The 42,403-nt window shown below is 52.3% G+C and carries 36 protein-coding genes and 1 tRNA gene; 28 read left to right on the top strand and 9 right to left on the bottom strand.

From position 1 onward, the window contains the following. From QZ554_RS01705 to metK, 6 genes are all read left to right on the top strand, one after another. A partial coding sequence (locus QZ554_RS01705) for a DUF5683 domain-containing protein (protein ID WP_297193815.1) occupies positions 1-382 on the top strand: 382 nt, incomplete at its 5' end. A 12-nt stretch (positions 383-394) separates the two neighbouring features. After that, positions 395-1,780, top strand: coding sequence for a lytic transglycosylase domain-containing protein (locus QZ554_RS01700; RefSeq protein WP_297193814.1), 1,386 nt, complete (start codon positions 395-397; stop codon positions 1,778-1,780). Positions 1,781-1,824: 44 nt separating this feature from the next. Then, positions 1,825-2,733 carry a sugar phosphate nucleotidyltransferase gene (locus QZ554_RS01695; protein ID WP_297193812.1) on the top strand — a complete coding sequence of 303 codons (909 nt, stop codon included), beginning with the start codon at positions 1,825-1,827 and terminating at the stop codon, positions 2,731-2,733. 103 nt (positions 2,734-2,836) lie between these two features. Then, the gene (locus tag QZ554_RS01690; RefSeq protein ID WP_297175826.1) at positions 2,837-3,370 is read left to right on the top strand and encodes a gamma carbonic anhydrase family protein; all 534 of its coding nucleotides are present in this window, start codon (positions 2,837-2,839) and stop codon (positions 3,368-3,370) included. 29 nt (positions 3,371-3,399) lie between these two features. After that, positions 3,400-4,812: a C1 family peptidase gene (locus QZ554_RS01685; RefSeq protein WP_297193810.1), complete on the top strand. Its 1,413-nt coding sequence runs from the start codon at positions 3,400-3,402 to the stop codon at positions 4,810-4,812. An 852-nt stretch (positions 4,813-5,664) separates the two neighbouring features. After that, entirely contained in the window at positions 5,665-6,957 is a 1,293-nt protein-coding gene (gene metK, locus QZ554_RS01680; RefSeq protein WP_297193808.1) for a methionine adenosyltransferase, read from the top strand. Positions 6,958-7,137: 180 nt separating this feature from the next. Here the strand turns inward: metK and dprA are convergent, their stop codons facing one another. Beyond that, a complete protein-coding gene (gene dprA, locus QZ554_RS01675) occupies positions 7,138-8,241 on the bottom strand; it encodes a DNA-processing protein DprA (RefSeq protein WP_297193806.1) in 1,104 nt (367 codons plus the stop codon). A 594-nt stretch (positions 8,242-8,835) separates the two neighbouring features. Here dprA and pyrB point away from each other — a divergent pair. From pyrB to kbl, 16 genes are all read left to right on the top strand, one after another. Further along, positions 8,836-9,747, top strand: coding sequence for an aspartate carbamoyltransferase (gene pyrB / locus QZ554_RS01670; protein ID WP_297193803.1), 912 nt, complete (start codon positions 8,836-8,838; stop codon positions 9,745-9,747). A 23-nt stretch (positions 9,748-9,770) separates the two neighbouring features. Beyond that, entirely contained in the window at positions 9,771-10,232 is a 462-nt protein-coding gene (locus QZ554_RS01665) for an aspartate carbamoyltransferase regulatory subunit (protein ID WP_297193802.1), read from the top strand. Next, positions 10,229-10,810, top strand: coding sequence for a flavin reductase family protein (locus tag QZ554_RS01660; protein ID WP_297193800.1), 582 nt, complete (start codon positions 10,229-10,231; stop codon positions 10,808-10,810). Before QZ554_RS01665 ends, QZ554_RS01660 begins: the two co-directional genes overlap by 4 nt. A gap of 146 nt (positions 10,811-10,956) precedes the next feature. Next, positions 10,957-13,533 carry a Smr/MutS family protein gene (locus tag QZ554_RS01655; protein WP_297193798.1) on the top strand — a complete coding sequence of 859 codons (2,577 nt, stop codon included), beginning with the start codon at positions 10,957-10,959 and terminating at the stop codon, positions 13,531-13,533. Between the two features lie 199 nt (positions 13,534-13,732). Next, on the top strand, positions 13,733-14,338 hold the full coding sequence (locus tag QZ554_RS01650) for a riboflavin synthase (protein ID WP_297193796.1): 606 nt from the start codon (positions 13,733-13,735) through the stop codon (positions 14,336-14,338). Positions 14,339-14,364: 26 nt separating this feature from the next. Next, on the top strand, positions 14,365-15,591 hold the full coding sequence (locus tag QZ554_RS01645; protein ID WP_297193794.1) for a type IX secretion system plug protein domain-containing protein: 1,227 nt from the start codon (positions 14,365-14,367) through the stop codon (positions 15,589-15,591). Between the two features lie 211 nt (positions 15,592-15,802). Next, positions 15,803-16,906, top strand: a complete 1,104-nt coding sequence (locus QZ554_RS01640) for a hypothetical protein (RefSeq protein WP_297193792.1) — start codon at positions 15,803-15,805, stop codon at positions 16,904-16,906. 164 nt (positions 16,907-17,070) lie between these two features. Beyond that, positions 17,071-18,822: a phospho-sugar mutase gene (locus QZ554_RS01635; RefSeq protein ID WP_297193790.1), complete on the top strand. Its 1,752-nt coding sequence runs from the start codon at positions 17,071-17,073 to the stop codon at positions 18,820-18,822. Positions 18,823-18,913: 91 nt separating this feature from the next. Beyond that, positions 18,914-19,639: a 2-phosphosulfolactate phosphatase gene (locus tag QZ554_RS01630; RefSeq protein WP_297193788.1), complete on the top strand. Its 726-nt coding sequence runs from the start codon at positions 18,914-18,916 to the stop codon at positions 19,637-19,639. Positions 19,640-19,974: 335 nt separating this feature from the next. Next, positions 19,975-22,431, top strand: coding sequence for a TonB-dependent receptor (locus QZ554_RS01625; RefSeq protein ID WP_297193786.1), 2,457 nt, complete (start codon positions 19,975-19,977; stop codon positions 22,429-22,431). Between the two features lie 657 nt (positions 22,432-23,088). After that, positions 23,089-24,141 carry a transcription antitermination factor NusB gene (gene nusB / locus QZ554_RS01620; RefSeq protein WP_297193784.1) on the top strand — a complete coding sequence of 351 codons (1,053 nt, stop codon included), beginning with the start codon at positions 23,089-23,091 and terminating at the stop codon, positions 24,139-24,141. Between the two features lie 50 nt (positions 24,142-24,191). After that, positions 24,192-24,500, top strand: a complete 309-nt coding sequence (gene yajC / locus QZ554_RS01615) for a preprotein translocase subunit YajC (protein WP_297193782.1) — start codon at positions 24,192-24,194, stop codon at positions 24,498-24,500. 125 nt (positions 24,501-24,625) lie between these two features. After that, positions 24,626-25,651: a CdaR family protein gene (locus tag QZ554_RS01610; RefSeq protein WP_297193780.1), complete on the top strand. Its 1,026-nt coding sequence runs from the start codon at positions 24,626-24,628 to the stop codon at positions 25,649-25,651. A 19-nt stretch (positions 25,652-25,670) separates the two neighbouring features. Continuing rightward, positions 25,671-26,276, top strand: coding sequence for a dephospho-CoA kinase (gene coaE / locus QZ554_RS01605; protein ID WP_297193778.1), 606 nt, complete (start codon positions 25,671-25,673; stop codon positions 26,274-26,276). Positions 26,277-26,326: 50 nt separating this feature from the next. Beyond that, positions 26,327-26,737, top strand: coding sequence for a DUF5606 domain-containing protein (locus QZ554_RS01600; RefSeq protein ID WP_297193776.1), 411 nt, complete (start codon positions 26,327-26,329; stop codon positions 26,735-26,737). Positions 26,738-26,817: 80 nt separating this feature from the next. Continuing rightward, positions 26,818-28,008 (top strand): glycine C-acetyltransferase, encoded by a 1,191-nt coding sequence (gene kbl, locus QZ554_RS01595; RefSeq protein ID WP_297193774.1) that lies wholly within the window; start codon positions 26,818-26,820, stop codon positions 28,006-28,008. Positions 28,009-28,983: 975 nt separating this feature from the next. Here the strand turns inward: kbl and QZ554_RS01590 are convergent. Further along, entirely contained in the window at positions 28,984-29,724 is a 741-nt protein-coding gene (locus QZ554_RS01590) for an SIMPL domain-containing protein (RefSeq protein WP_297193773.1), read from the bottom strand. 130 nt (positions 29,725-29,854) lie between these two features. On the opposite strand from QZ554_RS01590, the gene QZ554_RS01585 reads away from it, so the two are divergent. Genes QZ554_RS01585 through tyrS form a run of 6 tightly spaced genes read left to right on the top strand, consistent with a single transcriptional unit; the run spans position 29,855 to position 34,036 of the window. Then, positions 29,855-30,553, top strand: coding sequence for a DUF4271 domain-containing protein (locus tag QZ554_RS01585; protein WP_297193771.1), 699 nt, complete (start codon positions 29,855-29,857; stop codon positions 30,551-30,553). Further along, positions 30,550-31,299 carry a uroporphyrinogen-III synthase gene (locus QZ554_RS01580; protein WP_297193769.1) on the top strand — a complete coding sequence of 250 codons (750 nt, stop codon included), beginning with the start codon at positions 30,550-30,552 and terminating at the stop codon, positions 31,297-31,299. Before QZ554_RS01585 ends, QZ554_RS01580 begins: the two co-directional genes overlap by 4 nt. A gap of 12 nt (positions 31,300-31,311) precedes the next feature. Further along, positions 31,312-31,743 (top strand): ribonuclease P protein component, encoded by a 432-nt coding sequence (rnpA, locus tag QZ554_RS01575; protein WP_297193767.1) that lies wholly within the window; start codon positions 31,312-31,314, stop codon positions 31,741-31,743. 17 nt (positions 31,744-31,760) lie between these two features. Beyond that, positions 31,761-31,982 carry a membrane protein insertion efficiency factor YidD gene (gene yidD, locus QZ554_RS01570; protein WP_297193816.1) on the top strand — a complete coding sequence of 74 codons (222 nt, stop codon included), beginning with the start codon at positions 31,761-31,763 and terminating at the stop codon, positions 31,980-31,982. Positions 31,983-31,996: 14 nt separating this feature from the next. Further along, a complete protein-coding gene (locus QZ554_RS01565) occupies positions 31,997-32,683 on the top strand; it encodes a TatD family hydrolase (RefSeq protein WP_297193765.1) in 687 nt (228 codons plus the stop codon). Positions 32,684-32,740: 57 nt separating this feature from the next. After that, positions 32,741-34,036, top strand: coding sequence for a tyrosine--tRNA ligase (gene tyrS / locus QZ554_RS01560; protein WP_297193763.1), 1,296 nt, complete (start codon positions 32,741-32,743; stop codon positions 34,034-34,036). A gap of 245 nt (positions 34,037-34,281) precedes the next feature. Here tyrS and QZ554_RS01555 read toward each other — a convergent pair whose 3' ends face one another. The 7 genes from QZ554_RS01555 to QZ554_RS01525 all read right to left on the bottom strand — a co-directional run bounded on the left by QZ554_RS01555 (position 34,282) and on the right by QZ554_RS01525 (position 42,217). Next, on the bottom strand, positions 34,282-35,016 hold the full coding sequence (locus tag QZ554_RS01555) for a glycosyltransferase family 2 protein (protein WP_297193761.1): 735 nt from the start codon (positions 35,014-35,016) through the stop codon (positions 34,282-34,284). Positions 35,017-35,023: 7 nt separating this feature from the next. Further along, complete coding sequence (locus QZ554_RS01550) at positions 35,024-36,352, bottom strand: glycosyltransferase (RefSeq protein WP_297193759.1); 1,329 nt, start codon at positions 36,350-36,352, stop codon at positions 35,024-35,026. 26 nt (positions 36,353-36,378) lie between these two features. After that, on the bottom strand, positions 36,379-37,899 hold the full coding sequence (locus QZ554_RS01545) for a polysaccharide biosynthesis C-terminal domain-containing protein (protein WP_297193757.1): 1,521 nt from the start codon (positions 37,897-37,899) through the stop codon (positions 36,379-36,381). Positions 37,900-37,909: 10 nt separating this feature from the next. Continuing rightward, complete coding sequence (aroC, locus tag QZ554_RS01540; protein WP_297193755.1) at positions 37,910-39,028, bottom strand: chorismate synthase; 1,119 nt, start codon at positions 39,026-39,028, stop codon at positions 37,910-37,912. A gap of 75 nt (positions 39,029-39,103) precedes the next feature. Beyond that, positions 39,104-39,682, bottom strand: a complete 579-nt coding sequence (locus QZ554_RS01535) for an FKBP-type peptidyl-prolyl cis-trans isomerase (protein WP_297193753.1) — start codon at positions 39,680-39,682, stop codon at positions 39,104-39,106. A gap of 24 nt (positions 39,683-39,706) precedes the next feature. Then, a tRNA-Arg gene (locus QZ554_RS01530) sits at positions 39,707-39,780 on the bottom strand. A gap of 130 nt (positions 39,781-39,910) precedes the next feature. Further along, the gene (locus QZ554_RS01525; RefSeq protein WP_297193751.1) at positions 39,911-42,217 is read right to left on the bottom strand and encodes a hypothetical protein; all 2,307 of its coding nucleotides are present in this window, start codon (positions 42,215-42,217) and stop codon (positions 39,911-39,913) included. Positions 42,218-42,403 lie beyond the last annotated feature (186 nt).

Raw genomic sequence — 42,403 nt, 5'->3', positions numbered from 1 at the left:
CTACTCCATCACCTGGAATAACCGCCAGTATCAGGAGTACCATGCTGCTTATCGAGACATCATGAGCGAAGACCCATCCAAGAATACCGCTTGGCTAGTCTTCGCCCCCTCTGGAGCCAAGGCAGAGGACTATGCCCAGTACTCCTCCCTCAAGCAGACCCTCAAGCGAGGGAATGACTTCTATCGACGTTATCGAGATCTCAGTGTCGTCGTCAGTGTGCTTGTCTACGGTCTCTCCATCCTAGATGCATACGTAGATGCAGAGCTCTACACCTTCGACATTAGTCCAGATCTATCATTAAGGGTGGTCCCGGAGGTGGGACTACCCAAGCTCGGCCTCCCTGCCTACCAGCTGGGAGTGAATTGTAGCCTCACCTTCTAATATGGATAGCCAATGAAATCCTATCTCAAGGTAATCGCCTCTTCGTTAGTTCTTTTTTCTACGCTCACACTACAGGCTCAGACGGATAGTCTTCGTAGCCGTACGACCTCTAGCCTATCCCTTGCCTCGGCTTTGCTTGATCCGATCACACTCCCCTCTTCCTTAGACAGGGATGTCGAGGCGCTCCTAGAGCAGTGGTATAGAGGATATGGTGTGCACAAGGGCGCTCGTACCAATTCTCGCGTCACCCCATCATCCGTAGCCGTCCCCTACACCCCTGATAGCGTGTATATACGCATGCTGAACAAGATGCCTACGGCGATGCACTTCAGCTACAATCCGCTTATACGTGAATCCATTGAGCTCTACCTCTACAAACGAAGGGGGCTCTTGAGCTCGATGCTCTCCCTAGCTGACCTATACTTCCCTGAGATAGAGGTCACACTAGACAAGAATGGTCTCCCTATGGAGTTGCGTTATCTCGTCATCGTAGAGTCCGCGCTCAACCCCAAGGCCATTTCGCCAGCTGGAGCCGCAGGTCTGTGGCAACTCATGCTCCCCACAGGTAAGATCTATGGTCTCTCGGTCAATAGCCTCGTGGATGAGCGAATGGACCCCATCAAGAGCACAGAGGCCGCTTGCCGCTTCCTAAAGGATCTCTATAACATCTATGGTGACTGGTGGCTTGTCCTAGCAGCCTACAACTGCGGCCCAGGGAATGTCAATCGTGCTCTGAAGCGCTCAGGTGTCTCCAAGGCTAACTTCTGGGACATCTATCGCTATCTCCCCAACGAGACACGTCGCTACATTCCTCTATTCATCGGTGCATACTTCGCAATGCACTATCATCGTGAATACGGGATCTATCCTCGTGAGCTCGGTCGTCCTCTAGCTACCGACTATTATACGGCATCTCATCGGGTGACCTTCGACCGTATTGCTGAGCTTACGGGTGTAGACCAAGAGACGATATCAGCCTTCAACCCCCAGTTCCGCCGAGGGATCATTCCCGGGAACAACACCCCCTATCCTATACGTCTTCCTCTCTCTGCTATCCTAAAGCTGGATAGTATCGGAGAAGGTGTATCTTCACCCGAGCTACGTGTCAATCTCGAAGGGCCCAACAGCGGGACCAAGAAGGGTCGCCAAGACATCCAAGAGGAGGATGAAGAGCTCGAAGTCACCACAAAGAGAGGACGTAAGGGCAAGCAGAGCAAGCGATCAAAGAAGGAAAAGGCGTCTAAGGGACAAGCATCCCAGCATCGAGTACACTCTGGAGAGACTCTCTCCTCGATCGCTCGCAAGTATGGGGTATCTGTCAGCGAACTAAAGCGATCTAATGGACTCTCCTCCGATCGCCTCAGTGTCGGTCAGAAGATCACAGTAAAGAAGAAATAACGCTGTCTATAGCAAGAATCATTATATAATAAGTAAGAAGCACAATGAAACAACCAACACTCGTCGTACTCGCCGCAGGTATGGGCAGTCGCTATGGTGGGCTCAAGCAGCTCGATGGACTAGGCCCCTCTGGGGAGACGATCATGGACTACTCGATCTACGATGCCATACGTGCAGGCTTTGGTAAGGTCGTCTTCGTCATTCGCCATACCTTCGAGAAGGAGTTCCGGGAGAAGATTATCTCTAAGTATGAGCATAAGATCCCTGTAGAGGTTGTATTCCAGGATCTCGACAAGCTCCCTGAGGGCTTCACTGTTCCTGAAGGGCGTGAGAAGCCTTGGGGCACCAACCACGCTGTGATGATGGCAGAGTCTGTCGTGCGTGAGCCTTTCGCTGTGATCAACGCTGATGACTTCTATGGTCGTCACGGCTTCGCCACCCTAGCTGATAAGCTACGTAGCTTCTCCGACACTCGTGACAAGTACTGTATGATCGGCTATCGTGTTGGCAATACACTTAGCGAGAGCGGCTCTGTTGCTCGTGGTGTCTGCCAGGTAGACGAAAAGGGCTTCCTTACCGAGGTCGTCGAGCGTACTGCTATCTCGCGCGATGAAGCAGGACGTATCTGCTTCACCGACGAGAACGGTACGACTCAATACCTCGAGGAGAATACCCCCGTATCTATGAATATGTGGGGCTTCACTCCCGACTACTTCGACTACTCCAATGAGCTCTTCTGCCACTTCCTGAAGGCTCTGGATACGAACCCCAAGTTCGAGTACTACATCCCCCTACCCGTCAATCTACTCGTCGCCGAGCATAAGGTCACGGTCGAGGTACTTGACACTCCAGACCAGTGGTTCGGGGTCACCTACGCTGCTGACCGCCCAGATGTAGTGGCGAAGATACAGGCACTAGTAGATGCTGGCGAGTATCCCACGAAGCTATTCTAGGCACTCCCATAGAGACCCTCCGAAGAGGCTACATCACCCTCCCGTGGTGTAGCCTCTTCTACTAATATATTATCCTACTCACCCAATAATCAACTTCTATCCTATGGCTTTCATACAGTCCGTACGAGGCTTCACACCTCAGATCGGCGAAGATTGCTTCCTCGCAGTCAATGCTACCGTCGTCGGGGATGTCGTCCTCGGTGATGGATGCAGTGTGTGGTTCAATGCCGTCCTTCGGGGCGATGTAAACTCCATCCGTATCGGACGCAATGTCAATATCCAGGATGGCTCTATCCTGCATACCCTCTACCAAAAATCTACGATCGAGATCGGCGACAACGTCTCGATCGGTCACAACGTCACCCTACACGGCTGCCACATCCGGGACTACGCCCTCATCGGTATGGGCTCTGTCGTGATGGATGATGCTATCGTAGGCGAGGGGGCTATCGTAGCAGCTGGCTCTGTCGTCCTAGCTAAGACGATTATCGAGCCCTACAGCCTCTATGCCGGGACACCCGCCAAGTTCATCAAGAAGGTATCCCCCGAGCAGAGCAAGGAACTCAACGAGCGTATCGCCAACAACTATCAGATGTACGCCTCTTGGTTCGACAAGGAAGAGAACCCTCAGCCCTAAGACATACACTTAACTTTATACATCATCCTATGAAATCAGTATTGCTTACTTCTCTAGCGCTCGTGCTAGCCGTTGCCTCCCCAGTGACCACCTCGGCACAGAGCAAGGAGGGGGCGATCACCCCTCACCTCCTCGAGGAGCTGCGTAAGAGCGAGCCCAACACTCCCACAGAGCGTGCCCTGCACAATGCCATCGCCCTGCAGGGTATGAAGGATTTCTTTGTCAATCCCGCCCGCCCACGTACCATCGAAGATTCCTTCTCCATCGAGGTCAAGAGTGCAGGCATCTCGGATCAACAGCAGAGTGGTCGTTGCTGGCTCTTCACGGGGCTCAATGTCCTACGCGCCCAGTTCATGGCACGGGAGAAGTCTGGGACCTTCTTCTTCTCGCAGAACTACTCCTTCTTCTGGGATCAGCTCGAGAAAGCCAACCTCTTCCTCGAGGGAATCATCGAGACCCGTAAGGCAGAGGTTACCGACAAGAAGGTAGAATGGCTCTTCAAGAACCCCATCAGCGATGGCGGGCAGTTCACCGGTATCTCAGATAACCTCATCAAGTATGGCGTAGTGCCCGCAGAGGTCATGCCCGAGACAGCCTCCAGCAATGATACCCGACTCATGGGGAGCATGATCGCACGCACCCTGCGCCAAGCTGGTATCCAGATCCGCAAGGCCTCTGCCTCTGGTGAAAGCCTCGCCCAGCTACGCAAGCGCAAGGACAACTGCCTCAAGCAAGTCTATCGCATCCTGAGCCTCAACCTCGGTGTTCCCCCCACGAGCTTCACCTACACGCTACGTGATGCCAATGGCAAGGCTATCTCCACAGAGACCTACACCCCACAGAGCTTCTATAAGCGGTTCGTAGGCACGGATATGCGCGATCAGTTCGTAATGCTCATGAACGATCCCTCCCGCCCCTACTACAAGGTCTATGAGATCGACTTCGACCGCCATGCCTATGACGGCAAGAACTGGACCTATGTGAACCTCCCCATGGAGGAAATCAAGCAGATGGCGATAGCCTCGCTCCGAGATAATACGATGATGTATTACTCCTGTGACGTCGGTCGTGAGCTTGATCGCTCCAAGGGAATCGCAGCTCTGAATAACTACGACTACACTTCGCTCCTCGGCTATTCCTTTGATATGACCAAGGCGGAGCGTATCCAGAGCTTCGACAGTGGCTCCACCCACGCAATGACGCTGAAGGCTGTAAACCTAGATGCAAATGGCAAGCCCACCAAGTGGAAGGTCGAGAACAGCTGGGGCGAGAAGAGCGGCGTCAAGGGACACATCATCATGACGGATGAGTGGTTCGATGCCTACACCTTCCGTCTCGTGGTAAATAAGAAGTATGTCACGGACAAGGTACTAGAGCTCCTCAAGACCAAGCCCGTACAGCTCCCCGCTTGGGATCCTATGTTTACCCCTGATGCTCCCTAGCCCATCCTCATCCTAATGCGTTAGGAGGAAGATTCCCTAGGGACAATCCCCTAGTATGCTATACAGAGGAGGTAGCCAAAGGTCATTCGGCCTCGGCTACCTCCTCTCCTTATTATACATCCCCTCCACTATGAATGCCTATCCATAATCCCCCCTTACCCCACCATCTCTCATCCAGCCCCTTCCCCATTACCCCAAAGGATCTCTATTCTCTTCGCCCCGAAGCCACAGCATACCTTATCCAAGACCGAAAGCCACAGCCCCATGACATAGCCATAAGAGAATAGAACACATTCCGAGATCCCCTCTACAAGCCACCCAACACACCTCTGATAGGACACGTAATGTTCGTCCTCATCACCTATGTAAGGTGACCACTGCGAGCATTACGTGTCCGCCTCCCCGCTCTCGGTATCTCCTCTCCTCCCCTCTCGGTATGACCGATACGGAGCTAGTTATCGAGGGAGAGGTCTTAATTGTTGTTTCGTGCTCGACACTCACTTAGGATGGGAGATTATGATGAGAAGTAAGAGGCTTAGCAAAGCTCTTCCTTCTGCGGTATAGTCGACCTATACGCAGGCAACTGCTGAATACACAACTTGGTATACCAGCAAACTTTTGTATCTTTGTGTCCGTAAATAATACCTCTACGTGGATAGATTTGAGATGCTTGCAACCACGCGAAAAAATGCTAAACCCGTCACTCCCCTACTGTGACGAGCTCCCCAAGGCTCCTTTACGGAGAAGGGTCGAGCACTACAGCATTAGTCCGCCTCGGTTGCTAACCATAAGCAGTCGAGGCTTTTCATGTTAGGGGAGATCAACTAACCTAGTTATAGTAAGAATAGATATATGAGTTATCTCTTTACCTCTGAGTCCGTCTCAGAGGGACACCCAGACAAGGTAGCCGACCAGATATCGGATACTATCCTTGACCACTTCATGGCACTTGACCCTCAGTCCAAGGTAGCCTGTGAGACCCTAGTCACCACGGGACAAGTCATCCTAGCTGGCGAAGTCAAGAGCGATGCCTACGTAGAGCTACAAGACATCGCACGTGGGGTCATCCGCAAGATAGGCTACAACAAGAGCTCCTACTGCTTCGACGCCGATAGCTGCGGGATACTCTCCGCCATCCATGGACAGAGTGCAGATATCAATCGTGGTGTAGAGCGTACCGCACCCGAGGAACAGGGGGCAGGTGACCAGGGGATCATGTTCGGCTATGCTTGCCGTGAGACCCCATCCCTGATGCCTCTACCTCTAGACCTCTCCCACGCTCTACTCGAGGAGCTTGCTCACATCCGCAAGGAGGAGCTACACCTAATGCCCTACCTGCGCCCTGATGCTAAGAGTCAGGTCACAGTCGAGTACAGCCGCGAAGGTAAGCCCCTACGTGTCACGACGATCGTGATCAGCACGCAGCACGATGAGTTTATCAGCCCAAGTGACACCTCCAACAAGGCTCAGGAGCAGGCAGACCGAGCTATGCAGGAGCGTATCACAGAAGATCTGCGTACGATCCTTCTCCCCCGCGTCTTCGCACGATACCCAGAGGATATGCAGGGACTCTTCAGTGGAGATATTAAGCTCCTAGTCAATCCCACAGGCAAGTTCGTCATCGGTGGTCCGCATGGCGATACCGGGCTCACGGGTCGTAAGATCATCGTAGACACCTATGGGGGGAAGGCTGCTCATGGTGGCGGTGCCTTCTCAGGCAAGGATCCTTCTAAGGTAGACCGATCAGCAGCCTATGCAGCTCGACATATCGCCAAGAACCTAGTAGCAGCAGGTGTAGCTGACGAAGTGCTTGTACAGCTAGCCTACGCCATCGGTGTAGCAGAGCCCATCAGCATCCTCGTAGACACCAAGGGTACGGCACACGTCGCCCTCTCCGATGATGAGATAGCCGAGGTCGTGAGGAAGGTCTTCGACCTACGTCCCTACATGATCGAGCAGCGTCTCAAGCTCCGCGCCCCGATCTATCAGGAGACAGCTAGCTATGGACACTTCGGCCGTACACCACGCATCGTCAAGAAGAGCTTCCCCTTGAGCGGACGTAACACTACCAAGCTGGAGGTCGAGCTCTTCACGTGGGAGAAGCTTGACTACGTCGAGGAGCTTCTTCAAGCCTTTTCTCTATAGAGTATCGCTAGAAATAGTATAACTCAACATAGTAAACTGAGTCCTTCTAAAGCTACCACTGAAGGATACAGAGCTAGAATAGCTATCCTAGAAAAACAAAGCAGACAGAGCTAGATGCCGATGTGCATCTAGCTCTGTCTGCTTTATGAGGGTATAGGGGATTCTTTTCCCCTTTTGCCCCTAGGCGATACGGTATGAGCCTCCTGGTTGGGCTTCGATGAGCCCCTCCAACTCTAGTTCAAAGAGCTGATCACTCATAGCTGCAACTGTCATCGTAAGTGCTCGTGCTAGTTCATCGAGCGTCATCGTCCCCTGCTCATCTAAGAGACGTAGTATGGGATGGCTATAGGAGGGTGCTCCTTGTCTCGTGATGGAGGCTGTCGCCCTTCCATCTACTGGTCTCACCTCTACTCCCCACCCTAGCTCAGAGACAAGCTCATCGATCCCATAGAGCAGATGAGCCCTACTCTCCTCGATAAGCTGATGGCACCCAAGGCTCATGGTATCACCAATACGCCCTGGGACTGCGAACACCTCTCGGTTATACTCTAGGGCAAGACGAGCTGTAGAGAGTGACCCACTCCTACTCCCAGCCTCTATAACGATCGTTGCCTCTGTTAGTCCTGCGATGATCCTATTACGTGCAAGGAAGCTGGAGGGACGAGCCTTCACACCTGGAGCATATTCGCTGACCCACGCTCCTTGCTCCAGCATCTGCTGTGCCTCTCGCCGATGGGCTGCAGGATAAATGGTATCTAGTCCATGGGCAAGCACGGCGATCGTAGGTAGACCACACTCTAGTGCTGAGCGATGAGCTTGGATATCTATGCCATAGGCTAGACCGCTTGTGATGAGGAGGGAGGGGATTCGCTGAGCGAGCTCCGAGATGAGAGAGGTGACTATCCCACGCCCATAGCTAGTGGCATTCCTTGTCCCTACTATACTTAGGCTTCGGAGCTGTTCCCAGCTCTGGAGTGCCCCACGGACATAGAGGATCGTGGGGGCATCAAGACACTGATAGAGAAGATCTGGATAGCCGTCATCGAGGAAGAAATATGGGGTAATCTGCTCTCGCTCACAGACCTCTAGGATCCGATCTGCTTCCATAAGGAGGGCTGAGCTACAGAGCTGCTGGTAGATGTTCTCCGAGAGACGAGGAAGCACTCCACGTAGCTGCTGGGGATGAGTCAAAGTCTCCTCTAGGTCCTCAATATGGTTAATAAAGTATCGTGTCCCCTTAGCCCCCATCCCCTTGATGAGGGAGAGAGCGATCTTGTATCTCATTGGGGTCTCTTCAATAGACGTCATTGAGTATATAGTGTGTGTTAGTTACATGGACAAAGATACAAAACCTCTCTATTTAGCCCTAGAGAAAAGGCCTATATGCCAGAGCCAACACTTGATCACTCTTCGTACTCTCCACTCTTTGACTCTTTTGGGCTGCTATTTCATGCCTAAGGAACTCTTAGCCATATCTCTAATGTGCCTAGGCGTTAGCCCCGAGAATCACACATACTAGAGTGCTACAGAGGACATACTTAGAGCGCAGTTGTGTACACGTGTGTACACAGTAGTATACACGTGGGTATACAGTAGTGTACACACGTGTACACTTTACCCTCCTAGGTAGTAGGTATATGCTTGCTAAATCTACACCCAGAGGATGGGGCTTCTATCTTGAGCGTTGCCTCCTCACCCCCCTTTGCTCTCGACCTCCCATGATCTCATGCCTCAGCTCGGACCTATATGTCCCCTCTTTAGCATACATTAGGATGGGCTCAAACGATATAGACGAGTGGAGCTACTAGGGCTATTCTCACTATCTTTGTATAGGCAAAGCCTATTGTGCCCAGCCTATCAGACCATCATATTAAGGATATGAAGCATTTAGTATCGATCAATCAGCTCTCAGCCGAGGACATCATCCGTCTACTAGATCGGGCAGAGCTATTCGAGCAGAATCCTAACCGTAGACTCCTAGAGGGGCGTGTCATTGCTACCCTCTTCTTCGAGCCCTCGACACGTACTCGTCTCAGCTTCGAGACGGCGGTAAATCGACTCGGAGGGCGTGTCATCGGCTTCTCCGATGCTACGACCTCCAGCTCGTCCAAGGGTGAGTCGCTTAAGGATACCATCTCTATGGTAGCTAACTATGCCGATGCCATCGTCATGCGCCACTACCTAGAGGGAGCAGCACTATATGCATCAGAGCTAGATAGAGCACCTATCGTCAATGCTGGTGATGGTGCTAACCAGCACCCTTCGCAGACCCTACTTGACCTCTACTCGATACGTAAGACACAGGGCACACTAGAGGGTAAAACCATTGCCCTCGTCGGTGACCTGAAGTATGGACGTACGGTGCACTCCCTCATCGTAGGGCTATCACACTTTCATCCAAGCTTCATATTCGTCTCACCACCCGAGCTACGGATGCCAGAGGAGTGCAAGGACTTCTGTCGCCAACATCAGATCCCCTTCGTAGAGACAACAGACTTCTCCAGCGAAGTAATCCAGAGCGTAGATATCCTCTATATGACTCGTGTGCAACGGGAGCGTTTCATTGACCTCGAGGAATATGAGCGAGTAAAGAATGTCTATGTGCTCAATCGAGAGATGCTGACAGGCTGCAGGGAGAACCTACGTGTGCTCCACCCTCTACCCCGTGTCGGGGAGATCGCTCAGGATGTAGATGATACCCCCCAGGCCTACTATGTCCAGCAGGCTCAGAATGGCCTATATGCCCGCCAATCCATCCTCTGCGAGGTACTCGGGATAGAGGTTGATTGACCTAAGACAAGCAATAGAGACTTATGAGAAAAGAGAAAATGCTAGTCGAGGCAATACGTGATGGGAGCGTACTCGACCATATCCCATCAGATCGACTATTTGAGATCGTTAGCCTCCTACGTCTAGAGGAGCTGACGACACCGATCACGATCGGGAACAACCTACAGAGTACACGCCATGAGCGTAAGGGCATCATCAAGGTAGCTGACCACTTCTTCTCTCCAGAGGAGATCGACAAGATAACGCTCTTAGCCCCCGAGGTACATCTCAACATCATCCGAGACTACAAGGTCGTCGAGAAGCGTCAGGTAAGTCTACCCGTGGAGGTGAGAGGCCTCGTGCGCTGTCCCAATCCCAAGTGTATCACCGCTGCAGAACCAATGCAGACCTACTTCCATGTCACGAGAGACACTGAGGGCAGAGGGATCCTAGAGTGCCACTACTGCGGGCGTAAGACCAAGGCAGAGGAGGCTGAGCTACTATGAGAGTAGACTGGAAGCCAGGGACACTGATCTATCCCTTACCTGCAGTCCTGATCAGCTGTGGCTCTATGGAGCGTGGAGAGGCCAATATCCTCACCGCCTCCTGGGTGAGTACAGTCTGTACCAATCCTCCTATGTGTGTCGTGGGCATTCGACCTGAACGTCATTCTCATAGCATCATCAGAGAGCAAGGAGCCTTTGGTATCAACCTCTCTACTGTCTCTATGGCCAAGGAGACAGACTGGTGTGGTGTCGTCTCTGGGAGGAAGGAGGACAAGTTCGCCTCCTGTGGTTTTACGAAAGAGGCTGGGAGCGTACTAGGTGTACCACTCATCGAAGAGTCTCCGATCAGCCTAGAGTGCCAGGTCAGAGAAGTGACGAGCCTCGGAAGCCACGATATGTTCCTAGCGGAGATCGTTGGAATACGTGCTGATGAGGCTTATATTGATCCAGAGACAGGAGCTTTTGACATGAAGCGGGCAGGACTACTCGTCTATGCACACGGGGAATACTTCGGGCTCGGAGACTACATTGGACACTTTGGCTGGTCTGTACGCAAGCGCAAGACGAAGCGTCGCTAATGACTTTCTCCTCTTATCAAGAGTGAAATCGCGCCTATATGGAGCGATGTAGCACTCCACTTCAGATAGGCTAAGCAGAGCCTATGAGGGGGGATTGTGTGCTCCTCTATGGCGCTCACCCTCTATTTAATCATTATATACTAGATATGGGCAAGACTCTTGAGGTCTATCCACATAATTTCGCCGAGAAGATCGGCTATACCGAGGTACAGGCTCTTCTCTCTGAGTATTGTTCCTCCACCCTTGGGCGTGAGCTCGTTCAATCCCTAGAAGCAAGCGCAGACTACGAGCTGATCACCAGGGCTCTAGGAGAGACCTCTGAGATGCTCACCATACTTAGTAGTAGTGTAGCACTACCCTCTCTAGCACTGACTGACTGCCGGGAGGTGCTACAGCGTGTCCGTCCTCAGGGGACATTCGTCGAGGAAGAGGAGCTCTCCGAGCTACTACGCATGTTGGAGACCCTTCATGCCGTACACCGCTTCTTTACCGAAGAGCAGTGTGAGGGATCACGTCTAGACGAAAGCCTCACCTACCACTACCCCCATCTCACCGACCTCGTAGGGAAGAGCTCGACCTATCCCAAGGTAGAGCAACATCTACGTAGCCTACTCACAGACGAGGGGCGACTAAGGGACAATGCCACAAGGGAACTGCTACAGATACGACAATCTATCCGAGAGACAGAGCGTAGCCTATCAGGTATGCTCCAGCGAATACTCCAAGGAGCCCAGCGAGAGGGATGGATCGAGAGCGGTGTACAGCCCGCACTACGAGATGGACGTCTCGTGATCCCCATCGCTCCCATGCACAAGCGTAAGATACGTGGTATCGTGCATGATGAATCTGCCACTGGTAAGACTGTCTATGTAGAGCCCGTAGAGCTCGTCGAGGCCAATAACCGCATACGTGAGCTGGAGGGAGAGGAGCGGCGAGAGATCATCCGTATCCTCACGGAGGTAACCAATCGCCTTCGCCCGAACATCTCTCACCTATTAGTCTCCTATGAGGTCCTTGCCCAGCTAGACTTTATATATGCCAAGGCTCGCTGGGCTCATGAACTGGGGGGAATCTGCCCTCACTTCGCCCAGTATGCAGAGGTAGAGTGGTATGGGGCAAAGCATCCCCTCCTGCTACGTAGCCTAAAGGCTCAGGGACGGAGCATTGTCCCCCTTGACATCCAGCTAAAGACACCAGAGGCTCGCATTCTCTTGATCTCGGGTCCTAATGCGGGGGGGAAGTCCGTCTGCCTCAAGACCGTTGGGCTACTCCAGTATCTAGTACAGAGTGGTATCCCAGTCCCTATGCTGGAGCACTCCCGAATGGGGCTCTTTGACAAGCTCTACATCGACATCGGTGATGAGCAGTCCATAGAGGATGACCTGAGTACCTACAGCTCCCATCTGAGGAATATGAAGCAGTTCGTCCGTGGGTGTGACGAGCAGAGTCTTATACTCATCGATGAGTTTGGAGGGGGGACAGAGCCCACGATAGGTGGAGCCATCGCGCAGGCTCTCCTACATCGCTTCAATGATCAGGGAGCCTTCGGAGTTATCACAACACATTATCAAAATCTCAAGACCTACGCCGAGGAGCATACCGGACTGATCAATGGTGCTATGCTCTATGACCGACATGAGATGCGCCCCCTCTTCCGACTCTCTATCGGTAGACCCGGGAGCTCCTTTGCCATCGAGATCGCCCGCAAGATAGGATTGCCCGAGGAAGTACTGAAGGAGGTTACCGAGGAGGTCGGCTCTGAGTACATCGACATGGACAAGTACCTACAGGACATCATCCGAGACAAGCGCTACTGGGAGGGGAAGCGACAGAGCATACGCAAGGACGAACGTCTCCTGCAGGAGGCTACCGACCGCTATACCGAGGAGACGGATACCCTCAGAGCCCAGCGTAAGAAGATCCTTGATGAGGCTCGTCAGGAGGCCAAACGCCTCATACAAGAGGCCAATGGGAGGATAGAGCGGACTATACGAGAGATCCGAGAGGCTGAGGCAGAGCGAGAGCAGACACGTCTCATCAGGAAGCAGCTATCAGACTTCGCTCAAGAGCTATCAGAGGAGGAGCAGGCCGAGCTATCCGCCTCTACCAAGAAAGCCCAACGAGAGGTAGAGCGTCTACTAGCTCGCCGTAAGCGACAGACAGAGCGTAAGAGCAAGGAGCGAGAGCAGCAGACCAAGCCACAAGACGAGGCTATATCGCCCGATCCCCCCCTGCACCAAGGGACTATCGAGGTGGGCAGCATCGTGCATATTGAGGGGCAAAAGGCGCTGGGCACCATCCTCTCACTGACCCAGCGTGAGGCCATCGTGGGACTTGGTGCTCTGAAGACGACCATACCTCTAAAGCGTCTACACTTAGCCACAGAGGCCGAGGCTCGCCGACACAAGAAGAGCGTAACGCCACAGGAGGCCGTACGCTCGACACAGATCATTGATCAGATCCATCAGAAGCGACTTACCTTCCGACAAGAGATCGATATCCGAGGTGTCCGAGCAAACGAAGCCGTAGATGCAGTCGCTCGCTTTGTAGACGAAGCACTCCAGCTGGGAGTCGGCCAAGTCCGTGTACTGCATGGGACAGGTACAGGTGCACTACGTGAATCAATCCGTAGCTACCTATCTAGCCTCCCTGCGGTACGTACTTTCCACGACGAAGATGTACGCTTCGGGGGGGCTGGGATCACCGTTATTGAGATGGACTAGCGCCATCGCCTCCCACCTTGCCCCAAGTCTATAGGATAGGCATTGAGGCCCAAGTGATGGCACATCCATCCTCACATACACTCGACGAGGGGTGCACAATGAAGCCGAGATATCTTATCTTTGCGCATAGTGTACTTACCCCGTAGTCGGTGTGGAACCTATAAAGATTATCAACACTTAGATATAGAAAGGATCAGATATGTTTTCTGGAATAGTAGAAGCCTGTGGTAAGGTCGTTGCTCTAGAGCAGCACGGAGATAACCTCGACCTCACTCTCTCTTGCCCCTTTGCCCACGAACTCAAGATCGACCAAAGCATCGCTCACAACGGAGTCTGTCTCACTGTGGTCGCCCAGCAAGGGGACACCTATACCGTCACAGCCATCCGTGAGACCCTAGAGAGATCCAATCTAGGTATGCTCCAGATAGGAGATGAGGTCAATCTAGAGCGAAGCATGCTCCTCGGGGGGCGCCTAGATGGGCATATTGTCCAAGGGCATGTAGATATGACGGCCATTTGCACCTCCGTTGAGGAAGCGAATGGGAGCTGGCTCTATCGATTCGAGCATCAGACGGATAAGGCTCTAGCTAAGCAAGGCTATATCACCGTAGAAAAGGGCTCTGTTGCGGTCAATGGAGTGAGCCTCACCGTGTGTGCTTCGCAGAAGACCTCCTTTGGGGTAGCCATCATCCCCTATACACACGAGCATACGAACTTCAAGCACATACGTGTGGGGAGTGTCGTGAACCTCGAGTTTGACATCGTCGGAAAGTATCTCTGCAAGATGCAGGAATACGAGGGATAGAGTCCCGCCTAAGCACCTTGGGTCTTATGAAGCTCCGCTATTTCCTCTGTGTAGTCCTCCTCAGCCTAGTGCCCCTATCCCTCATGGGGCAGATAGGGGCTGTGGAGACTCGGGTCGGAGATGCATCTGCCAAGGTAGCTCCACGTCTCAATATCCTTCAGTTAGGAGGGCAGAATCAGCTACACATATCCTTCGACCTACTCGGGGGAGAGCTACCACTACTCTCCTATCGGGTACGTAGCTATAATGCAGACTGGCAGCCTTCGAAACTACTCCCCATAGAGTATATAGAGGGATTCGACACTTATCACATCGAAGCTCCTAAGCCCAGCAAATCTACCCTCGTCCCCTACGCTCACTACCAGCTGAGCATACCCAATGCGCATACCTCACTCAAGAGATCGGGCAACTACCGACTAGAGGTATTCTCCGAGGATGAGCCAGAGAAGATCCTCTTAGAGATACCCTTTGTCATCGTAGAGTCTCTCTTCTCCATACGAGCACGAGTGACGGATGAAGCATGGCAAGACTACAAGGGGAAGCATCAGCAGGTAGATATACAGGTCTCTGCCCCCAATGCCCTACCCAGACTAGATAGGGAGATAAAGGTCGTCGTCCTACAGAATGCTCGATGGGATAATGCTGTCACTCTCACCAGCCCCTACACTCATATCGGGAGAGAGCTACGCTATGAACAGCAGTATGGAGCTCGATTCGCTGGGGGGAACAGCTACTTCCGTCTCGAGCATCTCTCCGATCGCTCTGTGGGCTTAGGTGTAGAGCAAATCATTCCCCTACAGGGACGCTATCAGCTCCTGCTCCGTGCAGAGACCAATCGTAGCCTGCTAGCCTACCGACAGGAGGAGAGCCATCAGGGGCTACAGATCACACGTATGATGGGGAGTAATGATCCTGAGACAGAGGCTGACTACCATGAGGTACTCTTTCGGTTTGTGAGCCCTCGCTTAAGCGGTGGGGATGTAGTCCTAGAGGGTGAAGCCTTTCGCCACCTACCTATGGAGCAGCGTACTCTACTCTATAACAAGGGGGAGCAGAGATACGAGGGGAAGCTCCTCCTGAAGATGGGCTATCAAGAATATCTCCCTCTCTTCAAGCCTCAGGGAGAAAATAGGCTCCTTAGCCAGCCAACTGTAGGAGATCATCACCAAACAAAGAACCAATACACGATACTGGTCTATCATCACTCTCCATCTGATCAAGCAGACCGCCTCGTAGCCGCCTCCGAGCTATAAGGAAACCAATCCCTACGAACAAGGCTCTGATACATATTCACTATCTTTGCCTTGAGATATTTACAATCATTAGTCATTTAAAAGGAAAAGACAGATGAGAAAAGGACTCATATGGATGGCACTAGCCTCCCTTACATTCGTACTATCAGCGTGTGGTAGCAAGTCAAGAAATGAACCTACTCCCCCTCCATCGAATAATATCGGCAAGATAGTGGATAACGATACCAACGGGAATAAAGCCCTCGCAGCACCCGTTTACTTCCGCATCCCTAAGGGGACAAGCTTTAGACTCCAAGTCAAGGGTACTGGCACTCTAACACTTATCGGAGCAAAGGCCTCTACAGAGAAACTTACTTACGTCGCTGGAGATGCAGGAGTCGTCGGGATTGAGGGTTCTCTCGCTGCTCTAGAGATTATAGCTGATGGCATCTCTGAGTTTAAGGTAGGCAAGGCCTCATCTACCCTCAAGCACTTTACGCTCTTAACCACAGGGCGTGGTGATCAGCAGGTGTCCTCTATCGACCTAACGAATGCACCTGAGCTCACCTACCTCTGGTTAGCTGGCCATGTGCTCGATCATCTTGACCTAACCCATCAGACGAAGCTCAAGGAGCTTGGACTAGGGAGCTACAATACGGGGCTTCCAAACTTTAAGGGCAAGGAACGCTCCAGTAACTACAAGAAGGTAAGCCTACCTATAAACAATATGCTCGAGGTCTTCATCTCTCGCTCTCCCCTCACCAACCAGAGCTTAGATCTAGATAACCTACCCAAGATTAAGCAATTCCGAGCACAGTCTCCCAGCTTCACGGAGGTCTCCTTCGACAAGAGTCGAGATCTAGAAGTCCTTGTCATTGATAGACCTAGTGGAGGCGGAGGATTCAGTCTTGAGCTAGAGAATATGCCTAGACTTAAGGATATAACCCTTCGGGATACACATGTCACAACCGCCAAGCTACATAACTTGCCTTCGCTAGGGAAGGACAGTAACATCACGATTGCAGTTGGCACTAAGGAGCTAGACCTCGCTGGCATTCCTCAGGCTATGCTTCCTGTTCTCCTGGGGATGTTCTCACCTGCAACAGTTGAGAAGCTGGATGTGACAGGCGCAGATGTCACGACACTTGATGTCTCCAAGTTTGTAAAGCTCATCGCTCTTAAGGTCAAGGGCACTGGCCTGAGCGAAGCAGAGCTTGTCAAGACCATCGGTCAGCTCACAGCCCCCAGCGGTCAGCTGGAGATCGAGGCAGCTCGCCTCACTGCAAATGTCCAAAACGCTCTTACCACCAAGGGCTGGACTGCTAAGACCAACTAAGAAGGTGTAGGGAAATCCCCTGCAACATAGACAAGAGACCCCACACATGGAGCTCATGAAGAGCCTTTGTGTGGGGTCTTTATATACATTACCTTGTAAAAACCTTATCTTTGCCTTATATATCCACAGCAAGTAATCAGTGACACAATCATAATCCAAGACTCATGGAGCAAAATGAATTCCTAGCACAAGTACGTGCTAAAGCAAATGGATGGCTCGCCTCAGGCTACGATGCTGAGACTAGAGCAGAAGTCCAAAGACTTCTAGACAATCCCGACACGACAGAGCTCGTTGAGGCCTTCTACAAGGATCTAGAGTTCGGTACGGGTGGCCTACGTGGGATCATGGGCGTAGGCTCCAATCGCATGAACCGCTATACCGTCGGTGCAGCAACACAGGGTCTAGCTAATTACCTCAAGCGAGAGTTCGCCTCTCTCCCTCAGATCTCAGTCGCTATCGGGCATGACTGTCGCAATAATAGCAACGTCTTCGCTCGCATCACGGCTGAGGTATTCTCAGCCAATGGCATCAAGGTCTATCTCTTCGAGAGCCTTCGTCCTACCCCTGAGGTCTCCTTTGCTATCCGTGAGCTAGGATGCCAGGGTGGAGTTATGATCACAGCCTCCCACAATCCCAAGGAGTATAACGGCTACAAGGCCTACTGGAGTGATGGTGCACAGATGATCGCCCCCCACGATCGCAATACGATCATTGAGGTGAACAAGGTCACGAAGGTCGAGGACATCCACTTCGAAGCCCGTCCAGAGCTCATCCAGCTCATCGGCGAAGACTTCGACAAGAAGTTCATTGAGCGCGTCGCTAGCCTATCTGCCCCTCAGCGTGAGGCCATCGCTCGCCATCACGACATGAAGATCATCTATACCCCTATCCACGGCACAGGCGTACGTATCATCCCCGAGGCTCTGCGAGCTATCGGCTTCACCAATATCATCAATGTGCCCGAGCAGGATGTCGTCAGTGGCAACTTCCCCACGGTCTACTCACCCAACCCCGAGGAGCCAGCAGCCCTAGAGCTAGCTATCGCTCGTGCTGAGGCTACGGGTGCCGACCTTGTCCTGGCCTCTGACCCCGATGCCGACCGTATCGGTGTCGCTGTCCGCAATAACGAGGGCAAGATGGTACTGATCAACGGGAATGAGATCTGCACACTCCTCGTCTACTATGCCATCATGAGTCGCAAGGAGTCTGGTCTCTTGAAGAGCGAAGACTATGTCGTCAAGACCATCGTCACGACAGAGCTCATCCGTGAGATCGCACAGCGCAACGAGGTGACGCTCTATGACTGCTACACGGGCTTCAAGTGGATCGCAGACGTCATACGTCAGAACGAAGGCAAGCGCAACTATATCGGCGGTGGCGAGGAGAGCTATGGCTTCCTACGTGAGGACTTCATCCGAGACAAGAGCTCTGTATCTGCCTGCTGTATGTTCGCTGAGCTAGCGGCATGGGCTCGTGATAGAGGCATGTCCATCTACCAGCTCCTGCAGAAGGTCTTCCTCGAGTATGGTCTCTACAAGGAACAGGGAGTAAGTGTCGTACGCAAGGGCAAGACCGGTGCTGAGGAGATCGAAGCAATGATGAAGAACTTCCGTGAGAATCCCCTAAAGAATCTTGCAGGGAGTCCTGTCGTAGAGATCCTCGACTATGCTAAGCTAGAGGGACGCTGGCTCGACAAGGGCGAAGTCTTCACACTCGACATGCCTACCACCAGCAACGTCCTCCAGTACAAGACAGCCGATGGTACGAAGGTATCAATCCGCCCCTCTGGGACAGAGCCTAAGATCAAGTTCTACATCGGTGTCCGTGGTAAGGTTGCATCCGTAGAGGAATTCCCCTCTGCTGAGGCTGCTTGCCTAGACAAGATAGCGACCATTCGCCAGGAGCTCGGGATCTAAGCTCCCACTCTGCATCACTCTAGCCAAGGGGGCTCTACTACGACCTCAGCTGTCGTCAGTAGAGCCTCCTTTGCTCTGTATATACCGTCCTATGAATATCTACCTTTGTCCCTCGCCAGAGCTCTATTCGCTCTATCATCGTCCCGACACGATCGTCATCATCGTAGATATCTTCCGTGCCTCTACGACTATGGTCACAGCCCTAGGGCATGGGGCTCGTAGTATCATCCCAGTATCCACTACTGAGGAGGCAGAGACGCTTGGTCATACACTTAGTTGTCTCATCGCGGCAGAGCGCAACGTCCAGCGTTGCCCCTTCGCCCAGCTAGGGAATGACCCAGCCGAGTACACAGCAGAGCTAGTCTCGGGAAAGGATATCGTCTTCACTACGACCAATGGTACCCGAGCGCTCAACATAGCCAAGGAGCATGGTGTGGAAGAGATCCTCGTCGGAGCATTCATCAACCTCCGCTCTACCCTCCACTATTGCCACCAGCTGGGGAAGGATATCCTCGTCCTAGCAGCAGGCTGGAAAGGGAAGATGGCACTCGAGGACACGCTCTATGCTGGGGCATTGGCTGCTCTAGCTGAGGGGGAGCAGATCGGTAGTGCTGCTGATGATGGGAGTCGTATTCATCGGGATCTATGGCGAGCCTATGCCGAGGAATACACCCAGCGCATCAACTATATCCAGCAGTCCGAGCACTATACACGGCTCGTACGTGCAGGCTTTGAGTCTGCAGTTCCCTACTGCATGAGCCTTGATATAGCTCCTATTGTAGCTCGGCTGGAGGGGGATCGCCTACGTGCCCTTTAGCTTATAGCCCCAAACTTCTCGCTCATCTGTCGCCCCTGTTCCATTGACTATATGGAGCAGGGGCGACACTTCTATCTCTCCCGCCATAGATAGGAGGTAGCTCCTAGAGCCTAGCTAAGAACGCCCTACCCAACACGTGGAAGCCCCCCTAGGCTTATACTTTACTTGTAGGGAGAGCGGAATAAGAACCATATACATTGGTCTCTACACTTGTTCCTGAGTTCAAATGTACACCACAGAGCGTACCACTAGGTACTTGCTCCGCTGTCCCCAAATCTCTAAATTTGTTCCTTGTAAACGTATCTTACAGAAAGAATAACCGAGCAAGTTCAGATATGATGAAACGAACTAACTGCACATGGTGGCTCCTGACGCTACTTGTGGCTTTTGTCACACAGATTCCCTTTGCCCAAAGTCAGAATAGCGGCAAGCCCAAAGAACGATTCCACATAAGCGGTCGGATACAGAGTACCTCAGGAATGGGTATACCCGACTGTAGTGTAGCTCTTTGGAGGAGTCAAGACTCCGTACTCATCTCGGCGAGCATCTCGGGCAGAGGGGGTGACTTTGCATTTGCAGACCTTCCTCCGGATGATTATTATCTCCAGCTGGCACACATGGGCTACGAAAGGCGACGAGTGGACATCTCCCTACATCCTGAAGACCTTAGCCTCCCCCCGATCGTACTGCGAGAGTTGATGAACACCCTCTCCGAGATCATCGTCACAGCCAAGCGGCCTCTGATCAAGATGAAAGGCGGAGGACAAATCCACTATGCAGTATCTGCAGACCCTCTAGCCAAGCACTCTTCTCTCTACCAGATCCTACAGAGAGTGCCACTCGTCTCACTCACCAGTGCAGGCATCGCCATTAAGGGAAGCATACCGCCCACCTACTACATCAATGGTATCCCCGCCCCACAGCTAAACCAAAATCCTCTCGAAGCACTCAAGGCTATGCGAGCAGATCAGGTCCAAGAGATACAGCTGATAACCACCCCTGGGGCTCAGTATGACGGAGACTTTGCAGGTGGAGTCATCAACATCGTGATGAAGCAACACCTTAGCTCATCCCTCACGGCAAGCCTTGGCAGCACGATCAACACACGCAATCAGTATGGCGGTAATGGCTCGCTCTCCCTGCAACTAGGAAAGGTGGTAGCGCAAGCCAGCATCTCCTATTCCAATCAAAGTGGTTATAAGGAACGTTGGGGACTAGACCGCATAGCCTACAACGATACTCAAAGGCATCACTTCCACCAAGAGAAGGAGCGTGAGTACGACAAGAATAGTGCAATGCTATCGTCACTCAACCTCTCGTGGAGTCCTAATGCAAGTAATCTCATCAATGCATACCTCAACTATACCAGGCTTAACACTCGGGGTACGGGTCGGCAGACGCACCGCATGCACAACCAGTCGGGGGCACTGAACTACGGCTTCCTCGTCAATGAGCGAAGTGATACAGAGTATGAGACCCTCAGCTTCTCCTCTAGCTACCAACGTAAATGGGGAAAGGATGCAACACTACTCCTCATGTACCAGCTTACCGATATGCCCAAGGCTCTTGATGACACCTATTTAGTCGAGCAGCGAATGAACTATACGGGGGATAACCAACGTATGAAGCAGAAGACGCACAACAAAGAGCATACCCTCCAGAGTGACTTTAGCTACTCACTATCCCCCGTACATAAGCTGAACGTAGGGGTCAAGCATATCATCCGTACAAACAGCAACGACTCAGAGCTCCATCACCAAGATCTCGGAGGAGCATGGCAGGTAGAGAGCAACCCTGGTGACCACTTTGCACATCAGCAACGAGTCCTAGGCATCTATGGGGAGTACCAAGTAGTCAAGGAGCCTTGGATCCTCCGCTTAGGACTGCGCAAGGAGTGGACACGAGAGAAGGTCTCCTATGTCCTACAGCCGAGGGATGACTTCCGCACGAGCTCTGACGACTGGTTCCTTTCGTTACTAGCATCCTACGAACTATCGGCATCTAGCACCCTCAGCCTAAGCTATCGAAGCAACATTACGAGACCAAGTATCAGACACCTCAGCCCTAGATCTATCCTACAAGATCCGTCCTATGTCTACTATGGGAATCCTAAGCTAAGGAGCGAGAAGCACCACACTTGGGGCTCAGAATGGTCGTACACCAAGGATGAGCTACTCCTAAACCTCAGTGCTTCGTACAGCTACAGCAATAATGCGATCCAGGCTGACCTCGGGGTGCTACCTGAGGGAGGTATGTATCGCACGTTTAGCAATGCAGGTAGGTATCGGGATGCTAGCTTGTCGGGTTATGGATCCTATTCGTTCAGCAAGGTCGTCAGCGCTTCGCTAGAGGCAAGTACCCAATACCGCATACTAGAGGGTGCGCTCGCTGGGAGCTTGACCTCTAGTCGAGGCTGGACTGGGAGTTTATCCTCAACGATCAACCTAAACCTCCCCAAGGACTATTACCTAAGCCTATATGGGGGCTACAACTTCCCTCATATCTCACTAGAGGGTAGAGGCTACAACTTCTACCACTGCGGGGGCTCCTTGGCGAAAAGCTTTCTCAATGACCGCCTCAACCTATCTCTAACTGCGATCGACTTCCTATGGGGAACGAAGGACTACCATCGAGCCTATCAGACCCCAGACTTCTATGGCAAATCCACATATCAGAACTATGGCTTCCTGCTGGAGCTAGAGGTAACCTACCGCTTCAATACTAAGAGGGTCAGTGTCTCCAAGGCTTCCAAGAGAATACAGAACAATGATGTAGCGACCTTCGGGGAATAGGATCTTTATAGGTATGCCCCCATACCTGCATAGAGGTATCGTGCGAGGACATAAGATATAGAGCAATAGTAGGCCTCCACAGGTAGAAAAGCTATGTTGAGGGCAAGCGAGACATCCCATACTTAGCCGGTGTACCTAGTCAGGGCCAACGCATGATTTCGCTCACACACTCCTGCCTTTGGATCTTCGGAGGTATCATTTCATATCCCAGGGAGCCTTAGCCCATCACTCAAGATCCTAGGCATTATCCCCAAGGAATAGACATACAAGCGAGCCCTAGAGAGGAGATACTTAGAGCGCACTTGTGTACACGCGTGTATACAGTTGTGTACACGTGGGTATACAGTTGTGTACACACGTGTATACTCATCCCTCCTAGGTAGGAGGTGTTCGCTTGGCATATCTATGCTGGGACATAGACACTTCTATCTTCTAGCTTCAGCGTATGCTCCTTGACGACCTTGCCCTCGCACTATAGTGATTTTATGCGTCAGCCCTGTTCGGCACTCCCCCCAGTAGGCATTATTTCCTGAATCGTCGTATATTTGTGTGCTCTATAGCTTCTCGGCGATCTTTGGCTAGTGGATAGATACAGTATCTTCGTGTGCTGGCATAGACTTCGTAGAGCCTATCTGGAGCATATGTGACTACTGAATTATGATCAATAGAGTACTTATACGCACCCGTGTCCTACAGACAGCCTATGCTCACCTCCATCGAGGAGAGCTGAAGCTGACCGCTGCAGAGCAAGATCTACAGCTCAGCCTAGAGCGCACATACGACCTCTATCTGTACCTACTCCAGCTCATCCCTTCCCTCACTGACTTCTATCAAGAGGTACTGGACATCCGTCGTAGGAAGCACCTTGCTACCCACGAGGAGCGTACCCCGAACCTCCGTCTGGTAGAGAACCGCTTCGCTCGTCAGCTAGCTTCCTCTGAGAAGCTCCAGTTGTGGTACGAACAGTTCGGTCTACGCTGGGAGGAAGATGAGGCACTACTTCGCCATCTCATTCGCCTCATAGAGGACTCCAGCCTCTATGCAAGCTACCTGAGCAATAAAGAAACTAGCTACGAGGGTGACCAAACCTTCTGGGCAGATGTCTTCCATCAGCTCTTTGCCCAAGATGAGCATCTCAATGAATGGCTGGAGCAGCACTCCCTATACTGGGAGGATGACCTACAGGTATTGGAGAAGATCGAGTGCGAAGAGCGCCCATCAGGGGAAGAAGAACAGATCCAGCAGGTAATATCGGAAGCTAAGGAGCAGGGGACATATCAAGCTTCACGCTTCGAGAACGGCCCCGTAGAGATCGTCAAGGACTTTGTCGAGAAGTCTCTACGTAAGGCTAGCGAGGAGCTCCCGATTGATGATCAGTTCCTACCTATGTTCAGAGACAGCGAGGATGAGACCTTCGCTCGTCACCTGCTACGACAGGTGCTCCTAAAGCAGGAGGAGTATCTACAGCTCATCGAACCCATCCTGACCGAGGGATGGAGCAGCGAACGTCTAGCAGACATTGATGCTCTCCTACTGAGACTGGGGGTGGCAGAGTTCCTACATTTCCCTGGTATTCCTACCCACATCACGATCAACGAATACGTAGAGCTAGCGAAGCATTACTCTACCGCTCATAGTGCAGCCTTTGTCAATGGGATCCTAGATGCCATGGCTAAGAAGCTCCGAGAGGAAGGTAAGATACTCAAGTAACAAAGCCTAGGTACAACAATCATACTAACCAATAATAAAGATTAGAAACAATGGAAACAATCCTCCTCCAAGCACAGGCCCAGCAGGGCAGTGGATGGACATCGATCATCATGATGGCTGCCGTAGTACTCATCTTCTGGCTCTTCATGATCCGTCCACAACAGAAGCGACAGAAGGAAGTACAGCAGAAGCGAGAAGCACTGACTACGGGCGACCGTATCGTCACCTCAGGAGGACTCTTCGGAGTAATCCGTGATATCAAGGAGAAGGAGTTCGTTGTCGAGATCGCTGATGGAGTACGTGTCCGAGTAGATAAGGGCTCCGTCTATCCCGCAGCGGATGATCAGGGACAGAGATAGAGCTTAGCTCCCCCAACACTATAAGAGAGGCTGTCTTCTCGGAGCCAAGCACTCTGAGAGATAGCCTCTCCTCACTACACCTAGACTAAGACAGCAGTCAGACTCACCCCAATCATCACTAGGCTATGCAACTGGATCTAAAGAGTATCAAGAGGCGTAAAGGGCAAAAGGCTGATAGCCTCACCCCAGACCTGAAGAAAAAGAGGACAGGACAAATCCTGACCTTCCTCTTCTTCGTCTTCCTCTCGGCTATCTTTTGGTTCATACAGAGCCTACAGATGCGCTTCCCATACGTCCTTCACATCCCTATCGAATATGACTCGATACCACCTGAGATCGGACTCCAAAGCCATCTACCTGAGTCCATCGAGGTCAGTCTAGAGGACGAGGGGAGTAATATACTAGAGTACTCCATACGGGGAGCTAGTCCCATCCGCCTGAACCTCATACGACACAAGGATGCCAGTGAGAGCTTCTCCATAAGTAGTTCTCAGCTCGGGCAGGAGGTACGTAAGCGACTCTCTTCCTCAGCTCGCGTCACAGCCATTACCCCTGCCTCTATAGATGTGATGGCCTATCGTAGGGCTCGCAAGGTAGTACCAATCTCCATCAGTAGTCTCCCTCTAGTAGCTCAAGGTTATTCCCTTGGAGAGGTCGAACTAACCCCCTCCGAGGTAACAATCTTTGCTCCAGCTAAGGTGCTTGATACGATACATTCTATACGTACTGCACCATTTGAGGAGCAACTCCTTGAGGCTACTACAACGACCAAGGTCAAGCTCCTCCTACCCGAGGGTGTATATGCCTCTCTCAGCCTCATACAGGCACACCTCCCCGTGGAGCAACTCACCGAACAGACCTTTACACTCCCTGTCTCTGTGAGGGGTGCACCAGAGGGATACACTCTACTCCCTCTCCCCAGCAACATAAGCCTGCAGATTACCCTGCCTCGCTCACGCTATACCGAGGTACAAGCTGGAGACTTCGAGGTCTCGGTATCCTACCCCCAGCAGGAGCAAACAAAAAATAGTGAGATCCCCCGAGAGCTCATCCTCGAGCTAACCAAGAAGCCTGATTGGCTACGACACTACCGACTCTCCCCCGATCGTGTACAATATGTGATCGAGGAGCATAAAGTCTCTAAGAACTAAGGGCAGCGCAGAGTGTATCATGACAGAGCCCAAGATTTTCACCCTAGGTATCACAGGCGGTATAGGCAGTGGCAAGAGCTATGTGGCCAGACTACTTGCAGTGCGAGGTATCCCCGTCTATGATACGGATAGCCGAGCTAAGGCTCTCTATGATGAGGACAGCACACTACGAGAGGAATTGATAAAACTTTTTGGAGACAGACTCTATGCAACCGCAGATGGTAGACTAGACCGCAGTGCTTTAGCTGAGATTATCTTCAGTGATCGAGCGCAACTGGAGCGAATCAATACCTTAGTCCATCCTGCTGTACGGCGAGACTTCCTTCGCTGGAGAAAGGCTCTGATCACGGAGGGATTCGGTCTATGTGCTATAGAGAGTGCTCTCCTCCTAGACGCAGGGCTAGATGCCTATGCCGATCGGAGCATCGCTGTAGTGGCATCGGATGCCCTTCGCCTAGAGCGGGCGATGAAGCGTGACGGAGTCCAGCAGGAAGCCATACGCGCTCGGATGGCCCACCAGCTACCTCAGCAGGAGATGATACGGCGCTGTGACTACACGATCTACAACGAGCCACCTCATGACCTAGAGGCACAGATCGAAGATATACTTACCGATATTGCGTAAGATTATATACATTTGCACCAAGATAAATCAGAATAGACAACGATCTAGTTATGTTGAAGACCATTCTCTCTGTCTCTGGCAAGCCAGGGCTCTACCGTCTCCTATCACAGGGGAAGAACAACCTCATCGTCGAGTCCCTCCAGACAGGGCAGCGTATCCCCATCCACCCAAAGGATCGGGTCGTATCACTGGGAGACATCTCGATGTTCACTGATGCTGAGGATGTGGCTCTCTCGGAGGTACTCACTCGTGTACACCAGCGACAGGCAGGAGCACCATTCGCAGATGACCTGCTCAAGGATGGCGAAGCTCTACGATCAGCCTTCGCAGAGGTGCTCCCCTCCTATGATCGTGACCGAGTCTACACATCAGATATCAAGAAGCTCTTCACGTGGTATAACATACTCGTCTCGGCGAATATCACCACCTTCACCGAAGAGGAGGAGCCTAAAGACAACTAAGCAAGTATTCATGAGGGTAGCTTCCTATTATATGGGAGCTACCCTCTCTCTGTCTAACACACATACATACATCTAAGATTATGTTCAAAGGCATGAAGAAGTACCTCTCCGAGGAACTGAAAGCCATCGATGAGGCGGGGCTCTACAAGAGAGAACGTATCATCATCACCCCGCAGACTGCTGACATCAAGATCAGCTCTGGGCAGGAAGTCATCAACTTCTGCGCTAACAACTACCTTGGCCTATCCGATCACCCTCGCCTCATCCAGGCTGCTAAGGCAGCCATGGATAGCCATGGCTTCGGGATGAGTTCTGTACGCTTCATTTGTGGTACTCAAGACATCCACAAGGAGCTGGAGCAGGCTATCGCACGCTACTTCCATACCGAGGATACTATCCTCTATGCAGCCTGCTTCGATGCAAATGGTGGTGTCTTCGAGCCTCTATTTGGCCCAGAGGATGCCATCATCAGCGATGCTCTGAACCACGCATCCATTATCGATGGTGTACGCCTATGTAAGGCTCAGCGCTATCGCTATGAGAATGCCAACATGGAGGATCTCGAGCGTGTACTCCAGGAGGCACAGTCTGCACGCTTCCGTATCATCGTCACCGATGGGGTCTTCTCCATGGATGGTAACGTAGCTCCTATGGACAAGATCTGTGATCTTGCCGATAAGTACGATGCGCTCGTTATGGTAGACGAATGCCACTCTGCGGGTGTCGTCGGAGCTACTGGCCGTGGTGTAGCTGAGCAGTTCAATTGCTATGGACGTATTGACATCCATACAGGCACGCTGGGCAAGGCTTTCGGTGGCGCTATCGGTGGCTTCACCACAGGTCCTAAGGAAGTGATCGACATGCTACGTCAGCGCTCACGTCCTTATCTCTTCAGCAACTCTATTCCCCCCGCTGTAGTAGGTGCAGGGCTAGAAGTCTTCAAGATGCTTGAGGAGAGCGATGCACTCCACACCAAGCTCATGGAGAACGTGGTCTACTTCAGAGACAAGATGATGGCTGCAGGCTTTGACATCAAGCCTACGCAGTCCGCGATCTGCGCCGTAATGCTCTACGATGCCAAGCTCTCTCAGGAGTACGCAGCACGCCTCATTGAGGAAGGTATCTACGTCACAGGCTTCTATTACCCAGTTGTTCCCAAGGGACAAGCTCGTATCCGAGTACAGCTCTCTGCTGCACACGAACGTCATCACCTTGACAAGGCCATCGAAGCCTTCATCAAGGTTGGTCGTGAACTAGGAGCCCTCAAGTAGAGTCTCCAACGACTCACGAACCATACAAAGTAAGCCCTATAGGTGTGTTACCTATAGGGCTTACTTTTTGAGAGGGAGGGGAGATATACATAACACCCAAACCATAACACAAGATTCCCTTCCATATAGACTGACTCTCTACACCTTACCAATACATTTCTCTTTTCCAGTAATAAACCGTACCCGCCACTTACAAGTACTTATCCTCTAATTACTTATAAGGACATTATTCGGCTACTTAAATTCCGATATAGCCCCTGTTCACACCCTGTAGAAACAAAAGAACACGACATCTGAGTTTTCTGGATATACTGTGAACCATCAAGTAACAAGCGACTTGGCTAGAGGAAAGAAGAGCATGATTCATACCTGAGAGTCTAGGAGCTGAGAGAAGACTCCGAAGGCTCTAGGAGAGGAGATATGATTGCCATGGTGGGGACAAGTAATGTTCATCCCAATCACCTTACATAGGTGATTGGTGGGGACATATAATGTTCGCCTCTGTCACCTATGTAAGGTGACAGAGGCGAACATTATATGTCCTATATCCCCTTCTCGGTATGTCCTATTTTGCCCTCTTGGGATGCCCTATATAAAAGAGAAATGGAAAGGATTTCTCTAGTGATTATCTAGTCTGAAATGAATAGTGACTAAGGCTAAAGGTAGCTTTGGATGAGGTGTATGGGACGATAGCAAAGGTGGGGATAGAGGAGGAGAGGAAGAGGAAGGGGCTTCGGGGTGAGCTATTCGCTGACTGAGGGGATACCCTTTAGAGTAATTAAGGCTTGGGCAAGGTACATAAAAGAGGGAGGAGCTAGATGCAAAGTGGCTGAGGCAGGAGCAAAGGAGAGAGATGGGAGATCGATTAGCTAGCAGAGCGGGGGTGGGCTCAGAAAAGAGAAACCCCCGACAGATAGCGACTTGCTATCTGTCGGGGATGAGATGCCCCGTATACCGAGGATAAAGGGTAGGAGATTAGTCGAGAGAGAAGGTAGAGGTGACAGTAATCGTTGCGGTCTTCAACTTGGAGGAGGTATTGAATGAGCCTCCCCAACTGTAATCCTCATCACTATTCTGCCCAACGATCTGGAAGACTCCCATGCTGGAGCGTTGGAGTTTGCCTAAGCTAGATGCTCCCCCTTCGGCTATGACCTTAGCACGGTTGCGAGCATCTTCACTGGCATCCTTGAGCATCTGTATCTTGAGGTCATTGAGCTTGGTGTAATAGTAGCGGGGAGACTCTGATTGGATCTCTATACCCTGAGTGATGAGTTCGGAGATCTGACGAGAGACAGCTTCTGTGGCATTGATGTCCTTGGAGGTGATAGTCACGCTCTGGCGGAGTGAATAGCCCTTGAAGCGATAATAAACGTGCCGATCATCCTCGACTCGCTCATCTTCGCGTGAGATATTTACACTGCTATAGCTGATTGCATCAGCAGGGACATTCTTGCTCTTGAGGAAGGTGGCTACGGCTTCACGCTGCTTGGTGAGCTCGCTGTAGGCATCGGACAGGTCGTATGCCTGGACAGAGAAGGAAGCAGACCACACCATGAGGTCAGACTCAAAGTTGCGCTCAGCCATACCCGTCACACTGACGTTCTTCTTGGTCTGTGAGCGGAAGCCCTTTAGCCCACTCGCTAGAAAGGCGACAGAGGCAAGAAAGATTAGGGAGACGAAGATGATCGTCCCGTAGAGGAAGTTCTTGTTGTTCATTATTGTTAGCCTTAGTGATTAGGATAAGTGTTATGGGATGAATTGCTACAAATATACAACTAATTTAGCGCGATTATACAGAAGGGTTGTATCTTTGTAGGGGAATAGGGTTCCATGATAGAATAAGTCTATGGATTTCAGACTGACAGAGCAATTTACAAATATAAGCTACCTCATCATTCTCGTTATCGGTCTGCTGACGCTCCTGGTGCGGGGACTAGCTCCGGGCTTCAGCTCACTGATCTGGCTGAGCATAAAGTATCGGCACACGGGGACTATCCGCTCACAGGTGGCTCGGGTAGCACCAGTGTGGCTCTTCCAGTTGATTACCTATGTACTGGAGAGCCTTGGTGGGGGCTTCATCTTCTATCGTATCCTCGTCCTGATGGGACGTCTGCCTATCACGGGATATGAGAAGACGCTCTACTGGATAGGAGCCTTCAGTCTCGTGATCCTCGTGATCATACTGCTACACACACAGGTCTTTAAGTTCTGGAGGTACATCCTCTTCTCAGAGGAGCAGGGAGCCCTACTCGAGCAAGACTATTTCTTTCTGGACTGGATACGGGCACGCCTCGTACTCTTACTTGCACTGATGACCTTAATTCCGATGCCAGCTGTATCACTAGGGCTGATCTTCCTAGGGGCGATTATACTCATTCAAATCCTGACATTCTGGGGGGTAGCCCGTCGGCTTAAGAGGGAGACGGGAGGCTACTTGCTTCTTTTTTTGTACCTTTGCGCCCACGAAGTCGTTCCATTCCTATACATTATAGGATCAGGAATCTATTTGACTAGGAGTGATCTCCTACCGAGTTTGTTTCAATGAGTATCAAGAAGATTCTAATCTCACAGCCTCAGCCTGAGTCAGGGAAGTCCCCTTACTTCGACATCGCAGCTCGCTATGATGCTACAGCTACCTTCCGAGCCTTCATCGAAGTAGAATCCGTCACCCCCCGAGAGTTTCGCAACCAGAAGGTGAACATCCTAGATCACACTGCGATCGTCTTCACCTCCCGTAAGGCCATGGAGCACTTCTTTCAGCTGAGTGAAGAGCTTCGTGTGACGATGCCAGATGACATGAAGTACTTCTGCATCAACGAGCAGGTGGCCAACTACCTCCAGAAGTTCATCGTCTACCGCAAGCGCAAGGTCTTCTTCCCCGAGCCCGGAGGTCAGGCAGAGCTCGTGAGCCTAATGGCTAAGCATAACAAGGAGCTCTACTTCCTACCTATGGCAGAGGATCATAAGAAAGATCTGCTGGAGCAGCTAGAGGCCAAGAAGCTTCAGTTCGTCCCCGCTGTCATGTACCGCACTGTCAGTGCCGAGTTCACAGAGAAGGAGAAGAAGGAGAAGTACGACATGATCATCTTCTTCAGCCCTGCTGGCGTGACCTCACTCCTACATAACCACCCTGACTTTGCACAAGGGAAGCTTCTCATCGCAGCCTTTGGTCCTGCGACCTGTAAAGCTGTCGAGCAGGCTGGTCTCCGACTAGACTTAGCAGCCCCCTCCCCCACTGCCCCTTCTATGGCTATGGCTCTGGAGAAATACCTAGAGCAAAAGAACAAATAGGCGACCCTCCACGTGTGTAGCACGCCCGACCCCATACGCTATACGCTGAAGAAAAAGGAGCGTCTGCATCTCAAGCGAGATGTAGACGCTCTCTTTGCTTCAGGTAGAGGCTTCATCGCCTACCCACTGCGTGTCCTCGTCCATCATCGCCCCATAGAGGAGGGCGAGCAGGCAGGAGCCGCCATCCTCGTTGTAGTGGCCAAGAAATACCATAAGCGAGCCAATAAGCGTAACCGCATCAAGCGACTCATCCGAGAGAGTTACCGCCTAAATAAGCATACACTACAGACCTTAGCCACCGAACGAGGCCTGCGTATACACCTCGGTCTCCTATCCGTGGCCAAGGAACTGCCCGACTACAACGAGGTAGAGCGTGGGATGCTCAAGGCTCTCACAAAGGTCTCCTCAATCATACAAGGAGAGGAGGAGGAACAGCGAGTATGAAGACCCTACTACACGGGCTGAGGAAGCTTGTTATTTGGCTTCTATTACTTCCCATCTACTTCTACAAGACAGCCATCTCCCCACTCACCCCGCCATCCTGTCGCTTCAGCCCCTCGTGTTCTACCTATGCGATCGAGGCAATACGACGGCATGGTCCTCTACGAGGACTGTACTTAGCCATCCGTCGCATCCTCCGTTGTCATCCTTGGGGTGGGAGTGGCTACGATCCTGTACCCTAAAGCCCTAGTCACAAGTGGAACGTAAGATAGCCCCAACCCCTTGGGTAGATCTGCACACCCATACCCTCGCTAAGCACCAGGAGGACGAGATACGACTCCTTAGCCTAAACCTTAGCGCAGGTATGACCTTCCCCGAAGAGCAAGGCACTTACTATAGCCTAGGCCTACACCCATGGTACATAGCTGAACTAGGAGAGGAAGCTCTTGGGAGGCTAGAAGATCACCTAGATCGAGAGCCTCGCATCATTGCCCTAGGTGAAGCTGGGCTTGATCGACGATGCGACACCGACTTCTCCCTACAGCTGCACTTATTCGAGGAGCAGATCAAGATAAGCGAGCGTAGAGCCCTTCCCCTCATCATCCACCTCGTGGGAGCACAGGATGAACTACTGCGCCTGCATAAGAAGTACGCCCCGAAGAGCCCCTGGATCATACATGGCTTCCGTGGGAAGGCTAGTACCGCTAGACAACTCCTTGACAAGGGGATCTACCTCAGCTTCGGCGAGCACTATCAGGGCGAGAGCCTTGTCTTAGCCCATAGCATGGATCTAGCCTTCCTAGAGACAGATGATCAAGCAAGCCTATTGATCCGTATCGTCTACGAGCAGGCGAGCACAACCCTTGAGATTGAGGTGGAAGACCTAGCCAAAAGCATCTGGGAACGGGTACAACGAGTGTTTTGGGGGCATATCGGCTGGTAATAATGCGTATCTTTGCAGGGCAAAAGATAGATAATCAAATAGATTCTAAAGGATAATATGACCAACTTTATTGAAGAGCTTCGCTGGCGAGGGATGATCCACGATATGATCCCTGGGACAGAGGAGCAGCTACTCAAGGAGCGCACGTCTGCCTACCTCGGTATTGACCCTACTGCCGACTCTCTACACATCGGACACCTAGTAGGAGTGATGATGCTACGTCATCTCCAGCGTGCTGGTCACCGACCTCTGGCTCTAATCGGTGGTGCAACGGGTATGATCGGAGACCCCTCGATGAAGTCTGCGGAGCGTAACCTCCTCGATGAAGAGACCCTACGCCACAACCAAGAGAGCATCAAGAAGCAATTGGCAAAGTTCTTGGACTTCGATAGCGATGCCCCCAATGCTGCCGTCCTCGTCAATAACTACGACTGGATGAAGGACTATTCATTCCTAGAATTCATCAGGGATATCGGTAAGCACATCACCGTAAACTATATGATGGCAAAGGATTCGGTGAAGAAGCGTCTCAATGGTGAGAACTCCGCTGGTATGTCCTTCACAGAGTTCAGCTACCAGCTCCTTCAGGGCTACGATTATCTATACCTCTATCGCAACTATGGCTGCCGCCTGCAGATGGGTGGATCAGACCAATGGGGAAATATCACGACCGGAACAGAACTGATCCGTCGTAAGGAGGGTGGAGAGGCCTTTGCTCTCGTTTGCCCCCTCATCACCAAGGCTGATGGTGGCAAGTTCGGCAAGACAGAGTCGGGCAATGTATGGCTTGACCCCGCCCGCACGAGCCCCTATGCCTTCTACCAGTTCTGGCTAAACGTAAACGATGCCGATGCCGCTCGCTACATCAAGATCTTCACCACTCTAGGACAAGAGGAGATCGCCCAGCTGGAGAAGGAGCAGGCCGAAGCTCCCCACCTTCGCCCCCTACAGAAGCGTTTGGCAGAGGAGCTCACGGTACTGGTACACAGCCGAGCAGACTACGAAGCTGCCGTGTCCGCCTCCGCAATCCTCTTCGGACAAGGAACGAAGGAACAGCTACAGACACTCGATGAGGGGACACTACTCTCTGTATTCGAGGGTGTACCACAGTTTGAGATCTCCCGAGACATCCTAAATGAAGGGGTCAAGATAGCAGACCTCCTAACAGAGCACGCAGCTGTCCTCCCCTCGAAGGGCGAACTTCGTAAGCTCATAGCTGCAGGTGGGCTAAGCCTCAACAAGGAGAAGGTCGCTTCCCCCGATGACCTCGTAACGAAAGAGCAGCTCATCGCAGGACGCTACCTGCTCGTACAACGAGGGAAGAAGAACTATTACCTACTGATCGTAGGCTAGGTCTCTACTCACGTAAGTTAGAAGTACAAAAAGAGGGGCTACCTCCCTATCCCACGGATAGAGAGGTAGTCCCTCTCCTTATTTGAGTGAGTCACCAAGATTAGTGACAAGTCGTCCTAGAAACTACCCTATACTAAAGAAGAGGTAAATCCCCCTAGCCTCCCAAGAGGAGCAATAAGATAGGCCATACACTAGTACAGACTAGGGTATGGCCTATCTCGATAAGGGGCGAAGTGCTAGAGAGATTACCTCTTACGCACAAAGAGGAAGCGTAGATGCTTGAGGAGCGTACGCCAAAGTCCATAGTGCTCACTCATAATCTCGAAGCGCTCAATCAGCGATGCACGGTGATTAGCCGTTGTCGTCCCTTCGTTGAGGTATAGAGCGATAGGGCGATCAATGAAGTAGCAGACCTTTGCCTCCTTGAGCACACGTATACACCAGTCCACATCGGAGGAGAAGCGATAGCGGAGGTTATACAGTGGTGCTAAAGTGCGTCGTACAATGAAGGCTTGGTGACAGACCAACATCCCCTCTTCAAAGCTACGCCAAGTCAGCTCATGTGGAGGACGGAGACGGCGCAGACCAAGCTCCTTCCCCTCGGAGTCAATCAGCCGTGTATCTCCGTAGATGACATCGGGCATCTGACCTCCTGAAAAAGCATCTACAACAAGTTCCTCTACTGTAGTTGGGGAGGGGAGCGCATCACCTGCATTGATGTACCACACGTAGTCTCCAGTGGCACGCTTGAGCCCTTTGTTCATGGCATCATAGAGCCCGTGATCTCGCTCACTGAAGACCTGTGCACGGGGAGCGAGCTGAGATACGAGTTCTAGTGTCGCATCCTTTGATGCTCCATCGATGACTAGGTACTCGAGTTCTGTATAGGTCTGCGCCTGGATACTCTCCAGTGTACGGGAGATCGTAGCCTGCGCATTATAGCAGATCGTAATGATCGTTATCGTGGGACGATTATTCATCAGATTATTATCTAGATGTAGGGAGGGAAAGTGCGTATTCATAGAGGGAGAGTAGCTGTACAGCTATCGCATCTGCAGCGAAGCCCTGGACACTATGGCGACAAGTACTCGAAGCGAAGCCTCCCTGCTCCTGCTCTCTGAGGAGCTGGACAAGCCGCTCAGCATAGAGCTGTGTATCGAAGGCAGGGATCAAGAACCCATTCTCCCCATCATGTATTATGTCCTCTGGCCCTCCACAGGCAAAGCTGATAGCAGGCACTCCCGTCGCAAGGCCCTCTACGAGTGTCTGGCCCTGGGTCTCATAGACACTCGTGGAGAGAGTGACCGAGGCTAGGCGATAGAGCGAGGCTAGGCTTCTTCTATCCGAGATAGCCCCTAAGGCACGAGTGGGGATGGGGAAGTCTGCAAAGGCCTTGGGATCCTTGATATTCCCCACCAAGAGCAGACAAAGGTTTTGTACTAGCTCAGGTGCTTCCGTCTTCAGATGCGTACAGATCTCACGTAGCAGATGCCCACCCTTGACTTCGTCATCTAGGCGAGCAGCTACAAGGAGCAGATAGCGAGTATGAGGAGCATACCACTCATAGGTTAGTTCGTCCTCACCTCGTTCTGGTGTGAAGAGATCAAGGTCAATAGGATTAGGGAGGACAAAGGGTGCTGGTCGGCCCTGCATCAATGGGCTACGTTGGAAGAGCCTAGCCTCGGCTTGGCTCACTGCAATATAGTGAAACATTGGTCCCGCTAGGAAGGCCTTAGCACGCTGTATCTGACGAGACAGATCCTCTTCGGCTGTACTTCTCAGCAGAGGACAGCTACCACAGCCCTGCTCGTAGCGAGGGCAAAGTGTAGCACCCGAAGCCTGGCTAAACTCCAGAGGTAGATGACAGATCCCAGTTGCCATCCAAAGGTCATGTAGTGTCGTAAAGATTGGCTTGCCCAAAGACGACAGCCGCTCCAGCGAAGTAAGCGAGAGAAAGCCCTGATTGATCCAGTGAAGGTGCAGGACATCTGCCCACTTCACCCATGGATGCCTAGAGACATCGAACCCATAGCGAGCCGTAGAGACTCGGAAGAGGTCACGCCGCGAATGCCCATTCCTCAGATAGATCTCCAGCCGCTCTGCCAAGAAGTAACCCCGCCCACGGAGCTTCCTAAGGGGCGTAGAGGCCACCGAGCCTACCTGGGGCAGACCTGAAGTATGGTGGAGCACCAGTAGCCTTACCTCCACGTAGCATAGTCCTGCAAAGGCCTCGACGAGCCTACGACAAGCCTCCGCAGCCCCCCCACCTAGGTCAGAGGTTGAGAGTAAGAGTATCCGAAGGGGACGATCTTGCATCCTAGAGGAAAGTCTTATGTTAAGGACTACTTCTTAAATCGGGCTGGGAGCCTTCCCTCCAGCATCCCCATAAGCTCTGGGGTGATACGCATCAGGAGCAGAAGGATAAGGAGAACCACCCCTACGACAGCGGAGCGAAGGAAGAGGTCTATCCAGACCGAGGAAACCCTAGGGAGTAGGCTATCTGCTCCCCAGGCGAGCAGTGTCAGTGGTATGAGTAGAAGCATACGCCTAGAGAAGGGATGTACCCGCATCTTCACACTCAGTAGGAGCTGCTGCAGTCCATAGCTCACGACATTGGTTAAGAGCATAGCTATCGCTGCCCCCATCGTACCGAGAGCTGGGATGAGGAAGATTGTAGAGAGAAAGGACATCACGAGTACACAGCAGGTGTAGTAGATATTCCAGTGATAGTATCGAGATGTACTGACCACCGTATGGCTACACGTCAGGGTCAGCTCCACGAGCTTAGCTAGACCGAGGTAGAAGAAGACCCACTTGCCCTGCTCGAACTGCTCACCATTGGGCATAATACCGAAGATATTGTCGATATTCACCCAGATCATAATGAAGATCAGTAGGCCTGCTAGGAGCTGATAGAAGGCAACCAGCTTGTAGATATCGCCCACACGCTGCTGGTCTTGTTCCTTGGCTGCATCAGCGATCTTAGGGCTAGCGATACTCAGTATGGCACGCATCGGGATCTCGATGATCGATACCATATAGAAGGCCATCGTATAGACACCTGCCGAGGATAGTCCCCCTCGGTCAAGGAAGGCAACCATGAAGAGATCCATTCGCCCTGCCAAGGTAATCCCCACAGAGGTCAAGGTATACAGAGCGGTATAGCGATAGAAGCCACGACGCATCTCTAGGCTCACGTAGCTGGGATTATGCCTTAGACTAAGGGGGGTAATCCGCCCCAGATAGACCCCACTAACGAGCATACAGACCCCAAAGCTCCCAATGAAGCCCCATACCATCGTGGGGAAGTCTATGTACCCAAAGGCATAGAGGAGATACACAGCCAGCTGGAGTAGGCGCAGGAGCACCTCCTTGATCCCCTTGGGTACTGCGACCCTAAGGAGCTGGTAGGTATAGAGCTCAAAGATCGTCCATCCCATCGTGAAGAGCGTCAGTGGGATGATCGCATAGTAGAAGTCTGAGAGTAGAGGGCTATTCTTGCTATATAAGGCAGTCAGTGGGTCACGTGCTAGCACATAGAGGAGCACCATCGTCAGTGCTCCTATTCCCCCGACGACGAGGACATAGTATAGGAAGCCGTGATTAGGCCCATCCTCAGCACGATAGGGATTGCTCGGGCTGTCCTTGAAGAAGGGGAAGTATCGACTAATCGAATAGGTCATCCCCAGCATCCCCAGCCCCGAGAGCTGAGTCGCCAGCTCGGGTAGGAGACGTGTCAGACCGATCTCCTCAGGTGTAAGAAACTTCGCTAGAATGAAGAAGGTGGTCAGAAATCCTATCCCGACCCCTATATAGGTAACGATCGTCCCTAGTATGCTTTCCTTAGCCGCAGGGCTTGCCATGGATATATATTTATGGTGTGAGTGAGTCGGAGCTCGCTCTATAGGTTAGATACTCCAGATAGAGGTCCATGAGTGTAAGGGCTGTCATGGCCTCCACTACGGGCTGTGCGCGCAGGACGACACAGGGATCATGCCGTCCCTCTACACTCACAGTCGTAGCTGAGCCATCGGTCTTGACGGTCTGCTGAGACTTCCGAATGGAGGGTGTAGGCCTAAAAGCCACACGGTAGGTCAAGTCCTCACCGGTGGTAATGCCCCCGAGCAGTCCGCCCGAGTAATTGGTGCGCATGCGAATACATCCCTCATCACTGTAGAAGGCGTCATTGACCTCAGATCCTCTCCGCTGTGCTATCCCGAAGCCCTCTCCTAGCTCGAAGCCTCTCACGGCATTGATACTCATCATCGCCGAGGCTAGGCACGAAGAGGGCTTGCCATAGAGTGGTTCACCGAGACCAACGGGCAGTCCGAGGACACGCCCTGAGATCACTCCTCCGATACTATCGCCATCGGCTCTTACCTCCTCGATGAGGGCTACCATCTGCTCCGCTAGAGCCTCGTCGGGACAGCAGAGTGCATGCTGGCTACCGGAGCGTAGCCAGCTGAGGTACTGCTCATCAGAGGGATAGCTCCACCGATCATCCTCCAGAGTAATATCGCCGATAGCAGAGATATAGGTCAGGATCTCTACTCCTCGGGTATGTAGCCACTGATTCGCCAAGGCTCCTGCCACGACACGTACAGCCGTCTCTCGGGCCGAGGATCTCCCCCCACCCCTCGGGTCACGTATCCCATACTTCATTGCATAGGTATAGTCGGCATGCCCAGGGCGATAGAGGGTGCTTAGGGTGGAATAGTCACGGCTACGTGTATCTTGGTTCTCGATGACGAAGGCTATGGGTGCCCCTGTCGTACGTCCCTCATAGATACCTGATAGGATACGTAGCTCGTCGGGCTCTCGCCTAGGAGAGGTGAGAGCAGAGCGACCTGGGCGACGTCTCTCCAATGCCTCCTGCACCAGAGTGAGGTCAATAGCCAGCCCCGAGGGGAAACCATCTAGTACCCCCCCGATCGCTATACCATGAGACTCTCCAAAGGTCGTCAGCCGAAGTATGCGCCCAAATGTATTCATCTCTCGATAAACGAAGACACGGACGTCCATGGTGGGGATACCACCAGACATCCGTGCCCTGATGTTGTGCCTTATTTAGTGACAGCCACAGCAGCCACCACACCCATCTTCACCGTGCTTATGCTCGTGATCATGGTCGTGACCACAGCCGCAGCCACAGCCCTCATGACCACCGAAGAACTGCTCGATCTCCTCTGGGGTAGCATCATGCTCATCCAGCACTTCGCCGATGAAGTGAAGCTCCTCGCCAGCTAGGGGGTGATTGAAGTCCATCACGACTACATCTGCCTTGATCTCTAGGACACTTCCTCGTACGGTCTGTCCATCGGGTGTATATAGAGGCAGTGTAGCACCCTCCTGCACACTAGAGTCTAGGTCACCATTCTGATCAAGGAAGATCTCACGTGGGAGCTCCTGAACAGCCTCTTCGGTGCGAGGGCCATAGGCCTCATCGACGCTAAGGGTAAAGTCAAACTTATCTCCAGCGCTTAGTCCAAAGAGATGCTTTTCAAACTCTGGGAGCATCATCCCCATACCCTGTATATACTCTAGTGGACGATCTGGGGTCGTAGCCTCCATGAGGACACGCTCATTCTCATCCCCGACATAGAGCTCGTAGCCACAGGACACGAACTTATTAGGTGAAATAGCCATATATCTATTTGCTTAGTGATTATGTGACCCAGGAGGGACTCAAACCCTCGACCTTCAGAACCGGAATCTGACGCTCTATTCAACTAAGCTACTGAGCCAGTAAATTACCCCTAGGGGTAGATGTTACGAGTGCAAAGATACAATTTCTGAGCGAAGCCCCAAGAGGCGGGCTCTCTTGGGATACTCGTCCTCTTGGGGGCTAGCTCAGAGAAAGGGGGGAGGTGTAGCCTACTTGATCTCGCAGGCACCACCAGCGCAGGACTGCGCCCCTAGCTCGTCGGCATTGGTGTACCTCCGCCCAGAGAAGTCTACGGCCTTCCAGTCTACAGGCTTGTAGGTCTTCTTTAGGAGCTCGAAGAGGTGTAGGTTGTTCACGCTCTTCAGTAGGTTCACTGTCTTGTATAGGTCTCCTCGATAGTAGTTGTGGGCGAACTTCTCTATACGCCGTACGATGTCTCGCTTGGCGGAGAGGTTGCCGATCTTATCCTGTAGCTTGGAGGTTAGGATCGAGCGTACGTGCTCTCTCGTTAGGGAGTCCTCTCCCTCTACGCTATTCTTACGGATGTACTCATCTACGGCCTGGTCGGTGACGAATAGCTGTTCGCCACGCCCCTGAGCTGCCTCACAGGCCTTCCATAGATCACCAAAGACCTCGATCGTATCCACGACAAGCCCCGAGGCAAACATACAGCCGACACCATACTCCCTCAGGATCTCTTCGGGGGTGAAGACACGGCACATAGGCGCCTGTGGTAGATCCATATCTCCATAGGTGGAAAGGAAGGTAACACCTGCTATATAGTTCTGGTTCTCCCAGACCCAGTCACGTACGGCATCCCACTGATCACTGGGGACGTCTACGGTGTTGGAGACATTATTCTTGACGGGAGACTCCATATCCATCATGCCTGGGATGACCCAGCTCTGCTGGACGAGCTTGACGTGCTCCAGGAGCTTGACCCCGCTGAGCTCACCTCGTAGGAGGGTCTCCTCGGACTCCTCGATGGGGAAGAAGATCTTCTTATCAGTCGTGGGCTTAAAGATGTTGGGCTGTACGGCCTTGGGGTTAGCCTCTTCGTAGGCCTTGAGGTTAGGCTCCTCGACGTTAGCCTCTACACTACGTAGGTAACGCTTGGCATAGGCACCATGTATCCCAGAGGTCATCCCGAGTAGGAGACTCACCGTACCATCGGGCTTGACGCAGGTAGTACGGCTGGCAGGATTGATCCCGAGGATACGGGCACACTGAGCATTCTGCTGACGTACCTGTATCGCACCTACGGCTAGGATATCCTTGTTGGTAAGGATCTCGGGGTTATTCATAATCCCCCCGATCGAGACACCGATGAGCGGGTCAGCCTCGATGATATTCTTGGTCGCAGGGCTTAGATAGGGGAAATCCATATAGGTCGCCTGCACGGTGGCAAGGGTCGAGGCACAGCGACAGATCTTGTAGAACTCCTCCTCGGAGGTACACTCCATCCCGTTGATCGAGGCTAGGTTACAGACCTGCCACCCCGTCTTGCCGTCCTTGTCTGTGGGATAGAAGCCGATCTCACAGCAGGGGTTACACCCTACTCCGAACTTATCACGCCAGTAGAGTCCTGGGTCGCCACTCGTACGCATCGCCTCGAAGAGGTATTCGTACACGGAGCGATCGACCTCTCCACGATTGAGTGCAGCCGACATATTGAATCGGGCACGCTGGGGGTTGGTCGAGAACCAGTCGCCATGCTTACAGTTCACCATCTCCTTATCCTCGGGAGAGAAGAGGATCATCAGTGCGGAGCGACGTACACCGCCCGAGAGGACAGAGTCAGCTAGATAGGCGATGATGTCCGTACACTGTAGGGCAGTCAGTCTCGTCTGTCCAGCTGCCACAGCACCCTTGAGCAGGAGGCGGATCTTGTCGAGAGATAGACGTAGCCCATCAGGCCCTGGGGCGATGAAGCGTCCTGCGATACGTGCCCCCTTGGGACGTACCTCGGAGTAGTCGAAGACGGGCTTAGTCGTCCCTGGGACGAAGTAATACTCCAGCAGTCGATGGATGGCATCTGCCCATCCCTCGATGCTATCAGCCACGACATAGGCCTCGCTCTGCTTGGTTAGCTCCTCGGCCTTGAGGAGCTTGGGGAGCTTGTCTACGTGCTCCTGCTCTACGGAGAGTCCACAGCCACAGCCACTGAGGAGCAGCCACTCCGTCTCACGGAAGACCTCGAGGCGGTCACAGTGCGAATAGCTACAGTTATAGGACTTAGCCGAAGACTTCAGTACGGGCTCTCCCCCGAACTGGAGGTTACGCTGTGAGCCCACGAACTTCTTCTTCTTGTAATAATCAATGGCCTCATTGAACTGCGTCATGAACCACTCGTCCTTCAGTGCCTGGGGGGCGAATGATGCTAGGTGCGTCAGGTGCATATCCCGAATGCGATCGATGCTCTCCTCCCAAGTCTCCTTGCGCCCCAGATCCTCTCTATAGAGGGAGTACTTACTCTGGTAGATGTACTCGGATAAAGCGCGCTTGCTCTCTGTCATAGTGCTGTAGCTAGAGTTGATACTGTAGGGGCGGAATGCCCCCTATTATTTATTGTATAGGAGAAACCAGCTCCCAGGAAAGAATGTTTGCACCCGATTAGGGCCCTACCCTTCTAACCCTCTTCACATACTCGCCAATACATTCATATACACGAAGATAAAACTTAAAAAACCGCAAAGAAATAC

The organism is uncultured Porphyromonas sp. (assembly GCF_915070105.1).
Taxonomy (GTDB): Bacteria; Bacteroidota; Bacteroidia; order Bacteroidales; family Porphyromonadaceae; genus Porphyromonas.
The sequence above is the reverse complement of the archived record's forward strand: the minus strand, read 5'-3'. Positions and strand labels throughout refer to the sequence as shown.

Excerpts from the sequence above, each read along its gene's own strand:
- QZ554_RS01625 (WP_297193786.1), top strand. The coding sequence starts at position 19,975 with ATGATGAAACGAACTAACTGCACATGGTGGCTCCTGACGCTACTTGTG.
- QZ554_RS01550 (WP_297193759.1), bottom strand. The coding sequence starts at position 36,352 with ATGCAAGATCGTCCCCTTCGGATACTCTTACTCTCAACCTCTGACCTA.
- QZ554_RS01525 (WP_297193751.1), bottom strand. The coding sequence starts at position 42,217 with ATGACAGAGAGCAAGCGCGCTTTATCCGAGTACATCTACCAGAGTAAG.
- QZ554_RS01590 (WP_297193773.1), bottom strand. The coding sequence starts at position 29,724 with ATGAACAACAAGAACTTCCTCTACGGGACGATCATCTTCGTCTCCCTA.
- QZ554_RS01700 (WP_297193814.1), top strand. The coding sequence starts at position 395 with ATGAAATCCTATCTCAAGGTAATCGCCTCTTCGTTAGTTCTTTTTTCT.
- QZ554_RS01695 (WP_297193812.1), top strand. The coding sequence starts at position 1,825 with ATGAAACAACCAACACTCGTCGTACTCGCCGCAGGTATGGGCAGTCGC.
- QZ554_RS01650 (WP_297193796.1), top strand. The coding sequence starts at position 13,733 with ATGTTTTCTGGAATAGTAGAAGCCTGTGGTAAGGTCGTTGCTCTAGAG.
- aroC (WP_297193755.1), bottom strand. The coding sequence starts at position 39,028 with ATGAATACATTTGGGCGCATACTTCGGCTGACGACCTTTGGAGAGTCT.
- QZ554_RS01610 (WP_297193780.1), top strand. The coding sequence starts at position 24,626 with ATGCAACTGGATCTAAAGAGTATCAAGAGGCGTAAAGGGCAAAAGGCT.
- QZ554_RS01545 (WP_297193757.1), bottom strand. The coding sequence starts at position 37,899 with ATGGCAAGCCCTGCGGCTAAGGAAAGCATACTAGGGACGATCGTTACC.
- coaE (WP_297193778.1), top strand. The coding sequence starts at position 25,671 with ATGACAGAGCCCAAGATTTTCACCCTAGGTATCACAGGCGGTATAGGC.
- QZ554_RS01645 (WP_297193794.1), top strand. The coding sequence starts at position 14,365 with ATGAAGCTCCGCTATTTCCTCTGTGTAGTCCTCCTCAGCCTAGTGCCC.
- QZ554_RS01555 (WP_297193761.1), bottom strand. The coding sequence starts at position 35,016 with ATGAATAATCGTCCCACGATAACGATCATTACGATCTGCTATAATGCG.
- QZ554_RS01600 (WP_297193776.1), top strand. The coding sequence starts at position 26,327 with ATGTTGAAGACCATTCTCTCTGTCTCTGGCAAGCCAGGGCTCTACCGT.
- QZ554_RS01585 (WP_297193771.1), top strand. The coding sequence starts at position 29,855 with ATGGATTTCAGACTGACAGAGCAATTTACAAATATAAGCTACCTCATC.
- yajC (WP_297193782.1), top strand. The coding sequence starts at position 24,192 with ATGGAAACAATCCTCCTCCAAGCACAGGCCCAGCAGGGCAGTGGATGG.
- QZ554_RS01690 (WP_297175826.1), top strand. The coding sequence starts at position 2,837 with ATGGCTTTCATACAGTCCGTACGAGGCTTCACACCTCAGATCGGCGAA.
- QZ554_RS01665 (WP_297193802.1), top strand. The coding sequence starts at position 9,771 with ATGAGAAAAGAGAAAATGCTAGTCGAGGCAATACGTGATGGGAGCGTA.
- kbl (WP_297193774.1), top strand. The coding sequence starts at position 26,818 with ATGTTCAAAGGCATGAAGAAGTACCTCTCCGAGGAACTGAAAGCCATC.
- tyrS (WP_297193763.1), top strand. The coding sequence starts at position 32,741 with ATGACCAACTTTATTGAAGAGCTTCGCTGGCGAGGGATGATCCACGAT.
- QZ554_RS01535 (WP_297193753.1), bottom strand. The coding sequence starts at position 39,682 with ATGGCTATTTCACCTAATAAGTTCGTGTCCTGTGGCTACGAGCTCTAT.
- metK (WP_297193808.1), top strand. The coding sequence starts at position 5,665 with ATGAGTTATCTCTTTACCTCTGAGTCCGTCTCAGAGGGACACCCAGAC.
- QZ554_RS01630 (WP_297193788.1), top strand. The coding sequence starts at position 18,914 with ATGAATATCTACCTTTGTCCCTCGCCAGAGCTCTATTCGCTCTATCAT.
- pyrB (WP_297193803.1), top strand. The coding sequence starts at position 8,836 with ATGAAGCATTTAGTATCGATCAATCAGCTCTCAGCCGAGGACATCATC.
- QZ554_RS01635 (WP_297193790.1), top strand. The coding sequence starts at position 17,071 with ATGGAGCAAAATGAATTCCTAGCACAAGTACGTGCTAAAGCAAATGGA.
- nusB (WP_297193784.1), top strand. The coding sequence starts at position 23,089 with ATGATCAATAGAGTACTTATACGCACCCGTGTCCTACAGACAGCCTAT.
- QZ554_RS01580 (WP_297193769.1), top strand. The coding sequence starts at position 30,550 with ATGAGTATCAAGAAGATTCTAATCTCACAGCCTCAGCCTGAGTCAGGG.
- QZ554_RS01660 (WP_297193800.1), top strand. The coding sequence starts at position 10,229 with ATGAGAGTAGACTGGAAGCCAGGGACACTGATCTATCCCTTACCTGCA.
- dprA (WP_297193806.1), bottom strand. The coding sequence starts at position 8,241 with ATGAGATACAAGATCGCTCTCTCCCTCATCAAGGGGATGGGGGCTAAG.
- QZ554_RS01655 (WP_297193798.1), top strand. The coding sequence starts at position 10,957 with ATGGGCAAGACTCTTGAGGTCTATCCACATAATTTCGCCGAGAAGATC.
- QZ554_RS01685 (WP_297193810.1), top strand. The coding sequence starts at position 3,400 with ATGAAATCAGTATTGCTTACTTCTCTAGCGCTCGTGCTAGCCGTTGCC.